The sequence below is a fragment of the Rheinheimera mangrovi genome (assembly GCF_003990335.1).
Lineage (GTDB): Bacteria > Pseudomonadota > Gammaproteobacteria > Enterobacterales > Alteromonadaceae > Pararheinheimera > Pararheinheimera mangrovi.
In genome coordinates this window covers 2164671-2221741 of record NZ_CP034683.1, presented here as the reverse complement: position 1 = coordinate 2221741, position 57071 = coordinate 2164671, and the positions used below count along the sequence as shown (strand labels likewise).

Annotated in this window: 58 protein-coding genes and 1 tRNA gene (2 of these 59 cut by a window edge); 24 read left to right on the top strand and 35 right to left on the bottom strand. The window is 45.6% G+C overall.

Going from position 1 to position 57071, the window contains the following annotated elements; all coding sequences use genetic code 11:
• The 4 genes from pgsA to EK374_RS09985 form a co-directional block, all read right to left on the bottom strand.
• A protein-coding gene (pgsA, locus tag EK374_RS10000) for a CDP-diacylglycerol--glycerol-3-phosphate 3-phosphatidyltransferase (RefSeq protein WP_127022738.1) crosses the window boundary here: on the bottom strand, positions 1-2 show a 2-nt sliver of it. 541 nt of this gene lie to the left of the window's left edge; just 2 of its 543 coding nucleotides fall inside the window; the start codon is cut by the window's left edge — 2 of its three bases fall inside, at positions 1-2; its stop codon lies beyond the left edge, outside the window.
• 30 nt (positions 3-32) lie between these two features.
• Positions 33-1847, bottom strand: coding sequence for an excinuclease ABC subunit UvrC (gene uvrC, locus EK374_RS09995; protein ID WP_127022735.1), 1815 nt, complete (start codon positions 1845-1847; stop codon positions 33-35).
• Between the two features lie 24 nt (positions 1848-1871).
• Positions 1872-2516, bottom strand: coding sequence for a UvrY/SirA/GacA family response regulator transcription factor (gene uvrY / locus EK374_RS09990; protein ID WP_127022732.1), 645 nt, complete (start codon positions 2514-2516; stop codon positions 1872-1874).
• 205 nt (positions 2517-2721) lie between these two features.
• Positions 2722-2812: transfer RNA gene (locus tag EK374_RS09985), tRNA-Ser, on the bottom strand.
• Between the two features lie 233 nt (positions 2813-3045).
• On the opposite strand from EK374_RS09985, the gene ansA reads away from it, so the two are divergent.
• The gene (gene ansA / locus EK374_RS09980) at positions 3046-4059 is read left to right on the top strand and encodes an asparaginase (RefSeq protein ID WP_127022729.1); all 1014 of its coding nucleotides are present in this window, start codon (positions 3046-3048) and stop codon (positions 4057-4059) included.
• Between the two features lie 357 nt (positions 4060-4416).
• On the opposite strand, the gene EK374_RS09975 is transcribed toward ansA, so the two are convergent.
• From EK374_RS09975 to EK374_RS09950, 6 genes are all read right to left on the bottom strand, one after another.
• Complete coding sequence (locus EK374_RS09975) at positions 4417-4884, bottom strand: hypothetical protein (protein ID WP_127022725.1); 468 nt, start codon at positions 4882-4884, stop codon at positions 4417-4419.
• 353 nt (positions 4885-5237) lie between these two features.
• Complete coding sequence (locus tag EK374_RS09970; protein ID WP_127022722.1) at positions 5238-7934, bottom strand: DUF349 domain-containing protein; 2697 nt, start codon at positions 7932-7934, stop codon at positions 5238-5240.
• A complete protein-coding gene (locus tag EK374_RS09965) occupies positions 7921-8202 on the bottom strand; it encodes a YeaC family protein (protein ID WP_127022719.1) in 282 nt (93 codons plus the stop codon). Before EK374_RS09965 ends, EK374_RS09970 begins: the two co-directional genes overlap by 14 nt.
• Before the next feature lies 1 nt (position 8203).
• Positions 8204-8530 (bottom strand): hypothetical protein, encoded by a 327-nt coding sequence (locus tag EK374_RS09960; RefSeq protein WP_127022716.1) that lies wholly within the window; start codon positions 8528-8530, stop codon positions 8204-8206.
• Between the two features lie 96 nt (positions 8531-8626).
• Entirely contained in the window at positions 8627-9754 is a 1128-nt protein-coding gene (locus EK374_RS09955) for a M14 family metallopeptidase (protein WP_127022713.1), read from the bottom strand.
• 285 nt (positions 9755-10039) lie between these two features.
• Entirely contained in the window at positions 10040-11491 is a 1452-nt protein-coding gene (locus EK374_RS09950) for a glyceraldehyde-3-phosphate dehydrogenase (protein WP_127022710.1), read from the bottom strand.
• A gap of 150 nt (positions 11492-11641) precedes the next feature.
• Here EK374_RS09950 and EK374_RS09945 point away from each other — a divergent pair, with 150 nt between their 5' ends.
• Complete coding sequence (locus EK374_RS09945) at positions 11642-12451, top strand: DUF2989 domain-containing protein (protein WP_206099329.1); 810 nt, start codon at positions 11642-11644, stop codon at positions 12449-12451.
• Here the strand turns inward: EK374_RS09945 and msrB are convergent.
• From msrB to malQ, 5 genes are all read right to left on the bottom strand, one after another.
• A complete protein-coding gene (gene msrB, locus EK374_RS09940; protein WP_127022704.1) occupies positions 12432-12830 on the bottom strand; it encodes a peptide-methionine (R)-S-oxide reductase MsrB in 399 nt (132 codons plus the stop codon). The two genes, EK374_RS09945 and msrB, sit on opposite strands and share 20 nt — an antisense overlap.
• Positions 12831-12945: 115 nt before the next feature.
• A complete protein-coding gene (gene gndA / locus EK374_RS09935; protein ID WP_127022701.1) occupies positions 12946-14475 on the bottom strand; it encodes an NADP-dependent phosphogluconate dehydrogenase in 1530 nt (509 codons plus the stop codon).
• 89 nt (positions 14476-14564) lie between these two features.
• Positions 14565-16616, bottom strand: coding sequence for a glycogen debranching protein GlgX (glgX, locus tag EK374_RS09930; protein WP_127022698.1), 2052 nt, complete (start codon positions 16614-16616; stop codon positions 14565-14567).
• Positions 16613-18790 (bottom strand): 1,4-alpha-glucan branching protein GlgB, encoded by a 2178-nt coding sequence (gene glgB, locus EK374_RS09925; protein WP_127022695.1) that lies wholly within the window; start codon positions 18788-18790, stop codon positions 16613-16615. Before glgB ends, glgX begins: the two co-directional genes overlap by 4 nt.
• Before the next feature lie 165 nt (positions 18791-18955).
• Positions 18956-21139, bottom strand: coding sequence for a 4-alpha-glucanotransferase (gene malQ / locus EK374_RS09920; protein WP_127022692.1), 2184 nt, complete (start codon positions 21137-21139; stop codon positions 18956-18958).
• A 185-nt stretch (positions 21140-21324) separates the two neighbouring features.
• Between malQ and gap the strand changes: the two genes are divergently transcribed.
• Positions 21325-22338 (top strand): type I glyceraldehyde-3-phosphate dehydrogenase, encoded by a 1014-nt coding sequence (gene gap, locus EK374_RS09915; protein WP_127022689.1) that lies wholly within the window; start codon positions 21325-21327, stop codon positions 22336-22338.
• 67 nt (positions 22339-22405) lie between these two features.
• The gene (locus EK374_RS09910; RefSeq protein ID WP_127022686.1) at positions 22406-23257 is read left to right on the top strand and encodes a D-hexose-6-phosphate mutarotase; all 852 of its coding nucleotides are present in this window, start codon (positions 22406-22408) and stop codon (positions 23255-23257) included.
• Here EK374_RS09910 and EK374_RS09905 read toward each other — a convergent pair.
• Entirely contained in the window at positions 23254-23658 is a 405-nt protein-coding gene (locus EK374_RS09905; protein ID WP_127022683.1) for a hypothetical protein, read from the bottom strand. The genes EK374_RS09910 and EK374_RS09905 overlap by 4 nt on opposite strands.
• A gap of 290 nt (positions 23659-23948) precedes the next feature.
• Here EK374_RS09905 and ccoN point away from each other — a divergent pair, with 290 nt between their 5' ends.
• The 11 genes from ccoN to ttcA all read left to right on the top strand — a co-directional run bounded on the left by ccoN (position 23949) and on the right by ttcA (position 33807).
• Positions 23949-25379: a cytochrome-c oxidase, cbb3-type subunit I gene (gene ccoN / locus EK374_RS09900; RefSeq protein WP_127022681.1), complete on the top strand. Its 1431-nt coding sequence runs from the start codon at positions 23949-23951 to the stop codon at positions 25377-25379.
• 10 nt (positions 25380-25389) lie between these two features.
• A complete protein-coding gene (gene ccoO, locus EK374_RS09895; RefSeq protein WP_127022678.1) occupies positions 25390-26031 on the top strand; it encodes a cytochrome-c oxidase, cbb3-type subunit II in 642 nt (213 codons plus the stop codon).
• Positions 26032-26033: 2 nt separating this feature from the next.
• Positions 26034-26216, top strand: a complete 183-nt coding sequence (locus EK374_RS09890; protein ID WP_407691855.1) for a cbb3-type cytochrome oxidase subunit 3 — start codon at positions 26034-26036, stop codon at positions 26214-26216.
• The gene (ccoP, locus tag EK374_RS09885; protein ID WP_127022675.1) at positions 26209-27186 is read left to right on the top strand and encodes a cytochrome-c oxidase, cbb3-type subunit III; all 978 of its coding nucleotides are present in this window, start codon (positions 26209-26211) and stop codon (positions 27184-27186) included. The genes EK374_RS09890 and ccoP overlap by 8 nt, the downstream gene beginning before the upstream one ends.
• Before the next feature lie 67 nt (positions 27187-27253).
• A complete protein-coding gene (locus tag EK374_RS09880; protein WP_127022672.1) occupies positions 27254-27739 on the top strand; it encodes a FixH family protein in 486 nt (161 codons plus the stop codon).
• A 2-nt stretch (positions 27740-27741) separates the two neighbouring features.
• The gene (locus tag EK374_RS09875) at positions 27742-30132 is read left to right on the top strand and encodes a heavy metal translocating P-type ATPase (protein ID WP_127022669.1); all 2391 of its coding nucleotides are present in this window, start codon (positions 27742-27744) and stop codon (positions 30130-30132) included.
• Positions 30129-30317 carry a cbb3-type cytochrome oxidase assembly protein CcoS gene (gene ccoS, locus EK374_RS09870; protein ID WP_127022667.1) on the top strand — a complete coding sequence of 63 codons (189 nt, stop codon included), beginning with the start codon at positions 30129-30131 and terminating at the stop codon, positions 30315-30317. Before EK374_RS09875 ends, ccoS begins: the two co-directional genes overlap by 4 nt.
• Positions 30314-31000 (top strand): sulfite exporter TauE/SafE family protein, encoded by a 687-nt coding sequence (locus tag EK374_RS09865; RefSeq protein WP_127022664.1) that lies wholly within the window; start codon positions 30314-30316, stop codon positions 30998-31000. The genes ccoS and EK374_RS09865 overlap by 4 nt, the downstream gene beginning before the upstream one ends.
• A 29-nt stretch (positions 31001-31029) precedes the next feature.
• Positions 31030-31746: a fumarate/nitrate reduction transcriptional regulator Fnr gene (gene fnr, locus EK374_RS09860; RefSeq protein WP_127022661.1), complete on the top strand. Its 717-nt coding sequence runs from the start codon at positions 31030-31032 to the stop codon at positions 31744-31746.
• A 133-nt stretch (positions 31747-31879) separates the two neighbouring features.
• Positions 31880-32812: a universal stress protein UspE gene (gene uspE / locus EK374_RS09855; protein WP_127022658.1), complete on the top strand. Its 933-nt coding sequence runs from the start codon at positions 31880-31882 to the stop codon at positions 32810-32812.
• A 71-nt stretch (positions 32813-32883) separates the two neighbouring features.
• Positions 32884-33807: a tRNA 2-thiocytidine(32) synthetase TtcA gene (gene ttcA, locus EK374_RS09850; protein ID WP_127022655.1), complete on the top strand. Its 924-nt coding sequence runs from the start codon at positions 32884-32886 to the stop codon at positions 33805-33807.
• 65 nt (positions 33808-33872) lie between these two features.
• On the opposite strand, the gene EK374_RS09845 is transcribed toward ttcA, so the two are convergent.
• The 3 genes from EK374_RS09845 to EK374_RS09835 are packed head-to-tail and all read right to left on the bottom strand — an operon-like array spanning position 33873 to position 35939.
• On the bottom strand, positions 33873-34424 hold the full coding sequence (locus EK374_RS09845) for a DTW domain-containing protein (protein ID WP_127022652.1): 552 nt from the start codon (positions 34422-34424) through the stop codon (positions 33873-33875).
• A 4-nt stretch (positions 34425-34428) separates the two neighbouring features.
• Positions 34429-35079, bottom strand: coding sequence for a DUF2987 domain-containing protein (locus tag EK374_RS09840; protein WP_127022649.1), 651 nt, complete (start codon positions 35077-35079; stop codon positions 34429-34431).
• Positions 35079-35939, bottom strand: a complete 861-nt coding sequence (locus EK374_RS09835; RefSeq protein WP_127022646.1) for a glucosaminidase domain-containing protein — start codon at positions 35937-35939, stop codon at positions 35079-35081. Before EK374_RS09835 ends, EK374_RS09840 begins: the two co-directional genes overlap by 1 nt.
• Positions 35940-36157: 218 nt before the next feature.
• Between EK374_RS09835 and EK374_RS09830 the strand changes: the two genes are divergently transcribed.
• Positions 36158-36790 (top strand): hypothetical protein, encoded by a 633-nt coding sequence (locus tag EK374_RS09830; protein WP_127022643.1) that lies wholly within the window; start codon positions 36158-36160, stop codon positions 36788-36790.
• Positions 36791-36930: 140 nt separating this feature from the next.
• Here EK374_RS09830 and EK374_RS09825 read toward each other — a convergent pair whose 3' ends face one another.
• The gene (locus tag EK374_RS09825; protein ID WP_127022640.1) at positions 36931-37344 is read right to left on the bottom strand and encodes a C40 family peptidase; all 414 of its coding nucleotides are present in this window, start codon (positions 37342-37344) and stop codon (positions 36931-36933) included.
• Positions 37345-37468: 124 nt separating this feature from the next.
• On the opposite strand from EK374_RS09825, the gene EK374_RS09820 reads away from it, so the two are divergent.
• Together EK374_RS09820 and yfbR are read left to right on the top strand one after the other, a co-directional pair.
• Positions 37469-38683 (top strand): pyridoxal phosphate-dependent aminotransferase, encoded by a 1215-nt coding sequence (locus EK374_RS09820; RefSeq protein WP_127022637.1) that lies wholly within the window; start codon positions 37469-37471, stop codon positions 38681-38683.
• Positions 38684-38718: 35 nt separating this feature from the next.
• On the top strand, positions 38719-39333 hold the full coding sequence (gene yfbR, locus EK374_RS09815; RefSeq protein ID WP_127022634.1) for a 5'-deoxynucleotidase: 615 nt from the start codon (positions 38719-38721) through the stop codon (positions 39331-39333).
• Positions 39334-39464: 131 nt separating this feature from the next.
• Here the strand turns inward: yfbR and EK374_RS09810 are convergent, their stop codons facing one another.
• Positions 39465-40475 carry a cation diffusion facilitator family transporter gene (locus EK374_RS09810; RefSeq protein WP_127022629.1) on the bottom strand — a complete coding sequence of 337 codons (1011 nt, stop codon included), beginning with the start codon at positions 40473-40475 and terminating at the stop codon, positions 39465-39467.
• Between the two features lie 215 nt (positions 40476-40690).
• On the opposite strand from EK374_RS09810, the gene EK374_RS09805 reads away from it, so the two are divergent.
• Positions 40691-41368, top strand: coding sequence for a transglycosylase SLT domain-containing protein (locus EK374_RS09805; protein ID WP_127022626.1), 678 nt, complete (start codon positions 40691-40693; stop codon positions 41366-41368).
• A 9-nt stretch (positions 41369-41377) separates the two neighbouring features.
• Here the strand turns inward: EK374_RS09805 and EK374_RS09800 are convergent, their stop codons facing one another.
• The 5 genes from EK374_RS09800 to thrS all read right to left on the bottom strand — a co-directional run bounded on the left by EK374_RS09800 (position 41378) and on the right by thrS (position 45523).
• The gene (locus EK374_RS09800) at positions 41378-42220 is read right to left on the bottom strand and encodes a DMT family transporter (RefSeq protein ID WP_127022623.1); all 843 of its coding nucleotides are present in this window, start codon (positions 42218-42220) and stop codon (positions 41378-41380) included.
• Positions 42221-42371: 151 nt separating this feature from the next.
• Positions 42372-42731 carry a 50S ribosomal protein L20 gene (gene rplT, locus EK374_RS09795; protein WP_008898705.1) on the bottom strand — a complete coding sequence of 120 codons (360 nt, stop codon included), beginning with the start codon at positions 42729-42731 and terminating at the stop codon, positions 42372-42374.
• Positions 42732-42747: 16 nt separating this feature from the next.
• The gene (gene rpmI / locus EK374_RS09790; protein ID WP_040554869.1) at positions 42748-42945 is read right to left on the bottom strand and encodes a 50S ribosomal protein L35; all 198 of its coding nucleotides are present in this window, start codon (positions 42943-42945) and stop codon (positions 42748-42750) included.
• Between the two features lie 97 nt (positions 42946-43042).
• Positions 43043-43600, bottom strand: a complete 558-nt coding sequence (gene infC, locus EK374_RS09785) for a translation initiation factor IF-3 (RefSeq protein ID WP_267898330.1) — start codon at positions 43598-43600, stop codon at positions 43043-43045.
• Between the two features lie 12 nt (positions 43601-43612).
• Positions 43613-45523, bottom strand: a complete 1911-nt coding sequence (gene thrS, locus EK374_RS09780; RefSeq protein ID WP_127022620.1) for a threonine--tRNA ligase — start codon at positions 45521-45523, stop codon at positions 43613-43615.
• A 333-nt stretch (positions 45524-45856) separates the two neighbouring features.
• Between thrS and EK374_RS09775 the strand changes: the two genes are divergently transcribed.
• A complete protein-coding gene (locus tag EK374_RS09775) occupies positions 45857-46057 on the top strand; it encodes a CPXCG motif-containing cysteine-rich protein (protein WP_127022617.1) in 201 nt (66 codons plus the stop codon).
• Between the two features lie 5 nt (positions 46058-46062).
• Here the strand turns inward: EK374_RS09775 and EK374_RS09770 are convergent, their stop codons facing one another.
• On the bottom strand, positions 46063-46686 hold the full coding sequence (locus EK374_RS09770) for a riboflavin synthase subunit alpha (protein WP_127022614.1): 624 nt from the start codon (positions 46684-46686) through the stop codon (positions 46063-46065).
• Positions 46687-46743: 57 nt separating this feature from the next.
• On the opposite strand from EK374_RS09770, the gene EK374_RS09765 reads away from it, so the two are divergent.
• Together EK374_RS09765 and EK374_RS09760 are read left to right on the top strand one after the other, a co-directional pair.
• Positions 46744-48132, top strand: a complete 1389-nt coding sequence (locus tag EK374_RS09765; RefSeq protein WP_127022611.1) for an MATE family efflux transporter — start codon at positions 46744-46746, stop codon at positions 48130-48132.
• Entirely contained in the window at positions 48089-49120 is a 1032-nt protein-coding gene (locus EK374_RS09760) for a DUF3080 family protein (protein WP_127022608.1), read from the top strand. The genes EK374_RS09765 and EK374_RS09760 overlap by 44 nt, the downstream gene beginning before the upstream one ends.
• Positions 49121-49410: 290 nt before the next feature.
• On the opposite strand, the gene atcC is transcribed toward EK374_RS09760, so the two are convergent.
• The 8 genes from atcC to EK374_RS09720 form a co-directional block, all read right to left on the bottom strand.
• Entirely contained in the window at positions 49411-50307 is an 897-nt protein-coding gene (atcC, locus tag EK374_RS09755; RefSeq protein ID WP_127022605.1) for a cold adaptation protein AtcC, read from the bottom strand.
• A 15-nt stretch (positions 50308-50322) separates the two neighbouring features.
• A complete protein-coding gene (atcB, locus tag EK374_RS09750; protein WP_127022602.1) occupies positions 50323-51084 on the bottom strand; it encodes a cold adaptation protein AtcB in 762 nt (253 codons plus the stop codon).
• Entirely contained in the window at positions 51084-51638 is a 555-nt protein-coding gene (gene atcA / locus EK374_RS09745) for a cold adaptation protein AtcA (protein ID WP_127022598.1), read from the bottom strand. Before atcA ends, atcB begins: the two co-directional genes overlap by 1 nt.
• Before the next feature lie 5 nt (positions 51639-51643).
• The gene (atcJ, locus tag EK374_RS09740) at positions 51644-51940 is read right to left on the bottom strand and encodes a cold adaptation protein ActJcold adaptation protein ActJ (RefSeq protein ID WP_127022595.1); all 297 of its coding nucleotides are present in this window, start codon (positions 51938-51940) and stop codon (positions 51644-51646) included.
• A 105-nt stretch (positions 51941-52045) separates the two neighbouring features.
• A complete protein-coding gene (locus EK374_RS09735) occupies positions 52046-53254 on the bottom strand; it encodes a type II toxin-antitoxin system HipA family toxin (protein WP_127022592.1) in 1209 nt (402 codons plus the stop codon).
• A complete protein-coding gene (locus EK374_RS09730; RefSeq protein WP_127022589.1) occupies positions 53244-53534 on the bottom strand; it encodes a helix-turn-helix domain-containing protein in 291 nt (96 codons plus the stop codon). The genes EK374_RS09735 and EK374_RS09730 overlap by 11 nt, the downstream gene beginning before the upstream one ends.
• A gap of 79 nt (positions 53535-53613) precedes the next feature.
• The gene (locus EK374_RS09725) at positions 53614-54537 is read right to left on the bottom strand and encodes a chemotaxis protein CheV (protein WP_127022586.1); all 924 of its coding nucleotides are present in this window, start codon (positions 54535-54537) and stop codon (positions 53614-53616) included.
• Positions 54538-54914: 377 nt separating this feature from the next.
• A complete protein-coding gene (locus tag EK374_RS09720) occupies positions 54915-55199 on the bottom strand; it encodes a sensor histidine kinase (protein ID WP_325049728.1) in 285 nt (94 codons plus the stop codon).
• Between the two features lie 209 nt (positions 55200-55408).
• Between EK374_RS09720 and EK374_RS09715 the strand changes: the two genes are divergently transcribed.
• A complete protein-coding gene (locus EK374_RS09715) occupies positions 55409-55780 on the top strand; it encodes a hypothetical protein (RefSeq protein ID WP_127022580.1) in 372 nt (123 codons plus the stop codon).
• 264 nt (positions 55781-56044) lie between these two features.
• Positions 56045-57071, top strand: partial view of an amidohydrolase family protein gene (locus tag EK374_RS09710; RefSeq protein ID WP_127022577.1) — the beginning only. It continues 1064 nt past the right edge of the window; 1027 of the gene's 2091 nt are visible here — the first part of the coding sequence; its start codon is at positions 56045-56047; the stop codon falls past the right edge of the window.

The window sequence follows — 57071 nt, the reverse complement described above, 5'->3', positions numbered from 1 at the left end:
ATAACACTACTTCTCAAAGTCGGCACAAATTTTTAGTTATTGTGACATGCCTGGTAAATCTTTTCGGCCTGTTGCCTGGAAATTCCCGGTACTGTCGCGAGTTCGTCCACAGAAGCTTGCATCACGCCATGCAAACCTCCGAGGTATTGTAACAAAGCTTGTCGGCGTTTCTCACCTACTCCTTCGATATTTTCTAACGGGCTTTTAATGATGGCTTTACCGCGTTTATTACGATGGCCGGTGATAGCAAAACGGTGTGCTTCGTCGCGGATTTGCTGAACTAAATGCAAAGCCGGTGATTCAGAAGCAAGAGAAAAACCTGCAGGATTGTCCGGTAAAATTAATGTTTCAAGGCCAGGTTTACGACTGGTGCCTTTGGCCACCCCAACCAATAAGGGTTTTTTAGCAAAAGGCCAATCACTGAAAAAGTTAATCGCCTGAGTCAACTGCCCCTGGCCACCGTCTATTAAAATCAAATCAGGAATACGGCTTTCATCGGTTAGCTTGCCATAGCGCTTATTCAAGGCGAATAACATAGCGGCATAATCATCACCGGGCGTAATGCCTTCGACATTAAAACGGCGGTATTCGCTTTTGTTAGGCCCTTGCCCATCAAATACCACACAAGAAGCAATAGTCGACTGTCCCATGGTGTGGCTGATATCAAAACATTCCATCCGTTCCAACAACTCAAGCTTCAGCGTCTGTTTAAGCTCTCGATAACGCACTGCCACCTGCTCTTTAACAGACAACTTGGTCGCAGCAGCCAGTTGGGCATTTTTTTGCGCTAAAGCTAAATACCGTGCTTTTTCGCCACGTTTAGCATAAACAAAACTCACTTTACGTTGCGCTAATTCGCCAATAGCCTGAGCCAGCTGTTCGTCATCAACCACCTGCTCGCTTAATACCAGCTCTTTTGGCACCATTTGGCCACCGGCACCACTTAAATAAAACTGGGCTAAAAAGGACGGTAAAATTTCTTCAGGCTCAGAACCTGCCGGCACTTTAGGGAAAAAATTCTTACTGCCCAGCACCTTATGATCGCGGATAAAAAGCACATGAATACAAGCCACACCATGCGACCACTCCAGAGCTATCACATCCATCTCTTCGTGATCACCGCTGACGTATTGCTGTTCCTGTACTTTGCGTAAGCTGACGATTTGATCGCGAAACTGCGCTGCTTTTTCAAAGGCCATCTCGCTACTGGCTTTTTCCATTTGCTGCACCAGTTGCTCGATCAACTGCTGGCTTTTGCCGGACAAAAATAACGAGGTATTTTTTACTTCAGCTGCATAATCTTCATCAGAAATTTTGCCAACACAAGGGGCTGAACAGAGTTTTAACTGGTATTGCAAACAAGGCCGGGTGCGGGCGCGGTAAAAGCCATCCTCACACTGGCGAATAGGAAATACTTTTTGCAGCAGCTTTAAACTTTCCCACACTGCACCTGCGCTTGGATAAGGACCAAAGTACTGCCCCTCCACTTTACGAGGTCCACGATGCGAGCTGATACGAGGATGTTTGTGATTAGTGATCAAAATAAATGGATAAGACTTATCGTCCCTAAGCAGAATATTGTATTTCGGCAGGTACTGCTTAATCAGGTTATTTTCTAAAATCAGCGCTTCAGTTTCACTTTGTGTGACCGTAATTTCTACGCTGCGAATATGGCTGACTAAAGCGCGGGTTTTGCTACCGGACAGATTCTGGCGGAAATAACTTGATAAGCGTTTTTTCAGATCTTTAGCTTTACCGACATAAATGACGGTTTCTTTCTGATCCAGCATACGATACACGCCCGGCATATGGGGCGCGGTTTTCAGGAAGCTTTTGGCGTCAAACATCGGCTTTAAATATCATGGAGGCTGTTACAACTTTGCAATGTCGATCATGCCATGGCGTAAAGCTAAGTGTGTCAACTCGACATCGCCGCTGATATCCAGTTTTTCAAACATACGATAGCGGTAGGAATTGACCGTTTTCGCGCTGACATTCAATTGTTCCGCAATGTCATTCACCTTCTGACCTCGGGTGATCATCAACATAATTTGCATTTCACGATCGGATAATTCTTCGAAAGGATTTTGACTACTACTGGTGACACGGCTCATTGCCATCTTTTGTGCCACCTCACCTGAGATATAACGCTCACCTGCATGCACTTTACGTATTGCACTGACCATCTCAGAAGGCGCAGCGTTTTTAGAAATAAAACCTGCTGCCCCTAACTGCATGACTTTGGTAGGAACCGGCTCCTCGCAAGAGACAGATAAGGCCAGAATTTTAATTTCAGGACAATAATGCAAAATACGTTTAGTGGCCGTCATACCGCCCATACCAGGCATATTCATATCCATCAACACCACATCCGGTGTTTGGGCACGACAAAACTGCAAGGCTGCTTCACCGGAAATAGCTTCGCCTATAACCTTGATGCCACGTTCGTCCATTAGTATACGACTGATGCCGGTCCGAACCAGCTCGTGATCATCCACTAATAAAACATTAATCAATTTGATCTCTCCGGTGCCAAGGTGAACTACTCCAGTCTAGCTCTATTATGTCCGAGCATAAAGCAGAGACAGGATAAAGCTCAAGCACTTCATTAACGAATACGACAAGTAACACAAATATGTTGGGGATAACACAGAAAAACTTATAAACCAATAAGATAGGAAAGTCGCAGGCATAAAAAAACCACCTTGATGGTGGCTTTAATGGCGGAGGGGGAGAGATTCGAACTCTCGGAAGGCTATTAACCTTCGCCGGTTTTCAAGACCGGTGCATTAAACCGCTCTGCCACCCCTCCGCGTTGGACGTCATATTAGGGGCGTCGCCTTTTTTTGTAAAGTGCTTTTCTATCGCTTTTAATCCGTTTGCTCAGCATTTGCGCAAAGTGGTTAATTTTTGCTAATTTTCTTCGCTCTTTTATGCTATTCAGTATGAAATAACTGTATCAGTAAAGATTAAACCGAACAAAACCTGACAGCCCTGTTGCTGTTGATTACAATAGCCATACAACAGATCAGGACCTTCTCTGTCATGAATAAAAAACGAATTTATGTCGCCTACACAGGCGGAACTATAGGTATGCAGCAATCCAGCAATGGTTTTGTTCCAGTGCCTGGCTTTTTATCCGATACCGTCAAAAGCATGCCTGAGTTCTATCGCTCAGAAATGCCGGAATTTGATATCCACGAATACCACCCTGTGATTGACTCCTCCGATATGACACCAGCACACTGGTTGGAGATAGCTACGGATATTCAAAGCCATTATGCCGACTACGATGGTTTTGTCGTGCTGCATGGCACTGATACTATGGCTTACACCGCCTCTGCTTTGTCCTTTATGCTGGAAGACCTGGCCAAACCTGTAATAGTCACAGGCTCACAAATTCCACTGGCGCAATTACGATCTGATGGCCAGGTGAATTTACTCAATGCCCTCTATTTAGCAGCTTATTATCCTATCGCTGAAGTAGCTCTGTTTTTTAACAATAAGTTATTCAGAGGAAACCGAGCCACCAAGGCGGATGCAGATGGTTTTGATGCTTTTGCATCTCCGAACTTTTCACCGCTGATTGAAGCTGGTATTCATATCAATTTAATCTCTGGTCATCTGGCCTCTACTGCCGTAACCAAAGCTTTAAAGATTGCACAAATCACACCTCAGCCTATAAGTGTGGTGACTTTGTATCCTGGCATAAGCGCTGAAGTGATTAAAAATATGGCGGCCGCACCTATTAAGGCGTTGATCATTAAATCCTACGGCGTAGGTAATGCGCCACAGCAACCAGAACTGTTGGAAGCTCTGACTGAAGCTTCCAAACGCGGCACTATTATTGTCAATTGCACCCAGTGTTTTAAAGGCAAGGTCAATATGGGCGGTTATGCCACAGGTAACGCCCTGCGGGCTTGTGGTGTGATTAGTGGATACGATATGACACTGGAAGCGACTTTAACCAAACTGCACTATTTGCTGAGCCAGCCATTAAGCACAGAGCAAGTAAGGCTCTTTATGCAACAAAGTTTGCGTGGTGAGTTAACTCTCTAGAAGTAATGGGCGATGTCAAGATCGCCCTTCTTAATTGAAAGCTCAATGAATTTCAGCGTTTGAGGAGACCTCATCATTGAGTAACCTTTTAATCGCTAAGTATCTCTCTACTATGTCTTTTCGGTAAGTCGTTCTAATGTTTAATTTCTCCAGACTTTCAAGCAAAAAACTTTTTTTTGAATGCCGGTACTACATAATTTCGAGATTTAACAAAGCATCGATACTATGCATGTCAATTGCGGCATCGAGCAAATCCACATTTCTATTTAATTCTTCTAGGTCCTTTAAATTCATTGAAAACTCAATCAGCCTCGAATAAAGAGAGTGCGCGGTATGCGTCAGTGAAAATACATAATCTTAATACTGTTTAGAGATGAACTTACCGCTGGTCTTTGCACTGTGTTGCTGTAACAAGAGGCTCCTAACGGAAGTTTGGTCTAGTAAGACCATTTCCGAATGCCCCTCATAAACTTGAATCTTCTTTATCGGAACAATCCCTTCAGGAAGAGGCCTCTTATGCAAAGCTGAATTACATAGCTCGATGATTTTAATCAGATAGTTAAGTCGATTATTTTGCTCTATAGCATCCATATTTTTTTGCTGGTCTGCTCTCGTAGCGAGGGTTGCATGAAAAACAAAAATAACGCTTAGTAAACTAAAAATCGGAGATAAAATACCGCCAACAAAAGAACCAAAATTACCCCAATCTTGGTTGTTATTGCTTATGCTTTTATGTCCAAAGCTATACATTTCATAAAAATAAAAAGATACGACGCCAAATAAAACCACCGAGCAAACAGCAAGTAACAATAGCAATTTACGCAAATTGGAACCCCCTCGAATGAATAATCCGGCTTAGAGTAACTTGCCATAAGACCTAAAACAATGCCCGCTACAAACTCCCTCCCCTTAGCCGCAAGCCGCTCAAAAATGGGTGGCCAAGGTTTTAAGACGAGGAGTGTTTGAGCGAGGAGCGGTAGCGACGAACGAGTTTCCGAGTCGCCTTGGACGCACTTTTTTGAGCGGGCTTTCGCAGCGGCCAGGGTCGCATTTTCTTTGCGCCACTTTCTTTTGGCGACGCAAAAGAAAGCGGCTCGCCAACGGCGAAAGCATTTTTAATGTTATGTAAAAAAGCCGACTTACGCCGGCTTCATAATGATGTGATTTGCAGCGTACGTTTATGCAAACACCGCTCGTAAACGCTTCACTAAGCCCTGCTCTTCTGCTTTCACAGCACCAAAACTTAACCAGCGTTTTAATAAAGCGTCCACGGTCAGGCTGGTACCTGAGTTGTGTTTATCCGACAACAACTGCAGTTGCACTTGTGCTTTATCTGCAGCAACACATTCCTTTCCACTGATAAGCTCAATAGCAGTAGTGAGCTGAGCCCGGGTTAGCTGTGACTCATTGCCTTTAGCGAAGTCTTCACGAAAACGCACGGGAATAGCCTCAGCTGTCACATGTGTTTGTTCCAACGCATCAAACAGCTGTTGATAGCTGGCATTAAAAGCAGAGTGCTCTAATGTCTCCAGCTTCTGCTGTACGTCGGCTAACAACAGCTGCTTTTGCTGCAACAAAACAGATTTGGCTGGCAGATCCAAGGCTTGCAGTGCGCCTTGGGCTGCATGCAATTCTGGCGCAGTGGCTGCTTGTGCACACTGTGTTGCAACTTCAGCAAACTGAATTTCAGCTTGTTGTTGCTGCTCGGCCCATTGCTGATCTTGCTGCTGTTTAGCTGCGGTTTTATTGGCAAAAATCTGATCGCAAACGACACGGAACTCCGACCAGAGTTGCTGGTCAGTTTTGCCGGCAAAACCAATCTGTTTCCAGTCTTGCTGCAGCTTTTTAGCGCCAGCCACTGCTTCATCAACTGATAGTGTCAGCAATTGTTGTGCTTTTTGAATCAGCTTTTGTTTTTCAGTTAAATTCTGTTCATGTTGACCACGAACCCGACCTTTAAGCTGATCGACCAGAGTTTTAAACTGAGCTGAAAGCTCTTTGTAGAGGCCAGATTCTGTTGGGCCGCTTTCGCGCCAGCTTTTTTGTAGTCTGTTCAACTGACTATCAAAGCTCTTGTCTAAAGGCTGCTCCAATAAGGCGGTTAAATCCGCCAGTATTTGCTGTTTAATCAGCGCATTTTGTTTACGTTGCTCGTCTTGTGCGGCGAAATAGTCACGGCAAGGTGCAAAAGCTTGCTCACAAGCCAGATTAAAGGCCTGGTTCAAATCAGCCTCTAAAGCTTCATCGGCACGACCCAAAGTCTGCCAGGTTGCGCGAGCTAACTTCACCTGTTCAGCACGCTCTGGCGCTGCTACATCAGTGGCTACAGCCAAAGCTTGCATTTGAGCGACCAGTTCTTGCTTACGAGGTGTGGCGATGTAGTTTTGTAACTCATTCAGGTGTTGCAGTTGTTGCTCAGCTGCTTGATAGTCTTTTGCAAGCTGTTGCTGCTGTGCCGGGGTCAATTCGGCATAACTTTGTTGGATACCTTTAAACAGGCCAAACAATACTTTATAACGCCCCCCTTCATACAAACGGCGGAATTCAGCAAGTTTTGAGCGCAGCGACTTTAGGTTTTTATCTGCCTGGCCAGCAAAACCAGCCATCACGGCTTGCCACTGAGCATTTAATTGTTGCTGAGCATCCGCCAGACTGTCTGGCAACATAGCGCCTAAGATCTTGCGGCCTCTGCTCCATTCCTGTTGCCATTGCTGATATTTAGCTTCGATCTGTTGGAACTGCACTGCATCAGTTGGAATAATTGCTGAGGACCAGTCAGCTAACAAACGGGTCATTTTAAACAGTTGTTCAGCCTGAGCGGGCAACTGCTGCAATTGACGCTCAAAGGCTGTCAGGGCTTTTTGCAAACTGGCTTTTACTGCAGACGCTAAATCACTTTGCAAGACCTGCTGTTGCAATGTGGTAGCTTCAGCAGCTAATGGATCAGTTTCATCCAGCCGTCCATCGGACACCAGCTGAGATAACTGTTGTTGTAAAGCTTGCAGTTTATTTTCAAACTCTTGCTGCAGCTGTTTCATTGCCGCAACTTTTTGCTGCTGAGCCAGCTGTTGTTGTTGTTCTTTTACCAGCGGCACCCATGCCGCTTCGGTTAATGATTTGATTTTATTATATTTTTGCATCAGTTCAGCAGCGTCATCCAGCAGAGTCAGATCAGACTGCAAAGTGTCCCATTCTTGCTGGTACTGCTGCCATTTTTGCTGCATCTGAATTAAATCACCGCGCTCACGCACAGCATTGAATTTTGCCAACAGCAGGTTAACTACTTTTCTTACCTGAATAGGTTTCTCTTTGGCTTCTTGCTGTTGTTGCAACTGCTGCTTTAATTCACTGGCTAAAGGTTCAGCCAGTTGTTTGCTTAGTTTTTCTAACTGCTTTGGTTCGGTGATTAAAGCAAGCAGCTGACGTTTTTGCTCCAGACTCAGCAGGTTTTGCTGCAAATTGGTCAGGATCAGATCTGTCTTTTTTAGCCTCATAATCAGTGAGAAACGAATATCAGCGTCTGTTTCGGTTTGGGCTAACTTTTCTAAAATGCTGCTTCTGTGACATTCTTCAATAAACTGACGCTTCAAAGGTGCTGAGATGCGATTTTCCAGTACCATCTGCACAAGCTGAGTCTCAGCATACTGCTTTAAACGCTCGGCATTATCTTGTTTGCTGGCTTGCCACCATAAAGAAAATTCATTGAGTTTTTCTAATGCGGCGCGGCGCACAGCTTCGTGGCCATCATTAAAGGCCAGCTCGTGCAAAATTTCTTTGTGCTGGGTATCCACATTTAACCCGGCGATTGCCTGTTGCCGCACTGCAGCATCTTTGTGTTGCCATTTCGGCGCAAACCAACGTTTAAAGATCATCATGCGCAAACCTTGCTATCGAAGAGTCCTGAGGGAATTGTTTTTTCATTTCAGCTTTGGATTTAACCACCATCTGACCATCCGCTCCTATGGTGTAAGGCTCGGTGGATTTAAGTACATAAGCCTGATAGGCCATCACCAGTTGCTGAGTATGTGATTTTTGTTGTTCTGAAAGCGCCACACCATCAGCCCAACGGCCGGTCGCTACAGTTTCGAGAAGTGACTGGTAGGTATCAGGCGACATCGCCAGTACAAGAGCTTTGAAATCCATACTAATTTTTTCGCTTCAGATAAATCAGACGAGCTCTGGCATAAATATACCAAAGGAAACCCAATGCAATCATACCTTTAGAGACCATAGCTTCATAACCGTCCGGTTCCAAAGCCCAGAAATACAGAAAACAAAAGCCCGCTAAAAACAGAATTAACGCCAACATGGATTGGTTTAGCGCACCTTGCATCTTTTTATCTCTAGCTTCTATGGCTAAATGATGCTTTCTTTCCGCAGACATACCTGTCATGTCAAGCTGACAATGCTGACAGCTCTGACTTTTATCCGAAATCTTTTTAGCACAACGTGGGCAGGAAATAATTGCCATAGTAAAACCCTCTAAAAGTTATGGCGCACTATAAAGCAAAAGAACAAGTTTGCAAGCCAGCCCAGACTGGCTTGCGTATGCGAGGATACGGACCTTTTACCTTAACTGATCAACTACGGCCAATACTGCCACCAGGCTATCCTGCCCCAGTTTCATAGAACGCACATCAGACCAGCCATAATCACTATCCGGCAAGTTTGCATTGTCTTTAAATGGCATCTCCAGCGTATAAGACAAGCACTTAAACTGCTCTGCAACCCAGGTAGAAGCTATAGTCAGATTGGCCTGTCCTGGCGCATCCAGCTCATAACCAAATTCTGTTTGGAACTCTGGAGTCACCAGCAACAGTGCATTTTTAAAGGCAGTTTCCAGTTGTTGCATTTTGGCATTGTATGAAGGTACACCTTCAGAGCCCGCGACAAAGTTATATGGCAGGTTTTCATCACCATGCACGTCCAGCAGCATATCAACGCCAGTTTCCAGCATCTGCTGGCGTACTAAATAGACTTCAGGACTTTTTTCCATGCTTGGTGTTTGCCATTCACGGTTTAAATTCACGCCAGCAGCGTTGGTACGTAAATGACCTCGCACGCTGCCATCCGGATTCATATTTGGCACTATGTAAAATACTGCTTTTTCTAACAAAGTACGGGCTACGCCGTCCTCTTCGTCCAGCAGTCTGTCTAACAGGCCTTCAACAAACCATTCAGCCATAGACTCGCCCGGATGTTGACGTGCTGTGATCCAGATTTTTTTCTTGCCTTCCTCAGGCTCACCGACCACCAACATACTCATATCACGCCCGTCCAGCGTTTCACCCAGCTCTACGATTTGCGCCAGTCCAGAGCTTTGTGCTGAATGCAATAAGTCCATATGACGTTCGTAACTGTACGGTGCAAAATAAGCAAAATATACAGATTCAGCTTCAGGGTAATGGGTGATCACCAGCTCGTCATTGATCAACTGAGTTTCTACTCTAAACCAGTTTTCACGGTCATAAGAAGCCACAGCCTGATAACCTTTCCAGCCATCCGGGTAGGCAGAATCTTTGACATTAACGATACGAATAGTATGAGGTTCGGCACTTTGAGAATGTAAACGGAAATGGAACCATTGGTAGAAATCAGAGTTGTGGTCTTTACGGATCGCCAGCTGAATATCGGCAGGATGTTCGGCTTTGACCACGTCAATATTACCGCTGTCAAAATTACAGGTAATTTTCATAACTTATCCACTTGGTTAGGTAACAGATGCTGCCTTGGGGCAGTCTTAACGGACCGGCATCATAACACTATCCCCTTCGTACTTGAAGCCGCAGCATTGTGGACTGCGCGCTCTCTATCAGTTGTTTCGGGACGGGCGCGGATAAACCGTGCCCCTACTGTTCGCCTCCTTGCAACTGCAATTACTTTGGGTATCACTGCTTGATCTTCAGCCGAAGCTGCAGATTTGGCCGCCTTACATAACAAAAAAAGGCCGCACTGAGGCGGCCTGATCTGAGATCGATTTCTACTTATTTACTGGCAAAGTTGGGTATTTAACGCCTGCCATTTCGTTCATCACCCGAATAACCTGAGTGCTGTAACCAAACTCGTTGTCGTACCATACGTACAATACGCAGCGGTCATCCTGCACAATAGTGGCTTGTGAATCGACCACTCCTGCGTAACGTGAACCTACTAAATCACTGGATACAATTTCAGTCGAACTGGTGAAATCAATCTGATCCTGCAGTTCGGAAAACAGTGCTACTTTTTGCAGGTAGCTGTTCAGCTCTTCGCGGTTGGTTTCTTTGTTCAGATTTAACGACAAAATTGCCATAGACACGTTTGGTGTGGGTACACGAATAGCATTTCCTGTCAGTTTGCCCTTGAGTTCAGGCAAAGCTTTGGCTACCGCACTGGCTGCACCAGTGGAGGTAATCACCATATTCAACGGAGCAGCACGACCACGACGCTCAGCTTTGTGGTAGTTGTCGATTAGGTTCTGATCGTTAGTGTACGAATGCACTGTCTCGACGTGGCCATTTTTTATACCGTATTCATCATTCAACGCTTTTAAAACAGGTGTAATTGCGTTGGTCGTGCAGCTCGCTGCCGATACAATGCGATCTTCCGGCTGGATCATACTGTGATTCACGCCATACACCACGTTGTGCACTTCACCTTTGGCTGGGGCAGTTAAAAGTACTTTAGCTGCGCCTTTGGATTTAAAGTGAATAGATAACTCTTTGTCATCTTTCCAAATCCCGGTGTTATCCACTACCAGCGCATCGTGAATGCCATATTGGGTGTAATCCACCAGTTCTGGTGAGTCGGCATAAATGACTTTGATAAAAGTGCCGTTGGCTTTAATACCGACGTTTTCCTCATCCACTGTAATGCTGCCGTTAAATGGGCCATGGATGGAGTCGCGACGCAGCAAGCTGGCACGTTTCTCTAAATCACCTTTACGACCACCACGCACAACGATGGCGCGTAAGCGTAATTTGCTGCTTGGGCCTGAACGCTCCAGCATCAGGCGGGCTAATAGACGCCCAATACGTCCAAACCCATACAGTACTACATCGACTGGTTTAATTTGATCGTCACGATGTAATATTTCAGACAGCTGATTATCTAAATACTGCTGTAAGCTTTGGCCTTCGCCTGCATTTTTGTACAGATAAGCAAAAGCCAATTTACCAATATCGACGCGGCCTGGCGCCAAATCCATTTTAGAAATCGCTTCCAAAAGCGGAAAACTCTCTCTTAAACGTAATTTCTGATGTTCAAAGCGTTCGACTGTTTTATGAGCCTTAATGATGTCAATGGTGGTTGCATTTACCAGAGGACGGCCATAAACCACAACTTCAATGCCTTTATTACGATACAAGCGACCTATGATTGGTTGCATGTTCTCAGCGTATTCCTGACGTTCCTGCCAGCTGCGTTGATACTGTTCTTCGTGTGATAGAGTCATGGTTTCGCCTTTTACGTCTTGTAGGTTCAGAGGTGTGCCTGTGGTCATCGCCACATTGAGGCAGGCGCATTGTAATTGAACATGTAATACTACGACAAGAATTACAAAAAGATTTTTTCTGAATTCTTCGTTATGCTGGAAGCAGAAAAGATGAATGAGAAACTTATGAAATATTTGGTGTTAAGCATGAGCCTGGTGATGTTGAGTGCCTGCTCTGAGGGTGAACTGACGTTACGCACTGTTTGTGAGCAAGAACCAGGTCTGTGTAGTGACTTAAATAGCGACTCCCATTGCAATTTGCAGCGTCGTGATTTGATTATGCAACGCTTTGAAGAAAAACGATTACCCTCAGACAAAAACAAATATCAGTTACTGGTCAATTTTGAAAAATATTCCAAATGTATTGAGCTTGCTGCTGGTATCGAACATATCAAGCTGAAAGAAAAAACCACCACCCGTATGATTGGCTACATGACCAGTCTGAAAGAAATCAGGCGCTTAAGTGACGAAACTGTCAGCTCAGACGATCCACATTTGCTGTTTTACCACTGGTCACGAAATAAAAGTGACAGTCATCTGCAACGTTTTTTACAGGCAGAACAAAATAAGCAACTGGAAACGCCTGAACTGCAAATGGCGCTTGTCAGTTACTACAGCAAAAGAGATACTGAAAAAAGCATTCAGCTACTGCATCATGCTTTAGAACTTTATCCACCAAATCCTAAGATCGATCCTGAAATTTATGCGTCACTAACCAGCATATTTTACAAGAAAAAAGACTACGCAAGTTCCTATCACTGGGCAGTACTTGCACAAAAAAGTGGGGCTTTTAATGTGGAATTACAAGAATTAAAAATATATTTGGAACAGGCAAAGCTTGACCATAAAAAAATAAAAGAAGCAGCTGAACATACCTTGGCTCAGCTGCAACTGGGTCAGTTTACTCCGCCGAAATTTTAACGTCAGGATTAAATAACAACGACACTGAATTGACACAATAACGTTGCCCGGTCGGTGCCGGGCCATCGTCAAACACATGACCTAAGTGCGCGTCGCAGTGTTGGCATAAAATTTCTATTCTGGTCATACCATGGGAAGTATCTTTTTCGTACTTCACCTGACCTTTAATAGCCTTGCTGAACGACGGCCAGCCACAACCCGAATCAAATTTATCTACTGAATCAAATAACGGCTGCTGACAACAAACGCAGTGGTAACTACCTGTGTCTTTATTATGTAGCAAGGTTCCACTAAAAGGATACTCAGTGCCCTTTTGCCGTGTCACTCTGTATTGTTCATCGTTGAGCTGCTGACGCCACTCTTGTTCAGATTTTTTCATTCACCGCTCCAAGTCAAAGTACATGCTGAACAGCACTCAGGTTCTCTACTGTAAAACAGCAACTTTTAACAACAGTACTTCTAATACGTAAAAAGCCCCTTGCGGAGCTTTTTATTTACTTAATTTTTTGCATCGGCCTGTCGTTATGACTCCAGTCGACGTGAAAAGTTTTACCTTTGGCTTTATCAGTGCGCTCAAAGGTATGAGCGCCAAAATAATCCCGTTGTCCTTGCAGTAAATTCGCAGGCAACACCGCAGTGCGGTATGAATCGTAATAACTTAACGCTGAGCTTAAAGCAGATACCGGAATACCTGTCATGGCAGCTTCTGCCACAGCGCGGCGCCAATTCATCTGATTGACAGAAATTTGTTTGGAGAAAAACGGGTCCAATAATAAGTTCTGTAAATCATCGTTACGCTCATAAGCTTCGGTAATAGACTGTAAAAACACTGCACGGATAATACAACCTGCACGCCAAATTTTTGCAATCTCAGCAAAGTTCAGCTGCCAGCCATGCTCTGCTGCTGCAGTTTTCATTAAATCAAAGCCTTGCGCATAAACGCAGATCTTGGCGCAGTAGAGTGCGTCGTGTAGCTGCTTAATCATTTGCTCAGGGGTTTGATTGGTGCAATGCTCACGCACTGGGCCCGACAATAAAGTCGAGGCTAACACCCGTTGATCTTTTAAGGTCGACATAGAGCGGGCGAATACAGCTTCACTGATAGTTGGCGCTGGACAACCCAATTCCAGACTACTGACAGCTGTCCACAGACCTGTGCCTTTTTGTCCTGCTTTATCCAGTATCACATCCACCAAAGGTAGACCTGTTTCTGAATCTTTAGTGGCCAGAACTTCAGCGCTGATTTCCATCAGGTAGCTATTTAATATGCCCTGATTCCACTCTTTAAACACCTTAGATATTTGCTCTGCGCTCATACCTAAAGCATCGCGCATCACCTGATAGACTTCGCAAATCAGTTGCATATCCGCATATTCAATGCCGTTGTGCACCATTTTTACATAATGGCCTGAACCACCAGGCCCAATGTAAGTGGCGCAGGACTCGCCTTCAGTCACTGGATTACCAGGCTCGTGTCTCTCCAGCGGACGGCCTGTTGCCGGATCCACTTTGGCAGCAATGGCACGCCAAATAGGCTCAATACGGGTCCAGGCATAAGGATCACCACTTGGCATTAAAGAAGGACCAAAACGGGCCCCCACTTCACCACCGGATACGGCAGTACTGAAGAAAATAAATTTCCCTTCGTAATGTTTTTCACGGCGTACTGTGTCAGTCCACAGGCTATTGCCTGTGTCGACAATAATGTCGTCGGCCTGAATACCTGCATCAATCAGCTTTAAGCAGACATCATCGACAGGTTTGCCGGCTGGCACAGATAAAATAACTAAATGAGGGGAAGATAAACGCGACAGAAGTTCTGTGTAAGAGCTGCAGCTGATCACTCGGGCCGGTTTGTCGCCCCGCTCGGCTTTGTCCTGCGCTATAACAGCTTCCAGTTTTTTATGGTCTAAATCAAAAGCGGCAACCCGATAACCGTGATCAGCCAGATTTAAAATGAGGTTCTTCCCCATTACACCTGCGCCGACAAAACCTATATCACATAATACGGATGTCTCAGACATTTGATTTTCCTTTTAAAATCCGGCACTGCAAAAGTGGCCGCGATTATACTGGAAAACTCCGGATAAAGAAAAAGCTCAACTGAAAAAACTCATCTCCAAATGGATAAAGATCGTTCACTCTGCAAATATCGAGTCCTTATTGCTGATTTTTCCAGCGGCTCACCAGTCTCAAACTGAGTATCAACAAGCAACTGCCAGCTTTTTTTCGGTAACTCGACCTGAAGCGGATGATCACTAGCGTTGATAATCACCAGCATGGCCTGATGATCTTTTAAGTGCTCAATGACAAAAACACAGTTTGTTTTGTAGGGATCTGTCCAGTGTTCGTCTTGTTTTACACTGCCATCTGCTAAATACCAACTGACCTGATGTTTATCACCATGCAGTTGATACTGATCGTCCAGCAAAGAGAGCTGCTGTAAACAGGTAAACTGCTGACGCAAATGAATCATCTTTTTGACGAACCCCAGAAACTGTGTGGCCTGGTAATCCAACTGCCAGTGTAGCCAGCTGATTTCATTGTCCTGGCAATAGGCATTGTTATTGCCTTGTTGGGTGTGACTCAGCTCATCTCCCCCCAACCAATGCACTATGCCCTGACTAAGCATTAGCGTTGCCACTAGGTTACGTTTATGCCTGAATCTTTTTTGCAAAATGTCAGCATCGCTGCTGGGCCCTTCCACACCATAATTCAGGCTTAAATTGTGGCCATGGCCATCGCGGTTTTGCTCTGCATTCAACCAGTTGTGTTTATCCTGATAACAGACCATGTCCTGCAAGGTAAAACCGTCGTGATAACTGATGTAGTTCACGCTGCAGCAGGCAGGTTTATGATGTTTCTGGAAAATATCGCGTGATCCCAACAAGCGGGTGGCGAACTCAGGCAACTGACTTGCATCCTGCCGCCAGAAAGAGCGAAAGGTATCGCGGCATTTATCATTCAGTTCAGACCATTGCGCCGGAAACTGCCCCAACTGGTAACCAAAAGGCCCTAAGTCCCAGGGTTCAGCTATCAATTTAACCTGACTTAACACCGGATCCTGTGCTATTACCTGTAAAAAAGTTGCATAGGCATCAAAACGCTTATGTTCACGCGCTAAAGTCACAGCTAAATCAAAGCGGAAACCATCGACCTGCATCTCTGTTGCCCAATACCGCAATGCATCTAGCACTAAACGTTGAGTCACTGGATGCGCCACATTGAGCGTATTACCGCAGCCGCTGTAATTACAGTTTTGCTGATAATCGGTAATGTCGGCGTGATTTTCAAACAGATAATAATGCCTGTTAGCTAAACCTCTGAAACTTAAACGATAGTCCTCAGCCTCCGCCGTGTGGTTAAACACCACATCCAGAATCACTTCCAGACCATGCTGGTGATAAGTACGGATCAGCTCTTTAAACTCTGTCACTGCATCCTCGACCTGATAACGGGCATCAGGAGCGAAAAAATTGATCGGGTTATAGCCCCAATAATTACTCAGTTTCAGCTTTTCTAAGCGTGGCTCACTCATAAAACTGGCGACAGGCAATAACTGCACTGTGGTAATGCCTAAGTCTTTTAAATGCTGAATAACAGCCGGATGACACATGCCCTGATATTTACCGCGAAGAGCGTCCGGTACATCCGGATGCAACTTGGTCAGCCCCTTAACATGGGCTTCATAAATAATGGTTTTCTCGCGAGGTATCGCAGGTTTTTTGGCGCCTTGCCAATCAAAAGCCTGCGATGCCAACACTGCTTTGGGCACCATATAATGGCTGTGCACCTGATAAAGCCGTTCGTTCCAGACTAAAGCGCGATTCAGTTGTTTGGCATAAGGGTCTATCAATAATCTGTTGCGATCAAACACCAACCCTGAACTCGCCTGACAAACACCTTCGGCCCGCAGGCCGTATAAAGTGCCAGGTTCAATACCTTCCAGCTGTATATGCCAAACTTCTCCGGTACGGGCAAAAAACTCAACCTCAGCCAGCGGCTCTTCGGTATCAGGACAAAATAAACATAACCAGAGTGAAGACGCATCAGGCGCATACACAGAAAAGTTCCAGCTATGTGGGCCTGTCTGAGTGGGACCTGGTGGATAAGCAGTGCCTGTACTACTTATCCATTCAGGAGTTGGCTCTGGTTTAGTATTCACGATAATTTACGTCTCACATAAAGGGTCGACAAAGGAGGTAAATCCAATTGCACCATATAGTCTAAGCCAAATGCTGCGGCTGGAAAGGCTGGCAAATAATCACCCACCGGATAATTGCTGCCCCAGTAATATTCGCTGTCTGTGTTGAGGATCACTTCGTATTCGCCTTGCTCTGCCACAGATAAACGGAAAGCGCTGCGTGGTATTGGCGTAAAGTTACTGACCACATACACAGCCTGGCCTTGTTGATCTAAACGGTAGAAACTTAAAGTGCTGTGTTCAGCATCCTGATAATTAATCCAGCGGAATCCCGCTGGTTCGTGATCCAGTTGATGCAGAGGCGCACAGGCTTTGTACGTCAGGTTTAAATCACGGAATAATTGCTGTATGCCTTTATGCTTTTCGAAAGATAATAAAAACCACGGCAATTGCTGGTTGTGATCCCATTCGGTGCCCTGCCCGAACTCATTGCCCATAAAGTTTAACTTCTTCCCTGGGTGCGCAAACATAAAGGCGTAATAAGCCCTTAAATTAGCGGCTTGTTGCCATTCATCCCCAGGCATCTTATTGATGATACTGCCTTTGCCATGCACCACTTCGTCGTGTGACAAAGGCAAAATGAAGTTCTCATTAAAGGCGTACACCATAGAGAAAGTTAAATCGTTATGGTGGAACTTACGATAGGCTGGGTCTTTTTTGATGTAACGTAGCGTGTCGTTCATCCAGCCCATGTTCCATTTAAAGCCAAAGCCTAACCCGCCTAAATCCACAGGTCGGGTCACGCCGTTAAATGATGTTGACTCTTCCGCTATCATCATGGCTTTTGGATACTGGCGATACACTTCAGTATTCAGCCAACGTAATAAACTAATGGCTTCATAGTTATGATTACCACCGTCGATATTAGGCACCCATTCTCCATCACGACGCGAATAATCCAGATACAACATCGACGCCACCGCATCAACCCTTAGCGCGTCAATATGAAAGTAATCCAGCCAGAACAAAGCACTGGCGACTAAAAACTGCCTTACCGGATCTTTGCCGTAATCATAAATGCAGGAATTCCAGTCCGGGTGCCAACCACGGCGTGGATCTTCGTATTCATATAAATGACTACCATCAAAACGGGCCAGACCATGCGCATCTTCCGGGAAGTGAGCTGGAACCCAATCTAAAATCACGCCGATTCCGGCCTGGTGGCACGCATCGACAAAAGCTTTGAACTGATCCGGAGTACCAAAACGTGAAGTTGCGGCAAACAACCCCAACGGCTGATAACCCCATGAACCAGAATATGGATGTTCCATCACAGGCAGTAATTCGATATGGGTGTAGCCCATATCCAACACATAAGGAATAAGCTCAAGCGCAAGCTCAGTATAGGTGAGTGGCTCACCATGCTGATTGTGCTTCCAGGAGCCAGGATGCAGTTCATAAATGCTCATGGCTTCATGATAAGGATCAAAATGCCGCTCTTGCCATGTTTTATCCTGCCACTGGTACTGAGAGTGATCGAAAACCAACGAAGCATGAGAAGGATATTGTTCAGCGGCAAAGGCCAAAGGATCTGCTTTATGAGGTAATAAATTACCAAAAGCGTCTTTGATTTCAAATTTATAACGCACACCTGCGCCAACCTCTGGCATCACCAACACCCAATGACCGCATTCAGTGCGTTGCATCGGATGACGGCGGCCATCCCACTGATTCATATCGCCTATCAGACTGACACTGGATGCATTAGGAGCAAAAACAGCGAAGCGGGTTGCGTTAAGTTTCTTTTTACCAAGGTTCAGCTCTATAAGCTGCGCACCTAGCTGTTTATAAAGATTCTCTGGTTTGCTGTTGACAAAGTGCACAGCGTAATAGGCTTCGTCTTGAAACTGAAAAGGGTCAACCAGCTCATAACCATGATGATGAGGGGTTTCTATCTGAAAATAATAAGGACTGGCTTTACGTTTTTTAGGTAATTCAAGTTCAAATAAACCATGTAAAACAGGCTTTGCCGCCATCTGACCCAAAGATTTGCGGGTCGCAAAATCAAATACTTCAACTTTGGCCGCATCTGGCAAATAAGCGCGGATCATTAAACCTTTGGTTGTTCCTTGTTGCCAGGACAATATAGAGAATGGAGACGAACAACTGGCAGAGGCTAACTGAGTTACGGACATGAACTATCCTTTTGATTTTTTTACCGTCTTGGTCTCTAAGATAACAAATTACAATAAAACTGCCATGGGGTTATGGCAGTTTTATAACCGAATTATTTGAAGCCATCGCTTTAGTTTTTTGCTATGGCCTCAAAAATTCGAATTACATCGTGACTTTAGCGCCTGTTAACTACGACGTAAACGAGTCAGCTCTTGCAGTAATTGATTAACATTTTGCTGCTGCGCCAGTTGTTCTAAGGTCATAGTCAACTTGCGTCGCCAGTTCGGGTATTCATCGCTGGTGCCCGGTATATTCACTGGTTGTGTCATTTCCATCCAGTCTTCCAACTGCAAACACAATAACTGACTAGAGCCTTTAGCAACATGGCGCTGAATGGCATGACTCAGCTCAGTACTCATACCGACATGGTCTACATTGTGGTCAAAATTCGAGTCCAACATTTGATGGCCATGCAATGAATCAAGGATTTTTTGTTTGTCTTTATGACGGGATTCAAATAATGCAGGTAACTGATCATCACGATACAGCCCCACTTTTTTACCTAAATGCAAGTCATCACAGTGCCAGTAACCTATTAAAGTTGGCATATCATGGGTTGTTAACGTCGCCATAGCCTGCACCGGATAGTGAGCCGGGGACACGTAACCACCATCTTCGGCTTTTTCAAAGAAAAACACCCGGTAAGAATACATACCGTACTCAGCCAGTATTTCACGAATGCCGTCTGGTACTGTGCCTAAGTCTTCACCTATCACCACCACCTGATGGCGCTGCGACTCAAGAGCTAAAATACCTAATAAATCCTGGATCGGGTAATACACATAAGCTCCGTCCCCTGCACTTTCAGCTCCTTTCGGCACCCACCATAAGCGTAATAAGGCCATAACATGGTCAATACGCAGCGCACCTGAATTTTGCATATTAGCGCGGAATAAATCGATCATAGGCCGGTAAGCTTGCTGGAACATTTGATAAGGCAGCATAGGAGGTAAACCCCAGTTCTGGCCTTTAGGTCCTAAAATATCAGGCGGCGCACCTACGCTGGCACCACGGCAATACAGTTCAGGGTTCCCCCAGATTTCAGTCGAAGCTTCACTGACGCCAACAGCTAAATCACGGTACAAACCTAATAACATGCCCTGCTCTTTGGCAAAGGCTTGCGCTTTTGCCAGCTGTTCACGGGCAATGAATTGCAGATAGCAGTAAAAATCCAGTTCATGGGCATGTTCTTCGGCAAATGCCAGCACTTCAGCGCTATCAGGTCTTTGCCAGGCTTCAGGCCATACAGGCCAGCCCCACGCATGCGCATCTTTTTGAATTAAATGGGCGTGAATTGCATCGTACAACGCCAATTGTAATAAACTTTCACCAGATTGTTGTTTAAATACAGAAAATGCCTGAGCAAGTTCAGTATGTTCAGCCTGATGCTCAGTAAACCATTGATACAGTGCCTTTAACACCGGCAGCTTCAAACGGGTCACAGCGCTGTAGTCAACCCATTCAGCAGCACGCGCAGCCTCTAGCTGCTGCTTAAAGCCTGGCGCATTAACCAACTGTTTAACCTGCTGGCATTGATCAAAACCCAACATTTCAGGCACGGCTAAATAAATAATATTTAACCAGCGACGTGAAGATGGGCTATAAGGGCTGGCAGATTCCGGCATGGCTGGATAAAGTGCATGGATGGGGTTTAAACCGACAAAATCAGCGCCTTGTTTGGCTAAATGCCCCAGCAGGAAACGTAAGTCCGCAAAGTCTCCAATACCCCAATTCTGTTCTGAACGCACACAGTACAATTGCACCGATACGCCCCATTGTTTTTGCTTCTTAAATTCGGCAGGCTGGAAACAGGCAGGTGGTGTAATGATCAATGACTGAACAAAATCCAGCTCACCTAAAGTCAAGCTTAAACTGTGATAACCCTGCTCAAGCAGTAATGGCAAAGTCCATTGATATTGTTGATATTCTTCACCGTCAAATACTATCACCTGGTTTAAATCAGCATCCTCTGTCGCAGTCACTGTAAAGGTATATGTTTTACCTTGTTCAGTGTTCAATACAAGCTCTAAAGGTGTATTGGCTAAGGCGATAGGTAACTTCAACTGAATTTGTGTATCTTGCCCGGCTTTTTGCACCGACACAGGATCGAGCAATAGCTCCCAGTGATCTTGTTGGCGCTCAATTAACTGCTCGCGGGTTAACGCATCGTTATCCACAGCAAAACCCTGGGCTGCTAATAAAGTGAGTAAATTTTTCTCTTCGACTTCTGATTGGTTGCCCCATGCGTCGGTAAATTTTGTTTCTATGCCTGTGAAGGCAATCAGATCGGAAAGTAATTGTTTGTCCATAAAGGCTCCAGGGACCCGCATTTTGCTCGGAAAAGTAAATGGTTAGCGAAAATTAATTATCACAGTCTACTCCAGATTCAAGACCTGGATTAAGAAAATACGAATGCATAACTTTTTTGTACTTGAAAAGAATGACAAAAAATGTAATTTTATTACAGAATTAAATTACAGTCTGGGGATAGGTTATGACAATTCGTGTAGCAATTAATGGTTTTGGTCGTATTGGCCGCAACGTTTTACGCGCTTTATATGAGTCAAAGAAGAATTATGACATCAAAGTTGTAGCCATCAACGATTTAGGCGATGCCGCTATTAATGCTCATCTACTGAAGTACGACACAGCTCACGGCATTTTCTTCGCTGACGTAGAGCACTCAGACAAAGCCATTTTCGTTAATAAAGATGAAATTCTGACCTTAAGTGAACGTAGTCCGGCGAACCTGCCATGGGCCGAATTAAATGTCGACGTAGTACTGGAATGTACAGGTCTGTTCACCAACCGTCAGACTGCAGGTGCTCACTTAACAGCAGGTGCAAAGAAAGTCATTATCTCTGCTCCGGCGAAAGATGTGGATGCGACTGTAGTGTATGGCGTAAACCATGATGTCATTACTAAAGACATGACCATCATTTCTAACGCTTCATGCACCACCAACTGTTTATCTCCTATCGCCAAGCCGTTAAACGACGCCTTAGGCATCGAATCAGGTTTAATGACCACTATTCACGCTTACACCAACGACCAGCGTTTAAGTGATGTGTACCACACAGACGTGCGTCGTGCCCGTGCCGCTGCGATGTCGATGATCCCAACTCAAACCGGTGCAGCTGCAGCTGTAGGCTTAGTAGTGCCTGAACTGAAAGGTAAATTTGACGGTTTAGCCGTACGTGTTCCTACCCTAAACGTTTCTTTAGTGGATTTATCTTTTATTGCCGGTCGTAACACCACGGTAGAAGAAGTCAACGATATTATCCGTAAAGCTGCAGCACAAAGCCCGATGAATCAGGTATTAGCGGTCAACGATTTACCATTGGTATCAGTCGATTTCAACCACAACCCAATGTCATCTATTTTTGATGCCAGTGAAACCCGCGTAAACGGTCGTCTGGTGAAAGTAATGGCATGGTATGACAACGAGTGGGGTTTCAGTAACCGTATGCTCGACAACACTGTTGAACTGATGAAACATAGTCAGTAAGCTTCAGAACCTTTGCAGAGGCGGCTTTTTAGCCGCCTTTTCTTTCTCCTGAATTTGAGGTCATCAGATGTCCAGCAACGCCATTACTCAACTCTCCGGGTTTGCCCACTTAGAGGATTTACCTTGTTTTGTACTCACTTGTGGTCAGGCAACAGCTGTCATTAGCAGCTATGGCGCTCACCTGCTCTCTTATAAGCCAACAGCAGAGGTTGAGGTCATTTATTTATCACCTAAAGCGGCATGGCAAAATAATACCCCTATCCGCGGAGGCGTACCTGTATGCTGGCCCTGGTTTGGACCTGTAGCAGCAGAGTTTAACCCTGCAGCACAAAAGTTACCGAATCATGGCGTAGTGCGTACTGAACTTTGGCAGCTTGTGACCCAGTCAGTCACCGGATCCGCTGTCAGCATTGAGTTTAGTATAGAAACCAAAGCTTTGCCTTATTCCGACGCGCCTTCTTATTTAAGTTTGACCCTGCAGTTAACCGAAACCGCTTTAACCCTGACGCTAAACTCGGACCAGGGCATACAGCAAGCTGCATTGCATAGCTATTTTAACGTGGATTCAGTGCATCAGGTTTCAGTCAGTCCCTTGTCCGGAGATTATCTGGATAAAGTACAAGGCGGCGGGCGTTTTGTGCAGACACAGGCTGAACTGAAATTCACAGCAGAAGTGGACAGGGTTTATCTTAATACCGCAGATGAGTTAACTTTAGATCAGCAAAGCACTGCTGTGCAGATCGCTCAGCTAGGCCACGATGCCAGCGTGTTATGGAATCCATGGACAGAAAAAGCGGCAGCATTAAAAGACTTACCAGATACAGGTTATCTGGATTATGTTTGCGTAGAAACAGCCCGCTTGGATCTGAGCAATAAAGCCCCGCTGCAATTGGTACAACAAATCCGTTATTTGGCTTAGTCTGGCCAGCTGGAATAAAAAGGCAACAGCAACAGCTTTTCCCCTTCTGTGGCATGAAGCAGTGTCAACTGCAATTGCCACTGCATTCTCGGCTGACTGCAGGCACCCAACACCATTTCAGTACTATAAAGCTGTGACTGCCCAGCCACAGCTTTAAACACTAGCGGTATAGTGCCCATACTCATCGACAGACCTGTCACTTCTGCTTGTTTGATTTTCCAACCGTCCGACAATTCGATAGTCCAGTTTAGAATTTCTTCGACCGGCGCATCAGCCGGGCTTAAACTTACGCTGACGTTCTGGTCCTGATGCAGTTGCAATACTTCGCTCTGCAACTGAGGCTTTTGCTCTGAACAGGCAGCAAGACAGAACAAATAAAAAGCGAGGACGAAGAATCTCATCTGATCATTTTCCTTAGATAAAGGATGCTAAGTGTACCTTCTTGCTGCGATGAAACGCAAAACACTGCTGTAATTGGTTATTTTGCGACCAGCAGTATTGTTCTACATCATAAAAGCGGCTGTTTTGCCTATCTTTTTAAAGGCAAAACTCGTATTATTTCGCCCCAAAATGGTTAGGGGTTTAGTTGCTTTGCTTGTTACGGAGGCTGCTACACTGTTAATCAACAATAAGAAGGGTCACCTTAGGGTGAATTTTTAATCACTAGCAATAAACTGCAGCGGAACTCAACATGAGCCAGACCAAATCGTTAAATGTTGACTACAACTATACCGTTGTCCGCCTTTTTGCCGTCACCACAGTGATGTGGGGTATTGTCGGTATGGGGTTGGGTGTATTACTTGCGGCGCAACTGTATTGGCCCGCACTTAATTTTGACACGGCATGGTTTACATACAGTCGTCTTCGTCCTCTTCACACTAACGCAGTAATCTTCGCCTTTGGTACAAGTGCTCTGTTTGCCACGTCTTATTATGTGGTTCAGCGTACCTGCCAGGTCAGGCTTTTTGCCGAGAAGCTTGCGATGTTTACTTTTATTGGCTGGCAAGCAGTCATTATTGCCGCAATTATTACTTTGCCTCAGGGTATAGGTAACAGCAGTAAAGAATATGCTGAGCTGGAATGGCCAATCGACATTTTGATTGCAGTGGTCTGGATTTCGTATGCCATAGTGTTCTTCGGCACACTGGTTAAACGTAAAACCAGCCATATTTACGTGGCAAACTGGTTTTACGGTGGTTTTATTATTACCGTTGCAGCTCTGCACATAGTAAACAGCATGGCAGTGCCAGTGTCTTTCACCAAGTCGTATTCTGTTTACGCTGGTGCAGTAGATGCCATGGTGCAATGGTGGTATGGTCACAACGCTGTAGGTTTCTTATTAACAGCAGGCTTCCTGGGTATGATGTATTACTTCGTACCAAAACAGGCTGGCCGTCCTGTGTACTCCTACCGTTTATCAGTGGTGCACTTCTGGGCTCTGATCGCGCTGTACATCTGGGCCGGTTCACACCACTTGCACTACACTGCCCTGCCAGACTGGACTCAGTCTGTAGGTATGGTGATGTCAGTCATCCTGTTCGTACCAAGCTGGGGTGGCATGATCAATGGTATCATGACACTGTCTGGTGCCTGGCATAAACTGAAAACTGACCCTATCTTACGTTTCCTGATCGTGTCACTGTCTTTCTACGGTATGTCGACTTTCGAAGGTCCTATGATGGCGATCAAGTCTGTAAACGCGCTGTCGCATTACACAGACTGGACAGTAGGTCACGTACACTCAGGTGCTTTAGGTTGGGTTGCCATGGTGTCTATCGGCGCTATTTACCACCTGATCCCGAATATTTATAACCAGGGCCGGATGTACAGCATCAAGCTGATCAACACCCACTTCTGGTTACACACTATCGGCGTGGTTCTGTACATTGTTGCTATGTGGATCAGCGGCATTATGCAAGGCATGATGTGGCGTGCAGTCAACACTGACGGCACCCTGACCTACAGCTTTGTACAAAGCTTAGAAGCCTCTTACCCGTTCTACCTGATGCGCTTTATCGGTGGCTGTTTTGTCGTCACAGGTATGCTGGTCATGGCGTATAACGTTGTGAAAACTATCAGAGCGAAAGATGGTGCTCTGGAACCAGTAGCTGAAGCAGCGTAAGGAGCTTATTGTGTCTAAGAACTATCATGAATTTTTTGAGAAAAGTGCTGGCTGGTTAGCCATAGGCACAGTGCTTGCAATCAGCTTTGGTACTCTGGTTGAAATCACTCCGCTGCTGTTTTTAAAAGAAACCACCGAACCTGTGGACGGCTTAAAGCCGTACACAGCGCTACAACTGGAAGGCCGTGACATTTATATCCGTGAAGGATGTGTCAACTGCCACAGTCAGATGATCCGCCCGTTCCGCCATGAAGTGGAACGTTACGGTCACTACTCTGTTGCCGGTGAAAGTGTATGGGAACATCCATTTTTATGGGGTTCAAAACGTACTGGTCCTGATTTAGCCCGTGTTGGCGGTCGTTACAGTGATGACTGGCACTATGCGCACTTAATGAACCCACGTGACGTTGTGCCTCAGTCGAATATGCCTGGTTTTCCATGGCTGGCGACAAACACGCTGGATGGCGAGTTAACTCCGAAAAAGATGGAAATCTTCAACAAGTTAACTAAAGGCAAAATGCCTGCAAACGATGAAGACGGCGTGATGTACTCTGCCGAAGAAATCGCGGCTGCTACAGAATCTGTCAAAGGAAAAACAGAGATGCAGGCATTAATTGCCTATCTGCAATCCCTTGGCACGGCGCTGAAGTAATAATGATGGATATTGCAACCCTACACAGTATTTTCACCGTGCTAGTGTTTGTAGGTTTTATTGGTCTCGTGGTCTGGCTATTTGTACTAAAACGCAAGCCAGACTTCGATGAACAGGCAAATTTGCCTTTTGCAGACGACCAAAAACCAAAACAACAACAGAAACAGGAGTCGGATCATGAGTAGCTTTTGGAGCACTTGGATCAGTGTCTTAACAATAGCGTGTATCGTATTTTGCGCCGTCATTTTAACCTGGAACTTAAAAAACCATGTTGGAGTCAAAGAGGGCGAATCGACTGGTCACGAGTTTGATGGCATTGAAGAAATTAACAATCCTCTGCCAAAATGGTGGACTTATATGTTTTACGCCACCATCGTCTGGTCGGTGTATTACTTTGCCGCCTACCCTGGCTTAGGTAACTATAAAGGCTTTTTAAACTGGACCAGTTCAAACCAGGGTATTAAAAACCTGGCTGAGTCTAAAGCTGCTGTAGAACAAAACAAACTGGATGGCAAAAACGTACAGTTGGACCGCGAGTATGATGCAGCCAGCGAAACCTATGCCAAAGAATTTGCCAAGTACACCAGCCGCGACATACTGGATTTGGCCTATGACGCTGATGCATTAAAAGTAGGTCAACGTTTGTTCCTGCAAAACTGTGCACAGTGTCACGGCTCAGATGCCCGTGGTCAGCGTGGTTTCCCTAACCTGACAGATGATGACTGGTTATATGGTGGTACGCCGGACAAGATCAAAGAAACCCTGCTGTATGGTCGTAAAGCGGCTATGCCAGCCTGGGGCGATGCTTTGGGTGAACAAGGTGTAAAAGAGATGACAGCTTATGTATTAAGCCTGTCAGGCCGTAAGGTAAATGATAAAGATGCAGCAGCCGGCAAAATGAAGTTTGGCATGTGTGCAGCTTGTCACGGCGTAGATGGTAAAGGCAGCTTAGCCCATAACCTGCCATTCGGCGCACCTAACCTGACGGACAACACTTGGTTATACGGTGGTTCACACGGTGCTGTAGAAGAAACGCTGAATAAAGGCCGTAACGGTCAGATGCCCGCGTTTAAAGAGATTTTAGGTGAAGACAAAATCCATATTATCTCTGCTTACGTTTACCGTTTATCACGTCCAGAAGAAAGCAGTAAGTAATCTGTCTTGCTGTTAAATCTAATAAGCCCCGCTTTGTGGGGCTTATTGCTATCTGTAAGAGGTCTTTATGTTGCATGATACAAAACCCTGGTACAAACAGCTGTGGCCCTGGTTATTGATCGCCTTCCCCATCGTCTCCTTTATCAAAGGTGGCCACACCATTTACATCATGCAGCAAAATAATCCGGATCTGGTGATCGATGATTACTACAAAGAAGGCCGTGCTATTAATATGAATTTAGCCAAATACCGAGAGGCTGAATTACGTAATTTACATGCCAACACTTTGATTGCCGCCAATCAGGTCATAGTACGTTTCGAACAAAATAAAACCTTAGGCCAACATCTGTCGCTTGAGTTTCTCCACAACACCATTGCTGCCAATGATTTTATCGTTACTGCAGAGCGTAGCGGCGAAAATCTGTATGTCGCCACTTTACCTAAGACTTTAGAAGGTAAATGGAATCTGGTGGTGTCTGATGAACACAAAGACTGGAAACTGAGGGCTACCGTTATGCTGCCACAACAAGGTGAATTTAAGCTGGGATATTAACAGTGTCGTATACAGGTTGTTTTCACTGCAATGAAGCCATACCGGCAGGCTCAGACTTTACTCTTAGCATAGAGCAGCAGCCGCGGCATTTTTGTTGCCCAGGTTGCTTAGCCGTCGCTGAAACTATTATCGACCAGGGACTGGGCGATTATTATAAATTTCGTACCGCCCCGGCCAGCAAGGCTGAACTGGTACCCGGTCAATTACAACTGCTCAATTATGACAGCGCAGAAATATTGGCTGACCTGACCCAAAGCAAAGACAATCAGACTCAAATTGAATTATCGATTAGCGGTATTAGCTGCGCAGCCTGTGCCTGGCTGATTGAAAAACAACTGAAAAAAAATCCCGCCATTCACACCGTCAGCGTTAATTCCAGCACAGCCCGCTGTATCGTCAGTTGGGATGTAAAACAACTTAAACTCAGCGACATACTCAGTAGCATCAATCAATTGGGCTATCAGGCATCGCCTTTTATGGCTGATCAGGAAGAAGCCGTTCAACAAACCGAATTACGTCAATTTTTAAAGCGTCTCGCTGTATCAGGCATTATGAGTATGCAGGTGATGATGCTGGCTTTTGGCCTCTATTTTGGAGAATACACCGGCATAGAACCAGAATTTGAAGGCTATTTGCGTTGGATCAGTTTGTTATTAACAACTCCTGTGGTGTTTTACAGTGCTAAACCTTTTACCTTAAGTGCCTGGCGCGCGGTCAAAGGGCGTGAGTTAAATATGGACGTGCCTGTTACGCTAGCCGTATTTTATACCTTTATCGCCTCTGCCTATGCCACTTTGTTTGGTATAGGTGAAGTGTATTTTGAATCCGTTTGTATGTTTGTATTTCTACTGCAACTGGGTAAGTTTTTTGAATTCCGTGCCAGAGCTCAGGCCAGAGCTGCCACAGGTAACCTGTTAAAAATCATGCCCGTTTCTGCCAGGTTGCTGCAAGGAGATGAGGTGATTTCAACCTCTGCCCGTCGTTTAGAAGCCGGACAAGTCATACTTGTTCAGGCCGGTGAAACCATAGCAGCAGATGGCATGGTATTGTCGGGGGAAAGTTCGGTGGACGAGTCGATGTTAACCGGTGAATACAAGGCGGTGAGCAAAAAGGTTGGTGACACTGTGATGGCCGGCAGCATTAACCATGATGGTGTGCTGAAAGTGACAGTGCATCAGGCATTGGCTCATTCACGTTTAGGTCAGATCATCAGTCTGCAACAACAGACGCTGAATCAAAAACCACAGATTGTGGAAAAAACAACTAAGCTGGCGCGCTTCTTTATTCAGCGATTATTGGTTATTGCTTTAGGTACTTTTTTAGTCTGGTATTTCTGGCTGGATCAAGACAGAGCTTTTTGGGTTACCTTATCAGTTCTGGTCGCCACCTGCCCTTGCGCTTTAACACTAGCCACGCCAACGGCTATTACCTGTGCCTTAGCTCGCTTAAACCGCAAAGGCATTCTGATCAAAAATCAGCAGGTGCTGGAAATTCTGCCACAGCTTAATTCGATATTTCTGGATAAAACCGGCAGCCTGACGCAAGGCCGTTTTAGTGTCCAAAACACCCGACTGCATAGCAACCTCTATGACGAAGATACCTTGCTCGCACTGATAGCACGAATCGAAACCTATTCAGAGCACCCTATCGCCAAAGCTTTCGCGCCTTACCTGACGACTACTGCAAAGATAGAACGGGTACAAGTGCATGTGGGTTCTGGTTTATCAGCACTTTGGATACAGGAAGATGGCTCCACTGCAGAAATAAAAGTGGGCAGTGCCGCTTTTTGCAACGTTCAGGACCAGATCACTGACTCGGTCTGTTGCACTGTCAATCATCAACTGGTGCTCTCTGTTGAACTGTCAGACGCATTGCGCCCAGAAGTGCCTGCACTTGTTCAAGCGTTAAAACAACGTGGTTTAGCCTTGTCCATGCTGACGGGTGACTCTTCTGCTCAAGTGGAAGAAGTGCAACAGCAATTGCAGCTTGATCAGGTCTTTAAAGGCTGTAGCCCTGAGCAAAAAGTTGAACAAATCAGCTTAGCTGTTGCCCGGGGTGATAAAGTGCTGATGTTAGGCGACGGCATTAACGACAGTCCTTGTTTTCATGCCGCCCATGTATCTGTGGCTCTGGATTCAGGCACGGATTTATCGAAAAATCAGGCCGATGTGGTATTACTGCATAATGATTTGAATTTAGTACAGGAACTGATTGAAGGCGCTGTATTGGCGCAACGCATCGTAAAACAAAACCTGTGGTGGGCTGTGGGGTATAATCTGGTGATTATTCCTTTGGCTGTTGCTGGTTTTGTCTCACCTTATGTGGCGGTGATTGGTATGTCATTCAGCTCTATTTTAGTGGTGTCAAATTCACTGAGGTTACTTAAAGCATGAGTATTATTTATGTGCTGATCCCTATTGCGATACTTTTTGTCTGTATTGGTCTGGGCATTTTTTTCTGGGCGGTACGCAGCCGCCAGTTTGATGATTTAAACAAAGAAGGCATGAGTATTTTGTTTGAAGAAGAAAAGCAAGCCGTAAAACCAGAAGTTGATCCGGATAAACAGCCTCCGCAATGAGTCCAGAACTTACGCTTAACCTGCTGGCAGCCCTGAGCATAGGTTTTTTAGGCAGTAGCCACTGCCTGGTGATGTGTGGCGGCATTGCCAGCGCATTGCAACTCGCTATGCCTCAGCTTAATTTGCTACAACAACTCAAGCTGCAGTTCATGCTCAGCCTCGGTCGTATCACGACATACAGCTTATTAGGGGCTCTGACAGGAGCATTTGGTGCAACGGTACTGGTCAAACTCGGCATCAGTTTCTTTTGGTTAAAATTACTGGCCGGTATGCTGTTATTGCTGATGGCTTTTTACGTCGCTCGCTTATGGTTTGCCCTGACGCTGTTTGAAAAGCTGGGGGCAGTTTTATGGCGCAAGATCCAGCCACTCGCTAAGGCCTTGTTACCTCTGGATCGCAGTTCAAAAGCCTTAGCTTATGGTCTGTGTTGGGGCTTTTTACCTTGTGGTCTGGTCTACAGCAGTTTAGGCTGGAGTCTGGCCAGTGGCAGCGCCTGGCAAGGTGCAATGCTGATGCTGGCTTTTGGCTTAGGAACCTTACCTGCTATGCTGGCCGTTGGCAGTTTTGCCCGCCAGTTAAGTCAGTTTAAAAATAACAAATGGGTCAGAACCAGCGCAGCTTTTCTATTAGCTTTATACGCGCTTTACACTATAGCTATTGCATTAGCGCCGCGACTTTTCTAAGCTGGGAAAGTTGCCATAAAGGAATACTTATGTCCGGTTCAAATTTGAGTTGCCAACACTGCGGATTTAGTCAGCTGTGCCTGCCCTTCAGCCTTAATAATGCTGAACTGGACACACTGGATGATATTATTGAACGCAAAAAACCACTGCACAAAGGTGACTTCCTGATTGAAGCAGGAACTACGCTGCATTCTCTATACGCTGTGCGCAGCGGTTCTTTTAAAACCTTTACCCTGACTGAGTCAGGTGAAGAACAAATTACCGGCTTTCATTTACCTGGTGACGTGATAGGTTTTGATGCCATTGGCGAGCAGCAACATCCAAGCTTTGCTCAGGCACTGGAAACTGCGATGGTCTGTGAAATCCCCTACAGTCAGATGGATCATCTGATGGGTGAACTGCCAAAGTTACGTCAACAAATGATGCGACTGATGAGTCAGGATATCAGTGGCGACCAACAAATGTTGTTGTTACTGAACCGCAAAAATGCCGAAGAAAAGCTGGCAGCCTTCTTAACTAACCTTTCCCAGCGTTTTGCCAATCGTGGATTTTCAAAAAAAGAATTCCGTTTAAGCATGACCCGAGGTGAGATAGGCAACTATTTAGGCCTGACGGTTGAAACTATTAGTCGTTTATTAGGTCGATTCCATAAGGACGATTTAATACAGGTGGACGGAAAACTGATTTCAATCAGCAATCCTGACGCTTTAAGCAAACTGGCTGGTGGTTCCGCTATCGCTCGCTGACAGATTGGTAAACCCAAAGTAACCATATAACTGGTACCAAGGGTTTTATTGATCCAGCACAAGGACTTATCAGCCTACCTTCGCTACCTTGGCTACACTTACAGGGTGAGCCCTAGCTTAGCAGGAGCATGATATGACCTTATATCCTAAAGTACTGGTAGTACTAGACCCTTCAGTGGCTGAACAAAAAGCTCTGAATCGGGCGGTTCAACTGGCCAAACTGCAAGACTGTCAACTGACGGCTTTCTTATCTATTTACGATTTTTCCTATGAAATGACCACTATGTTATCCGGCGAAGAGCGCGAATCGATGCGCCAGGCCGTGATCAATGACCGTGAACTCTGGATCAGTGAACTGGTTGCAGAACACAGAGAACAGGGTCTGAAGGTGGATATTCAGGTGGTCTGGCACAACAGGCCTTTTGAAGCCATAGTCCAGGCTGTACTGGAGAAAGATTACAGTTTGGTGATCAAAGGCACACATGATCATGATGTGCTGAAATCCATGATATTCACCCCAACCGACTGGCATATTTTGCGTAAATGCCCATGCCCTGTATTACTGGTGAAAGATCATGACTGGCCTGAGCATGGCAATATAGTGGCGGCAGTCAATGCCGGTAGCGAGCAGACGCACCACAGCTCGCTAAACCAACGCATTATTCAGCAGTCCAAACAACTTGCAACGCTGCTGAATGGCAAAGTGCAACTGGTTAACGCCTTCCCTGGTACACCTGTGAATATTGCCATTGAAATTCCTGAATTTAATCCGCAGGAATACAACCAGACCATGAAAACTCATCATCTGGACGCGGTGCAAAAGCTGGCATTGGAATTTGAACTGCCATCGGCTCAGACTCATGTACTCGAAGGGATGCCTGAAGATGTGATCCCTAAACTGGCGCAACAACTGGATGCCGAGATGGTGGTGATAGGTACCATAGGCCGCACTGGTTTATCAGCAGCCATTATTGGCAATACTGCTGAGCATGTGATAGACAGGCTCGATTGTGACGTCTTAGCAGTCAAACCTGCAGGTTTTGTCTGTCCACTGACAAAACATTAAGTTCCACACGCTACAAAGCTGGCGCGTAGTTGGTTATACTACGCGCCATTTTTCCGTAGGGTCGTTGTTTTATGTCACATGCAGCAGAAGCCAAAGCACAATATAACCTGAATAAATTACACAAACGCCTGCGTCGTGGCGTTGGTCAAGCCATTGCCGACTTTAATATGATTGAAGAAGGTGACAAGGTGATGGTGTGTTTGTCCGGTGGTAAGGACAGCTACACCTTGCTGGATATTCTGCTGAATTTACAACAATCTGCCCCTATTCAGTTTTCCATAGTGGCGGTGAATCTTGATCAGAAACAACCTGGGTTTCCAGCGGATGTTCTGCCTGGTTATTTAACCCGTATCGGCGTGGATTTTCAGATAGTCACCGAAGACACCTACTCTATTGTCAAAGACAAAATTCCTGAAGGCAAAACCACCTGCTCTTTATGCTCACGCTTGCGCAGGGGCATTTTATACCGCACGGCCAAAGAGTTGGGCGCCACTAAAATTGCCTTAGGCCATCACCGTGACGACATGATTGAAACCATGTTTTTAAATATGTTCTACGGCGGCAAAATGAAGTCGATGCCAGCTAAGCTGATTAGTGACAACGGCGAGCATATTGTCATTCGTCCTTTGGCCTATTGCCGCGAAAAAGACATCGAAAAGTACTCGACTGCCCGTGAGTTCCCAATCATCCCTTGTAACTTATGCGGCTCGCAGGACGGTTTGCAGCGTCAGGTGGTGAAAGAAATGCTGCAGGACTGGGATAAACGTTTCCCTGGCCGTATCGAAACCATGTTCCAGGCCATGCAGAATATTGTACCCTCGCACATGATTGACAAAAATCTGTTTGATTTTGCTGGTATCAGTAAAGACAGCCCTTTGGCTGTTGAAGGTGATATGGCCTTTGATAAACCTGATGTACCCAAAGTACCAGTGGGTTTACTGCAGGATGAAGACGAGCCAGCTGCTGCAGCTGTCCAATTTGTTGAATTACTGTAGGGGATGGGTTGATCCCGTCTAAAATCCAAACCCAATGCCAGACAGGGACCATATTTCGCTAATGGTCAGCGCTTATTAAATTCATCAAAGAGCAGCATCAGCTGCTCTTTTTCATTAATAAATCCCTTTTGCTGCAGCAGTTCCATCACCACTTCTGCGGTACACAAGGCGCCGTCCCTTTGATTACGCCGTAGTGTATACACAGATGGTGTATCGGGCTTAATGCCAAGGCGATAACAAGACTGCAAATAAGGGCTTTGCCTAAGCATTTTAGCCGCTTCCTGCCAGGTGGCATCCAACAAAACCCAGTGTGTGATAGATTCATTCAGGCGGACTGCCAGCTCTTTAAGGGCTGCAGGATTTTGAGCCTGATATTGGCCTTGCTGCAACAGATAACAGGCTTGGGGTATATCAGATAACAAAGGATAAATTAACCCTAGCTGCTGCTTGTCAGATAAATCCAGCAGCCTTTGATCAGCTGCTTTGCGTTGCCATTCAATCACCTCAACCTTGATCTTTAGTGAAGCTCTGAGCGCCTTTAACACTAAAGCGCCGGTGTTGGTACTTTTTTGCAACTCCCTGCTGTGGGTCAGCAGGTAAAGCACCAACTCCGGCATCGAATTAAGGCTGCAACAATAAAGGAGTAGCGTGATCCGGCACTTTAGAAAACTGTACTGTTGCAGTATCAGCTAAAGATTCAGGTAAAAATAATCGGCAACGGTTTTGTTCACATAAAAGTTGCTGACTTAAAGCCGCATCTGAGCTTTGCGCCACCACTTCTGAGGCAAAATGCACGGTTAAACCAGAAACATCAGGTAACCAGTATTTGCCCCAACCTGCCAATGAATCCAAAAGTTCATCAAACTGGCCTTGTAATTTACGCAGCTGAGCCACAGTAGCTTGTTGTGGCACTGGCATCTTACTGCGCAGCTTAAAGTTTAAGTCACAAGCTGCTGCACCTTCAGGCTGCTTTAAAACGATCAGCGCTTTTTGTACATTCAGCATCTCGTCAAAAGGCAACATCAGCTCGCCATTGCCAGCAATAGTTAAAGGAGCTTCAGAAATATCAGTGGTGATTAACGCCTTATCCACAGTACAGACTTCACTGGTGCCGGCTTTTTGCAGTATAAAGGCCAGCGTAATATCGCTGAACTCGACCTTTTCACTCTTTTTCATCCGGGCATAAAAGCCATCGTAATTAAATACGGTATCAGCTAAAGCTGATCCGCTAAAAGCAACCAGCGCACTGGCCAGAACATAAGATTTCATCATTAGCTGTCTATATGTTTAGTATTGGCTTTAAGCATGGTATGGATTTCTTTGACATAGTCCTGACCACGCTCTGAATACCGAAGCAAACCTGTCACCAGATGATGCCCGGCGACTTCGCCTTCAGCGCGGCGTTTTGCTCTGAGTTGACGTAAATCTTCATACACATAAAAGGTGTTGAGGTTATAAAAGTAACTATTAATAGCGGCAGCCACATGAGGAAATACTGCAACTTCATGGTATTTGCCTACACTGCGTTTTTGTGGCACCAGGCCACAACCTGCTTTAAAGCACCACTGGCCAAAGAAATTATAAGCTTCTAAGGCAAAACGACTGCTACCCCAGCCTGATTCTTTTGCTGCCTGAATAAGTACTAAGTCCGCTGGTATAGCGTCGACACGGCTGAGCAGCAAACGAAAGCCTTCAGCATCGACGTCCGGGTAATCCAGTTTAAATTCATCATACAGACTGAAGATAAAAGCATATTCTTCCACTGTTAATTCTTGTTGTTGCAGTTTCTGCTGGACTTCAATGATCTGCTGACGGATATGCAACAACCTGGCGTTTTCACGTTCAATAAAAGGCAATAAATATTCAAAAAAAGCCTTTTTCTTCTCTACCACATCTTTATATTGTTCAAAGTCAGGGACTGGTAACAACTCTGGCATGGCCACAGGGTATGCCAGTCTTTTTAATAACTTACGTTGATCAGCTGCATCAAGAGCTTCCAGCTTTGACGGTATTTGCCAATCAGCTAAAGAAGCGATGTCTTCAACAGGAGCAGGTTTTAGAAATGGGTAAGCCGCAGCATAAAGCGCCAACGCCCATAAAAGTAACCAAAAACTCAGTTCTGTTTTTTTCATGCGATGCCCTGATTTCGCCTTTTATCCGATCCATTCACTGAGTGAATAGAACCACAATGGCGCGTATTCTAACCAGATCTGTTGGTAGTTTCGACCACAAATTGGCCGAAATAATTAGACACCTCAATGATGAATAAGATAAGCATTTGTTTTTTAATAAAATTTAAAATGGCAAGAAAACTGCATACTCTGCTATAACAATGAAAAAGGAGAATAACATGCGTCAACTTAGTTTAATTTCTGCTCTGGTTATAGCTTTATCTGCAACAAGCGTGATGGCGGACGACGCCAAAGTGCTGGAAAAAACCATCGATGCCAAAAGCTTCAGCAAACTGGTGTTGGACGTTCCGGTTGGTGAAATTAATGTCAAAGTATCAAAAGGCACTGACATCAATTTAGTGGTTGCATTAGAGCCAGATGACGACTGGTTAGGTCGCAGTAGTGATTTATCAGATGCAGAAATCAGCATACGTGATGATGGGTCCACCTTAAAGCTGAAGGTTGATTTAGAAGACGACGATGATGTAGAGCAAACCTGGACAGTCACTATGCCAGCCGATATAGCGGTGTCGCTCAATTTAGGTGTGGGCTCCATTGAAATTGACGATCTGACGTCGGATATCAATGTAGATTTAGGTGTTGGTGAGATAGATATTGACGTTGATACCAGTTTGTTCGACTCCATTAAACTGGACGCTGGTGTAGGCGATACCTCAATCAAAGGTGGCAAAGGCCGCTATGAACGGGATCAGGTGCTGGTCACCAGTTCAAGTCAGTTACATGGGCAAGGTAAAAAAGAACTGGAAGCCAATGTAGGTGTGGGTGATATTGAAGTGCGCGATAACCAGTAACTATCAATCAAACAAGTTTTAAGGCGCTTTATCTACCCTAAGTAATTGGAGTTGCAGCAAGGCGGCAAGTGACAGAGACCCCAGGAGCATAGTTGTTCCTATGTGACTGGGGCGAGGAATGCGCCAACACAGCTGCGGCTTCAAGTAAGACGGGTATGGATCCAGTTGGGTGTAAAGCGCCAGTATGATTTTAAAGCCTCTTTTAAATCAAAAAAACTGGTTAACGGCAAGGAATCACCACTGATACAACTGTACGTAAAGCGGTGGCAGTTGTTCCTTAGTAAGTCGTAATCCTGATAGCTGTAAATCTTTTCTATAGCCCGGTTTGCCGCAATCTCAGAACCTATAATCTCACCTGCCGGTGTAGTGGCAAAAATTAAGTCAGCACCGGATCGGTCTGCCAAAAAGCGGTTAAAGGATAAAGAACGCACCAGGCCAGATCCTGCCAGCTCCACTATTTGCCCGTCCCCTATATAAATACCAGTATGCTCAAAAAACTGAAAAATTTCGCAGCCGACCACAGCGCCGACGGGGATAGTTCGCAGACTTAACATAAAGCTCCTGATTTTCCCGCTTTTTTTTGCAATCATACTTGCAAAAGACGTCTAGGCGTGTAAAAAGGTGTAAGCAAAGATATTTATAACTAATAACGAAAAACGGAGACATAAGGGTAGCGGTATGAAACCAATAGAGCGCTCGACAAAATTAGATGGGGTTTGTTATGACATTCGGGGTCCGGTGGCTCGTGAAGCCAAACGGATGGAAGAAGAAGGTCAGCGTATTTTAAAGCTCAATATTGGTAATCCCGCGCCTTTTGGTTTTGAAGCGCCGGATGAAATTTTAAAACACGTGATCCACAACCTGCCCACAGCTCAGGGCTACAGCGATTCTCAGGGTATCTATTCTGCGCGGGTTGCAGTGGCACAGTATTATCAGCAGCGCGGCATTTTAGGCGCAGATGCGGATGACGTGTATATTGGTAATGGCGTATCAGAACTGATTCTGATGTCGTTGCAGGCACTTCTGAATAACGGCGATGAGGTGTTGATCCCCTCCCCTGATTACCCGCTCTGGACAGCTGCAGTCAATCTGGCCGGTGGCAATGCGGTGCATTATCGCTGCGATGAGCAATCAGACTGGTTTCCTGATTTAGCTGATATTCGCGCCAAAATCACCAAAAAAACCAAAGCTCTGGTGTTGATCAACCCGAATAACCCAACAGGGGCTGTTTACTCTAAAGCGGTTTTATTGGATCTGCTGGCCATTGCCCGTGAGCATAAGCTGGTGGTCTTGAGTGATGAAATTTACGACAAAATATTGTATGACGGTGCAGAGCATGTCACCACAGCTTCGTTAACTGACGATTTATTTATGCTGACCTTTGGTGGTTTATCGAAAAACTACCGAATCGCAGGTTTTCGTGTCGGTTGGATTTTGTTATCCGGTGCTAAACATCTGGCAAAACACTATGTCGAAGGTTTGAATATTCTGGCTTCTATGCGCCTTTGTGCCAACGTTCCCTGCCAACATGCGGTACAAACAGCTTTAGGTGGCTACCAAAGTATTAACGAGCTGATCATACCTGGTGGCCGTTTGTACGACCAAATGGATTTAGCCCATAAATTGGTAACCAGTATTGACGGAATCAGCTGTGTGCGGCCCAAAGGTGCTATGTATTTATTCCCTAAACTGGACCGTAAAAAGTTTAAAATTAAAGATGATGAGCTGATGGTGCTGGACTTTTTGCGTCAACATAAAGTGTTGCTGGTGCATGGCCGTGCTTTTAACTGGCCTGAGCCGGATCATTTCCGTATTGTGTTTTTACCGCATAAAGAACAGCTGGAAATGGCGATTGGCCGCTTAGCGCAGTTTTTACCGGGCTATCAACAGTAGCATCAACAGTAGTGGATCAGCAGTAAAAGGCCATAATGATTACGGATAAAGAACCAAGCCACTTTTTCGCTCATCTGTTCCGGATGAAGCTGATCAACAGATGGCCGCTAATGAGAAACGTCAATACAGAAAATGTGGCCGAACACAGCCATCAGGTGGCTGTTGTGGCCCATATGCTGGCGCTTATTCGTCGTGAAGTATTTGCGGGTGAAGTGCAACCGGAACGGGTGGCAACACTGGCGTTGTTTCATGACGCCAGTGAAGTACTGACCGGTGATTTACCCACGCCGGTAAAGTACTTTAATGCGCAGATTGCTCAGGAATACAAAAAAATAGAACGTATTGCTGAGCAAAAGTTGCTGTCGATGTTGCCGGAGAAATTACAGCCTTTTTATCAATCTTTGCTGCTGTCAGATCAGTATTCGGCTGATGAAAAACTGCTCGTTAAGGCTGCGGACACGCTCTGTGCTTATGTAAAAACTCTGGAAGAGCTGTCGGCCGGCAATCATGAGTTTGTGCTGGCGAAAAAGCGTCTGGAGAGCGTGTTAGAAGACTATGCTTTACCTGAAGTGAACTACTTTCTTGAAATTTTCATCCCAAGCTTTTCGCTGTCTTTGGATGAAATCAGTTTGCAGGATGGCCAACTGTAGGGGTGGGCTTGTCCCCACCCGTCTCAAATTACAATCCAATCCCGAACGGGTTTATCCCGCCCCCGCCGTAACGGTGCGCGGTGCAAATGGACGGGCCGGCACAAGCCACGGCACCTGCTACGAGCCTGCCTTTAATGCTGGTCCCGACACACTTCCTGATTAAATTCAAACTCTATGGTGGTATGTTCAAGCTGATAGGGCTGCAGTAACTGCCGTATTTGTTCTTTATGGGCTTTTAATTGCTCTGCCGCAGTCTCAGCTTTCAACACCAAATGAGCCGTTAACACATGTTTTTCGCCGTCCAGTGACCACAAATGCAGGTGATGTACATCCTGCACAAAACCTAAGTCCTGCAATTGATGTTCAATTTTAGCGGCCAGTTTTGGGTCCGGGCTGACCTGTAAAAACAGTGCCAGAGTGCGACGTAAATTACGCCAGACGTTGATCAGAATAAAGCAGGTAAAACCAATACTTAACAGCGGGTCTAACCAAGCCCAGTCGGTAAAATAAATCAGAATAGAACCAACCAGCACAGCAACCCAACCTAAGACATCTTCCAACAAATGCCAGGTCAGAATTTTTTCATTTTGGGTTTTGCCACCCCGCAGCTTAAAGACAGCGGCACCATTGACCAGTACACCTAAAACGGCAAGCCCCATCATTCCCATAGCATGGGGTAATTGCGGCTCCCATAAACGAGGTATAGCTTCATATAAAATCCAGCAGGAGCCCAGCACTAAAATCACGCTATTAATCAGAGCACTTAATAAGGACCAGCGCCGGTAACCATAACTGTATCTGGGATTCGCTTCTTTCCCTGCAACTTTGGCGGCGAACCAGGCAAAAGCTATGGCCAGTGTATCGCCTAAATCGTGCATAGCGTCAGCCATAATGGCCACGCTATTGGTTAGCCAACCGCCGATAAATTCGATAATGGTGAAACTAAAGTTCAGCCAGAAGGCGGTTGCTATATTACCGGACTCAGAACCATGATGATGGTGGTGGTGACCAAATAGACCATGGGAATGCGAATGCTCGTCGTCATCGTTGTGAGCATGCTCATGCTCTGGTCCATGGTCATGATTGCAGCTTGTACTATGCTGATGGGATTTGTGGTCTGGCTTTGAATGGTCGTGTGGCATGCTACACCCGAAAAAAATGCCGTAATATGAATACCATATCTGGTTTTGCCCTGCTCTGCCAGAGCGCACATCAGCTAGCTGAGAAGAATTTAAACTTTTACGTCATTCAGAGCAAAAAAGCTTGAGCCAGCGCCAACAAAACAATAGTCTGAGACTGAAGTTTAACTGAATGATGCCGATACAAAACCAGTCGTCAGCAACAACAAGAACAACAAATGCCATTGAATTTTACTGTCCTTCTACTTACAGCTCTGTGTGCTTTATCAACGACGTCAGTCGTAGCGGGTAGCCTTAACCACAACAAAAGCACCGATTACGCCGCCTGGTCGGAAAAAAATCGCGATGGCAGCTGGACCCGCATGACAGAGCAGGCTGTGGCACAATCTCCACTGGTTAAACTGGTACCAGCCGATGTGCAAAGCTTCTGCCCCCGTTATGCAAGTCTTGCCCAACAGCAACGTAGCAAGTTCTGGGTAGCTTTGTTTTCTGCTATGGCCAAACCTGAAAGTAATTTTAAGCCTCAGTCTTTTTATCAAGAAAAGTTTAAAGACGCTCAAGGTCGCCGGGTCATAAGCCGTGGTTTGCTGCAAATTTCCCACGAAAGCGCCAATCAGCCTCGTTACGCCTGCGATATTAAACAACCGCATTCTTTGCACGACCCCAAAGTGAACTTAAGTTGTGGTGTGAAAATAATGAGCAAGTGGGTTCAAACTGATGGAGTGATCAGCCAGCCCCGTTGGAGTAAAGATCCCAAAGGCGGCGCCCGTTATTGGTCTACGTTACGGCCACAACGCGGTAAAGTGCAATCTATTGCCGATTTTACCCGCCAACTGCCCTTTTGTGCCCCTTATGCCGGCAGATCAACCAAAGCCAAATTAACAGTAGCGATTTAAGTTCTGCCATTACCGCTGACGACTAGTCAAAGTGACCAAAGCAATACCTCCTAAAATCGCTATTGAAGCCAAAATCAGACGCACACTGAAAGGCTCTGCCAAAAACAGCACAGCCCCCACAGCGGCGACCAGAGGCACACTGAGTTGTACCGTTGCTGCTGTACTGGCTTTTAAATAAGGCAAAGCAGTATACCAAAGCGCGTAACCAAGGCCTGATGTCAGAGCTCCGGATAGGACAGCGTACCAAACACCATCTAAATCAAGCAAAATCCCGTCAAAAAACACCAGAACCAGGATCAGAGCAATAGGCACAGTGCGTATAAAATTACCTGCTGTCACTTTGATAGGGTCGCCACCGCCTTTCCCTCGCAATGAATACACTCCCCAGGCCACACCGGAAAGCATCATTAACAAACCAGCCCCGAAAGGAGGAGCAGATAATCCCGGTAATAACAAGCCAACCAAACCTGCACAGGCAAAGATAAAACCCAGACTCTGTAACCAAGTAAAACGCTCCCCCCGCCAGAAACCATAAGCAATCATACTGGCTTGTACTGCGCCAAATAGCAGTAAGGCCCCAGCTGCTGTACTTAAACTGACGTAAGAGACGGAAAATGCGATGGCATACACAAACAAAGCCAAAGCTGACCACCAATTGCCCTCACCGGCACGATTGTCCGCTTTGATGGATATCAGCAACCAAAGTACTAAAGCGCCTGAAATCAGCCGCACCGCAGTAAAACTAACAGGATCAATATCGGTGTGGATCAATGCAGCCCGGCACAGCAGCGAGTTACCGGCAAACGCTAATAAGGCAAACAGGGTAAAAACGGCAACTCTAGCAGCAGACATAGCTAATGTTCATCTCTGAATACAATGGAATCCAGCATAACATTGTAAAAACAGAGAGTTAAATCATAGAAGGTGGAAAAGATAAAACAGAGGTATAAATTGCAGGTATAAAAAAGCCACCCGGAGGTGGCCTTTTACTCTGCTCAAAGAATTAAGCAGTTAAAGCTTCTTTTGCCTTAGCGACTAAAGCAGCAAATGCGCCTTTGTCGTATACAGCGATATCAGCCAGGATCTTACGGTCGATTTCAACAGATGCTCTTTTCAGACCATCGATGAAGCGGCTGTAAGATAAACCGTTCTGACGAGATGCAGCGTTGATACGCGCGATCCACAGTTGACGGAATTGACGTTTACGTTGACGACGGTCGCGGTAAGCGTATTGGCCAGCTTTAATAACTGCCTGGAAAGCGACACGATAAACACGACTGCGGGCACCGTAGTAACCTTTAGCCTGGTTTAACACCTTCTTGTGACGAGCGCGAGCTGTCACACCACGTTTTACTCTTGGCATTTAAAATCTCCTAATATTATGCGTATGGCAGACAACGAGCGATACCAGCCACGTCAACTTTTGCAACTAACGTTTTTGGACCTAACTGACGCTTACGCTTAGAAGACTTCTTCGTCAAAATGTGGCGAAGATGTGATTGCTTACGTTTAAAACCGCCTGAGCCGGTTTTTTTAAAGCGCTTTGCAGCACCTTTGTTGGTTTTCATCTTTGGCATAGTTAAATAACTCGCATTGTTTAGATTACAACGAATAATAAGGCGATAAAAAACGCCGCTTTATTCAAGCGGCGTATCTTATGCTTGAAAGCTCTTATTACTTCTTATTTGGGGCCAGCATCATGATCATCTGACGACCCTCAACACGGCTTGGGAAAGATTCACAGATAGCGATATCTGCCATATCTTCTTTAATCCGGTTAAGCATCTCAATACCGATGTCCAGATGCGCCATTTCACGACCACGGTAGCGGAGCGTTACTTTAGCTTTGTCACCCTCTTCAATGAAGCGACGCAGGTTGCGTAGTTTTACCTGGTAATCGCCTTCATCAGTTCCAGGACGGAATTTTATTTCCTTAATCTGGATCTGTTTTTGCTTTTTCTTCTGCTCTTTAGCAGCTTTGCCTTTCTCAAACAGGAACTTACCATAGTCCATCAACTTACAAACAGGTGGTTCAGCGGTTGGGCTAATCTCTACCAAGTCAGCGCCTGCTTCTTCTGCTAAACGAATAGCTTCTGAAGTGTTTACTACACCTAATTGCTCACCTTCCAGACCTAACAAGCGTACTTCTTTAACGTTGATTTCTTCGTTAATACGGTTTGGTCTGTTCGCCGGTAAAGTTTTCTTTCCTACTTTAATAGTATGTTCCTCCAAGAGTGAAAATAATTAGACCCGGTTTTTAATTTCAGTGGTCAACTTGGTTACAAAGTCGCTTACACTCATTTTTCCGAGGTCTTCGCCCTTCCGTGTTCTTAACGCGATATCACCGGCTTCAACTTCTTTGTCACCGACTACCACTAAATAAGGAACACGCTGTAGCGTGTGCTCGCGGATTTTAAAGCCTATCTTCTCATTTCTCAAGTCAGAAATAGCTCTAATACCATGAGATTTGAAAGTTTTTACTAAATCCTGCACATATTCGGCCTGATTATCGGTAATATTCATCACCACAACCTGAGTTGGGGCCAACCAGGCTGGGAAAAAGCCTGCATATTCTTCAATCAGAATGCCGATAAAACGCTCCAGCGAGCCCAAAATCGCACGGTGGATCATCACTGGCACTTGTCTGTCGTTGCCTTCAGCAACAAAACTTGCACCTAAACGACCAGGTAAAGCGAAATCGAGCTGCACTGTACCACATTGCCAGGCACGGCCTAAGCAATCGTGTAAAGTAAATTCAATTTTAGGGCCATAAAACGCACCTTCACCAGGTTGCAGGTCGTAGGCTATGCCGTTGGCATCCAAAGCTTCTGCTAAACCCTGCTCAGCACGGTGCCACATTTCGTCAGTACCAATGCGTTTTTCCGGGCGAGTGGATAATTTCACCTGCACGTCTTTAAAACCAAAAGTACTGTAGACGTCGAAGACCATTTTTATACAAGCCGATACTTCAGCCTGCACCTGATCTTCAGTACAGAAGATATGAGCGTCATCCTGAGTAAAACCGCGCACCCGCATCAGGCCGTGTAAACCACCTGATGGCTCGTTCCTGTGACAGCAACCAAACTCAGCCATCCGCAGCGGTAAATCGCGGTACGACTTTAAGCCCTGATTAAAAATCTGGACATGGCCAGGACAGTTCATTGGCTTGATGGCGTAATCACGGTTTTCAGAACTGGTGACAAACATATTGTCTGAATATTTTTCCCAGTGACCGGATTTCTCCCACAGCACTTTGTCCATCATAAATGGACCTTTGACTTCCTCATAATCGTATTGGCTCAGCTTTTCACGGACAAAAGTTTCCAGCTCGCGGAAGATGGTCCAGCCGTCGTTGTGCCAGAACACCATGCCAGGTGCTTCTTCCTGCCAGTGGAATAAACCTAAGGCTTTACCAATTTTACGGTGATCGCGTTTTTCCGCTTCTTCCAGTTGCAGTAAATAAGCTGCTAATTGCTTTTTATCTGCCCAGGCTGTGCCGTAAATACGTTGCAGCATTTTATTTTTTGCATCACCACGCCAGTAAGCACCGGCCACTTTCATCACTTTAAAGTGCTGGCAGAACCGCATATTTGGCACGTGTGGGCCACGACACATGTCGATGTATTCTTCGTGGTGGTATAAACCTGGCTGGTCATCTTTGGCGATGTTCTGATCCAGGATTTCCATTTTGTAGCTTTCGCCACGCGCAGCGAAGGTGTCATAAGCTTGTTGCCAGCTTACTTTTTTCTTCACTACGTCATATTCGGTTTTGGCCAGTTGCAGCATACGCTCTTCAAGTTGCGCTAAATCATCGCTGCTGATTGGACGGTCTAAATCTACGTCATAATAAAAGCCGTTGTCGATGACAGGGCCAATCGCCATTTTGGTATTTGGCCACAACTGCTTAATAGCATGACCTAACAAGTGAGCACAGGAGTGGCGGATAATTTCCAGGCCTTCCTGATCTTTGGCGGTGACAATGCTTAATGAAGCGTCTTCAGTGATCAGCTCACAAGCGTCTACCAATTGACCATTGATTTTGCCTGCAATGGTGGCTTTCGCCAGACCCGGGCCTATGTCTTTGGCAACGTCTAATACAGATAAAGGGGCGTCAAATGAACGCTGACTACCGTCAGGTAAAGTAATAACTGGCATGATAAGTCCTCACAGTGGTGGCCCGTACCAAGGGTCACATGTTGATTCAATTTAAATTAAGGGTATGTTTTTTGCGGTTCAACCTTACGAGCGGTAGAACAAAACAGCTCAACACGTAGTTGGGACTGTTTTTAACAAAAAGCGGCTGCATCATAACCGATACGGCGCTTTATCGGCAACAACCAAGCCAATAGCTGTATAAAGCAGGCAATTTTTTCGCCTGATACAGTATTAAGGCCTACACTACAACTTATCAGGAGCTTTAAAGGGAAGGACCCGCAGATATTCAGTCGCCAGTGCTTGCTGCAACAGGTGTTGGTAAACGGAGGATCTATGGACATACTGCATAAAACTATTCTTTGCCCTTTCTGTGGTCACCCCACTCATATCACCCTGGATATCAGCGGTGAAGATCAGGACGACATTGAAGATTGCAGCAATTGCTGCAACCCAATTCATGTGCAGACTCATAAAGATGAGCTGCATAATAAAGTGCAAGTGTTTATCGACGCTGAAGACGAGCAGTATTATTAGCCATATCAGGCATTTCTGGCAGCAAGCACCCGTTCTACCGTATCCACTATGGTGACTGTTTGCTGATCCAGTTCGATATTCACTCTGTCACCCACTTTGCGTTGGCCTAAAGTAGTCACGGTGAGCGTTTCTGGTATTAAATGCAGGCTAAAACTCTCTGCTGTCACTTCGCCTACGGTCAGGCTGATACCGTCAATGCTGATAAAACCTTTGCTGAGCACATAGTTTTTAAACTCTGGCTTTAGCTCTATATCCACCCGCCAATTCGCACCTGTTTGGCTGACAGCTAAAATAGTGGCTGTACCGTGCACATGGCCTGACACCAAATGCCCACCAATTTCACGGCCAAAAGTTAAAGAGCGTTCGAAGTTGACTAATGAGCCAGTGCTTAAAGCGCCTAGGTTGGTTTTAGCTAAAGTTTCGTCAATCACATCAAAACTAACACAGCCTAAAGGCTCCATCAGACTGAAATCGGTGGCAGTTAAACAAGTGCCGTTAATAGAGATGCTGGCGCCCCGTTCCAGGTTTTGTAATAACTGCACAGGTACTGCAAGAGTTAGGCGACGAAACTGCTCCTGGTCGCCGATTTCACTGACTTTAACTTTTGCCTGCACTATTCCTGTAAACATAAAACCTCTGCTGTGCTATCTTTACGGCGTTTTTTCGCCTGTCTGACAAGAGTTGTTATGTTACCTTTTTCCCGCTTTGAAGCAAAAACCATTCTGAAGTTATCTGGCCCTATTATGCTGGCTCAGCTGACCCAAACCATGATGTTTGTCATCGATACTATTATGGCAGGTCGCGTTAGTGCACTGGATATGGCCGCTATTGCTGTGGCTTCCGCCATTTGGCTGCCTATTATTCTGACCTTACAGGGGCTATTACTGGCACTGACTCCTATTATTTCTCAGCTCTATGGCGCGAAAAACCATAAGGCTATTCCGCATAATGCGCTACAGGGTTTTTATCTGGCGATGGTACTGGCGACTGTCATAGTGATAGCTATGCAGTATATTCACCTGCCACTGCAGTATTTGTCGATGGAAGACAACCTGCGTGCCAAAGCAGTCGATTATCTGGTGTATGTCAGTTACGGCGTTTATCCGGCCGCTGGTTACATGATCTTCCGTAACCTGTTTGAAGGTATAGGCAATACCAAAGCCACCATGTGGATAGCTTTTGTCGGTATTCTGGTAAATATTCCTGCCAACTATGTGTTTATTTACGGCAAGCTGGGTATGCCGGCTTTAGGTGGCGCAGGTTGCGGTGTAGCGACTTCTTTGGTGTTTCTGGCGATGTTTATAGCCATCACTATTTATGCCTTCAGAAGCCGTAGCACAGCGCTTTATATGAAGAAGCCAGACAACCTGAAACCCAACAGCAAAGATTTATGGCATATCATCGCTATAGGCACGCCCATCGCCTTTTCGCTGTTTTTTGAAGTGACTTTGTTCTCTTCTATCCCGCTGATGATTGTGCACTTAGGCCCTATAGTGGTGGCCGGTCATCAAATTGCGAATAACTACAGCGCTCTGGTCTTTATGTTGCCTATGAGTATGGGTATGGCAACGACCATACGGGTCGGTCATCTGGTTGGCAGTAACGATGTACAGGAGCTGAAAAAAGCCGTATCAACCGCAGTACAATTGGCGATGATGATGGCGGTTGGCATAGCACTGGTGACTTATTTTGGTCGTTTTTTAGTGGCATCACTCTACTCTGCCGATCCTGCGGTATTAGCTGTTGCGACCTCTATTTTAGTCTTGGCCTGCTTTTACCAGATCTCTGATGCGATACAGGTGGTGTCAGCTTGTGCCTTACGTGGCTTAAAACATACCAAACCTATCTTTTTTATCACCTTTATTGCCTATTGGCCGATCGGTTTTGGTTTAGGCACTGTATTAGGTTTAACCGACTGGATTTTGCCTAAGATGGGCGCTCATGGCTTTTGGATTGGTATTATTGTCGGTTTATCCTGCGCTGCTGTGATGTTGGCGCTTATTCTGAAAAACCAAATCAGGCGATTAGAAGATGGCAAAATTATACAGCAGCAACAGGCTGCATCATCTCACTAAACTACTGAGCTTGATTGCTGTTGTTTTTGTGGTTACTGGCTGCAGTGATCCGGCTCAATCCCTGATGGACGACTATGCCAAACGGCTTGGTCGTACTTTGGCTCTAGAGCTACAAGACCCAGCCCCGCTTGATTTAAAGCCACTTCCTTCCATCACAGCAACCAGAGCCGATATAGCAGAAACCAGCATTAGTCTGGTTGAGTTAGTAGCAACCCGCTCTTGTGGTCTGGATTTATTGCTGGGCGAGCGTAATAGCAGTCTGGGTAAGGTCATGCCGCCAAGTCAGCGTTTAAAGTACGAACTGGCGTTTCTAAAGCAAGTGCACCCTTGTTTAACTAACCCTGATATAGCACCCGACTTGCAGCAAAAACTTGCTGTTATTGCCTCTGACAAAGCCAGACAAATTGATAAACATTGGCAAAATTTTTTGCAGCAAGATGAGACTTTACGTCAACAACTACACCCCTACCGCAGTTTGTCAGAACCAGACTCAGCCGCTGGCGTGGCTGAAACAATGCAAGCCTTACATTCCTTGCTTGCGCTGCAACAAAGTATTGCTCAGCAAAACTGGCAGCAGGCAAGTAGCATCAATCCCGAACAAGCGTTAGAAGTTTTATACAAAGCCAATACGCTAAGCCAGTTGCAACAAAGCCTACGCTTTAGCCAAAACTGGCTGCACAGTTTAAATCAACAGTTAGAACAGCTTGATTTAAAAGTCCTATGCCCTGTCGGTAAACCCACAGATAAAGCAGAGATTTTGAATACCATTTTGCTGCAGTATTTTATCGGCAAAGTACAGCTGTATCTGGCGCAGCTGGATGGTGCTTATCAGCAGTTGTATCCGCTGTTAGAGCAGCTATATCAGGATACAGCTCTGGCTCAGCCTATTCAGCAACGCTTCGAAGTGCCCAATACAAAATTAAAAGCAGAGCTAAAACGCCATGTGATTTGGTGGAAAGCAGTACAGCAGCATTGCCCTAAATCGTAGGCACGGGACGTAGGGGTGGGGCTTGTCCCCACCCGTCTTGACGATACCGCGGTGTTGTATCGCAAAACACCACGGTACAGATGGACGGGCCGGGACGAGCCGCGGCCCCTACGGCACCCGCCCGTTACTGAAGCCTCAAGTACAACGGGCTTGCCCCTAAGTAATTGATGTTGCAGCGAGGCGGCAAGGGATTGAGACCCCAGGAGCATAGTTGCCTATGCGACTGGGGCGAAGCTTTTAAAGTAAAATCAGGCAGCCAACAAAGCTGCAGCTTCAAAGTACAACGGGGATTACATTTCGATATATTGAGGCCAGCCTAACAGAGGGTTTAGCATGCCCTGCTTATGCTCATACGCATCACGACGCTCTGGTGATGCATTTTCTGCCAACAGCTTTTTATAGCCTTTGGCAAACTGCAAAGTGCGCACTAGAGCGGCATGGAAATTTTCTCCCAGCTCCACAGTCACAGCTTCTGAAAAACCAGCAGGTAATAAGCTAAGCACCTGATCGGTATGAGCTTTGATAAAGGTTACGTCAAACCATTCATCGGCTAATTCGATATCGCGTAACCGTTGCTTTAAATCCTGTTTCACCTTGCCACCTTTGGTACAAAGGCGATACAGCACCACTTCAGCCAACATATCTTCCAGGTTGAAGTGCTCGAACGGGTCCAACTGGGTATGGTAGAAATAGGTTTGTTTCACCACACTGATGGCCTGACGACGACGTGATTCGCGCAGCGCATGCTGATATACAGCCACGCCGTGCCACTCTTCAATGTCCGGTGGACTAGCGATGTCCTGCAGCAACTGCTCTTCTACTTCGCCATAGAGCGATTTTCGATTGGGCACTTGCTGGCTGACCTGCGACAACATGCTCCAGCCTTTTTGAAAAGGTTTAACTATTCCCTCAGGGCTGATCAACAAAGCTAAGGCTTTATCTAAATCATGATCTGACAGTTCTGCCAGACCCAAACTTGCCACACCAATAATGTCGTGGGCCGCTTGCTCCAACAAATGCATTTTGTATTTGTTGTAAAACTTATCGGCAAACTTCAGGCTCATCAGCACAGCTTTGCTTTTCAGTTGTTCCAGCTGTGTTTCTGAAAGTTTTTGCTCAGCTTTAGCGTAATTCAGCACCTTAGTTAAAAAAGGTCCCTGATTGGCATCCCGCACCACTAACTGCATAACTTATCCTTTGCCTTAATCGAGGAAACTAAACATATCATCCACTTCAGCATATTCGTCTGTGGCCTGATTTTTCTCTTTAGCTTGCATCACCAGCTCAGCAGCAAACTTATTGATAATGTGCTCCCAGCCTGAATTTTCGTTACGCACCAGGTTTTTAATCGCCTGCTCTACAGCAGGAGTCAGCTGGCGAATAAGGGCCAATAAGCTGCGCGGATCGTCATAACCTAAACCATGCACTTCTTCGTTCAGATGACGTTCGGTGTAGCTGATGGCTTCTTCTAAATCTTCTTCTTCCTCGTGCAACAAATCGTGCACTTCGTCTTCATCTTCAACCACTTCGCCGCGGTACAGCTCGATAAAAGGAATAGACAAATAAAACAGGCCTGCCGGGTCTTCAGCAATAGCTTCAAGAATTTCAGCCTGCTTGGTTTCGCTGTCCTGAGTACGAATAAGGTAAGTTAAAAAATCAAAGGTATGCTGCTTTAAATCTTCCGCATTGTTTTTGATTTTCTCTTCCCAGTACAACGGCTGCTGGCAGACGATGTCGCGGATTTTTTCCGGTGTCATCAGCTCGGAAATAATGGATGGGAAGGAAATATCGTGCTGGCTGTTAATTTGAGTCAGGGTCACAATATCGATATTTTCAATCACTTCAACCAGTTGCGCATCCGACATGGTGTTGGCCATCAGCTCAAACTTTTTGCTGGCTTGTTTTGGCTCAACAATGGCGAGTTCTTTAATTTCCGCAACGGCAATTTCAATCAGGTTATTCATTAGCGGCCTTCCCTGTTAAAGGTGATTTCATCGTATTGGTCATCGTAGCCTTCTTCTTCATCGTCCTGACCTTCGTAATCATCATCCGCATTGTGACCAAAAGAAGAGTCATCCGTATCTTCGTCGTCTTCATCACGCGGATCGCGTGGACCAGGCGCTGCAGCGACGTGCTTGTTCAGCATAAACAACACAGCACAACTTTCGATCAGTAACTCTTCGTTAAATTCCCGTATGGTTTTTACCAGCGGTAAATCGGCATTATTAAAAGCCACGGAGGTTTTAAATTCGTCCCACACAGGCATGGTGTTTTTGGAAAGCCAGGCTGCCCATTTCAGATTGGCTTCAGGGGTGAACTTTACCCGGCCATACAAAGCTACAGGCAGATATTCAGGCACCGAATGCAACATCTTTGGGTCTGCCTGCAAAATGCTTTTTATTTGGGCGGTAAATTTTTCCAGCGCTTTTGGCGTATCCGGATCGTTATAAGATTCAATGTTCTCGTAAGCGTCAGTTTTTAACGCTTCTAAACGGTTTTTGTCGAATGTTTTGCTCATAAGTTTTAACCTTTTACGGACGGGTAATAACTATCCCACAGCTCTTTCATCGCTGCGGTCGGGTCCGGCACTATCACATTATTAAAATCTTTAATAAAAGCCGCGCGTTTTTTAGCGTCTGACAATACATCATAGGCTTCTTTTACCCGTTGTAATTGGACGCCTGCCTGCTCTTTTTCATCATCAGTTAAATTAAGCAGCTTATCCGGATGATATTTATTGGATAACCTCTTGTAGGCTTTTTTAATCTCGTCTTCATTGGCGCTGGCTTTTACGCCCAAAATGCGAAAATAATTAATCATTCAAAGTCCATTGAGTTAAAAACATAAGCGCAGCTTTTAGCAGATCAAGCCAGACGCTAAAGTACGGCGATTCTAACAGAAAATTGTGCTACTGCAGCAGCTCAATCAGTGTGGGATCAGAGCTTTTAACACTTCAATGTCAGCAGCTGAAACACCAGCCTTGCTAAAATGCTGCGGCCAGCTTCGAATAAGCAGTTCAGCTTCTGCCACTATCTGCCTGGCTTTGTTTAGCTTTAAACCAAAACGGCTGCATTGGCTTAAGGCGTTTTCCACTGTACCGGCACGGCCAAAGTCTCCTAAGCCCATTGCATGCTGGCGCGAATTATTCACAGGCACCATGTCGTAAGCTGGCGACAAGCGCCAGTGTTTGCTGGTCAAATCCAATAGTAATGCATGGTTGCGGCCATGATCGTCTGTATTGCCTACCAGCAGATTAAACAGCATGCGCCGAAACAGTTCTTCACTGTCTGAAGGCTCAATACTGTACTGACGTAAAATTTCAGCCAAAGCCGGATAACCATAGCTGATTTTTAAACTCAGCTCCGACACTTTTTGTTCAGAAAACAACGATTCAGCGCTGATAAAATGAGAGTGGATCTGACTGGCACTGCGATCAAAACGCTCGATCAGCAGAACATCCTCAAAGCCAGTTTGCACCACTTTGCTGTGCGCCACCCGAATCCCAAACTGCTGTGCCAGTGTTAAAGTGGCGTGTTCAACTCTGGCCATATTCACCAAATCATCGGCTTTGTTAAATTTAACCAGATACAACCTATCGCCGTCCTGCACAGAAGATTTAGGCCGGGCGCCGCCCATGCTGATGCCATACTCCAGCGCTTTTTTCGCTTCGGCACTTAAACTGTTGTGGGCCAACAGATCATTTTTACTTTGGGTCAGGCTCTGTAGATCAGCAAACTGGTTTTTAGCAATTTTCTTTTTCGCCTGATGCCGCGACAAGCTAAAAGCTAAGGCACCTACGCCTTCACCACTGCCTGCCAGTAAAAAATCGACTTCATGTTGAGGTTTAGTGCTATGCAGCGACAACATCAGTTTACGACCCCAGCTATCAGGAGCTGCATCAGACAAGACGCCAAACACGGCTTTTGGCAAACGACAGATAAACTCTTGCTCAGATAAAGGTAAATGCAAAGGGTCCAGCGGAAAGGCGTCAGGGCGTTCTAGCCAGGATTTACCGTAACGAAAGTAGCCTGTACCTGAAGCCAGATCGAGCTCAAATACAGCACAGATCACAGCATCAGCCTGCAGGCCTTCAACAAACACATAACAACGGGGGTTAAGTGGATCAGAAATCATTATCCAGCCTCTGGACCGGATGCCGAAAACGCTGTCGTTGCTGATCCTGCTCTTGCTGGCTCAGCCAGTCGCCAAAAGAGCCTGCTAATCCCAGCACCAGCATAGCCTGTAGATAAGTACCCACAGCCACCTGGGCACTGCCATTTTCCAGTGCAGATACAGTAGAACGTCCCACGCCTAAACGTTTGGCAAACTGACTTTGGCTTTCGCGTTCAGCACGGCAACTCTGAATTAAAGTGCCCCATTGTTTTAGAAGTAAATCAATGGAATTATGCATCATATAGCAGTCATTAAGTGATTAATGACTGCTATAATAGACAAATATCTGAAATTGGTAAAGCAGAAAGGTTCTGTAGTGACTAGCTGTTCATCCACTGCTGAACAGCAGAAACCAACTCATCAGGGTGGAACTTGGCAATAAACTGATCGGCACCAACTTTTTTCACCATGGCTTCGTTAAAGACACCACTTAACGAAGAGTGAAGAATGATATGCACATGGCGCAGATGTTCATTGGCTTTCACTTCGGCCGTTAGGGTATATCCATCCATTTCAGGCATTTCGATATCAGAAATAATCAGTGGTACTTTGCCGGAGATATCACCACCCAACTCCTGCGCTTTAGCTTCCAGCCAGTTCAGTGCCAGACGACCATCATTCACAGTTTCAACATTGATACCTATGGTAGACAAGGCTCGTTTCACCTGATTACGGGCTACTGCTGAATCATCTGCCACTAATACGGTTAAATCTTTGAAGTCTGCATTTTTGGCTTTTTCTTTCACCGACTCACTGACCGTTTCATCAACTGGAGAAATTTCAGAGAATACTTTCTCTACATCAATAATTTGCACCAGTTTTTTATCAACTTCAGTTACAGCAGTTAAATAATGCGTACGACCTGCCCCGTGAGGCGGAGGTAAAATTTGCTCCCAATTGACGTTGACAATGCGGTCAACGCCTCCAACTAAAAAGCCCTGAGTATTACGATTGTATTCAGTCACCAGAATAAAAGCATTGGATAAATCGGAGATAGGTTTGCCGCCAGTCGCCTGACTTAAGTCGATGACGGTGACCGGAACGCCCCGTAAATGCGCTATACCGCGCACATGAGGATTAGCTCCAGGTAGTTCACTGAGTTCAGGGCAACGTATCACTTCACGCACTTTGAACACGTTGATGCCATAAGGCTGAGGCCCATGCAGACGAAACATTAAAAGTTCGAGGCGATTTTGACCGACAATATTGGTGCGTTGGTCAACTGAATTCATCAAACTGGTCATAGGGTACACCTCTTCAACTTAAATTATGTCGCCCGTGCAGGCTTTTAATAACACCACTGGATGTCTGGCTTGGTTAACCGACTAAATATAGGATTTACTTAAGTATTTTTTACTAATTCCTGATTATTATACACACAAAGCTTCAGAACAGTTTTGACTACAATCATGAATCACTGCTTAAAAAATGAAAAATACGATAAAAACTAAAAATTAGCAACAGTATGCAAACAGATTAAAAGCACCTTGAACAGAATAATGCCAACTCGTTATTAGCATAGCTGGCATACAAAAGATAAACAGCGGAAAACAAAGAAACTTTAACGCAGTAAATCAACACAATGCTCAGGATTTAACACCTCTTTGTCCCGAGTTTTAATTTATCCTGCAAAAGCCTTTTGTTTAATCGGTAACTTGAGCATCACTGAAGTCTGAGTGGGATCTGATAACCAACTGACTTCCGCGCCAATAGCCTGAGCTCTGTGCAGCTGACTAGCCAGGCCACGGCCTCCATTGTGCAGCGCTTCATTCAATTCAAAGCCGCTGCCATTGTCCGTAATTTTTACCAACACAAAATCTTCAACCTGGCTGGTCATCAGAGTCACTTCTGTTGCCTTGGTATGCTTAATAATATTAGTGAAGGCTTCTTGTAAAATGCGCAGCACGTGCAATGAGCTTCAGGGATCAAACAAGCTCAGCTTGCCGCAGCCTATGCGCTGAAGCTGGATGCAAATAACCTGGAATCTTTACAGAAACTGAGTCAACGCCTTACTCAGTGGCAAACCTCCTACCAGTCAGGTGATACTGTGGTGACGCCACAGCTGACAGGCTCAGCCCCCCCCTTTATCTCTCCCCGTTACAGCAGCTTTTGCTGATGCCACGTCAGGGCCTTTGGTCTATGTCTGGTTTGATGGAAAGTGAAGTGATTTCAGGCAGCTCTGGCGTACCACTGATTAAAGATATCCCTGGTATTAAAAACCTGTTTTCGAAAAGCACCAGGCAGTCATACAAAAAGTCAATCCTGATCCTGATCACTCCCAGACGAGTGCCGAGTTATGACAGAACTCTGCAAGGTGCTGAAGCAGAGCAAATCAGGGCCCAAGAACCGCCGGAAACCATCCGCCAGCTGCGCCAGTTTGCTCACCAAGAGCTTCATCAAAAATGGCCGCAACTGGCCGCGCATATTCAGCCTATGTCCCGCAAAGTTCGCGCTTTTAACGCCAGAGCAAAAGATATCCAACCTTAAACCAGCACGACTTGACGTAATCATTTTTGAGTTTTTTCAATGGATAAAGCCACATCTTCACTGAAGCGAGTGCTCATCCTGCCAACAACAACCGGAGTTACATAATGACTAACCTGAAAAAGAATCTGACCTTAACTTTAGCTGCAGTGCTTTTATAAAGATCTGAAAGCCACCTGCAATACACTTCCCTTCCCGCAATTTTTACACTCCGAGTTCAATTTGTTTTAAGCTGTGGCTGTCAGAACAAAAACCATGGAACTTACAATGAAAATCAAAGCATTAAGTCTGCTGACTTTGTTAGCTTGCTCCGGCCCGGTGTGGGCGGATGAGCAGTATTCTTACACTATTCTGGTCGACAATGGTGTCAAAGCCGGCGAGCAGATTGTTCATGTGGATGACGAGGGTGAAATCAGCGTCCGCTACATCTTTAAAGACAACGGCCGTGGCCCTGAACTGGATGAAAAAATCAGTTTAAACAAAGAGGGATTTATTAAGGATTATCAGGCCAAAGGCAATACCACCTTTGGCTCTGTCATTAACGAAACCTTTAAAGTGACAGGCATTGACGCCAGCTGGAGCACAGGCAAAGAACAAAGCAAAGCCAGGTATCAGCAAAACGCCTTGTATCTGCCGGTAGACGGCTCACCTTACCTGTCGTCTATTGCGATAGCTGCTATGGCCAAAAGTGGTAAAAACTCTTTACCTTTATTACCAAGCGGCACTTTAACTCAGGAGGTTGTCAGCGAACTTATAGTTGATAACGGTGGTGAAAAGCAGCAAGTGCAGTTATTGGTGCAAACCGGCGTAGGTTTTGAGCCAAATTTTGTCTGGGCTACCCAAGGTGAAAATCCGCGGATGTTTGCTTATTTGATCCCAGGTTACCTTACTCTGATTGAAGAAGGCTGGCAGCAGAATGCCAAAGCTATGCTTGATATCCAGCAAAAAGCTGAAACGCTTTTACTGGAAAAGCTGGCGCTATTGCCGAAAAAACTCAGAGGCCTGACGATAGTGCGCAATGCCCGTATCTTTGACAGCCAAACGCTGAAACTAAGTGCCTCAAGTGACATCTATCTGCTACGCGGCAAAATCACCAGCATAGTGCCAGCAGGTTCGCTACAAAGCCCGGTTGAACATGAAATTGATGCAGCCAACCGTATTGTATTGCCAGGTCTGTTTGATATGCATGGTCACCTTTCACGTTGGGAAGGCCCGCTGCATTTAGCGGCTGGTGTCACCACCTTGCGTGATATGGGCAATGACAACGCTACTTTGCAACAAATGATCGATGAAA

What these genes read in the sequence shown, in the direction of transcription:
- EK374_RS09955 (WP_127022713.1), bottom strand. Translation starts at nt 9,754, where the DNA reads ATGAAAATTACCTGTAATTTTGACAGCGGTAATATTGACGTGGTCAAA.
- atcJ (WP_127022595.1), bottom strand. Translation starts at nt 51,940, where the DNA reads ATGATTAATTATTTTCGCATTTTGGGCGTAAAAGCCAGCGCCAATGAA.
- EK374_RS09735 (WP_127022592.1), bottom strand. Translation starts at nt 53,254, where the DNA reads ATGATTTCTGATCCACTTAACCCCCGTTGTTATGTGTTTGTTGAAGGC.
- EK374_RS09845 (WP_127022652.1), bottom strand. Translation starts at nt 34,424, where the DNA reads ATGCCGGAGTTGGTGCTTTACCTGCTGACCCACAGCAGGGAGTTGCAA.
- gndA (WP_127022701.1), bottom strand. Translation starts at nt 14,475, where the DNA reads ATGTCTGAGACATCCGTATTATGTGATATAGGTTTTGTCGGCGCAGGT.
- EK374_RS09820 (WP_127022637.1), top strand. Translation starts at nt 37,469, where the DNA reads ATGAAACCAATAGAGCGCTCGACAAAATTAGATGGGGTTTGTTATGAC.
- thrS (WP_127022620.1), bottom strand. Translation starts at nt 45,523, where the DNA reads ATGCCAGTTATTACTTTACCTGACGGTAGTCAGCGTTCATTTGACGCC.
- EK374_RS09825 (WP_127022640.1), bottom strand. Translation starts at nt 37,344, where the DNA reads ATGTTAAGTCTGCGAACTATCCCCGTCGGCGCTGTGGTCGGCTGCGAA.
- EK374_RS09880 (WP_127022672.1), top strand. Translation starts at nt 27,254, where the DNA reads ATGTTGCATGATACAAAACCCTGGTACAAACAGCTGTGGCCCTGGTTA.
- uvrC (WP_127022735.1), bottom strand. Translation starts at nt 1,847, where the DNA reads ATGTTTGACGCCAAAAGCTTCCTGAAAACCGCGCCCCATATGCCGGGC.
- ttcA (WP_127022655.1), top strand. Translation starts at nt 32,884, where the DNA reads ATGTCACATGCAGCAGAAGCCAAAGCACAATATAACCTGAATAAATTA.
- atcC (WP_127022605.1), bottom strand. Translation starts at nt 50,307, where the DNA reads ATGCAGTTAGTGGTGCGGGATGCCAATCAGGGACCTTTTTTAACTAAG.
- EK374_RS09945 (WP_206099329.1), top strand. Translation starts at nt 11,642, where the DNA reads ATGAATGAGAAACTTATGAAATATTTGGTGTTAAGCATGAGCCTGGTG.
- EK374_RS09810 (WP_127022629.1), bottom strand. Translation starts at nt 40,475, where the DNA reads ATGCCACACGACCATTCAAAGCCAGACCACAAATCCCATCAGCATAGT.
- EK374_RS09805 (WP_127022626.1), top strand. Translation starts at nt 40,691, where the DNA reads ATGCCATTGAATTTTACTGTCCTTCTACTTACAGCTCTGTGTGCTTTA.
- EK374_RS09760 (WP_127022608.1), top strand. Translation starts at nt 48,089, where the DNA reads ATGGCAAAATTATACAGCAGCAACAGGCTGCATCATCTCACTAAACTA.
- malQ (WP_127022692.1), bottom strand. Translation starts at nt 21,139, where the DNA reads ATGGACAAACAATTACTTTCCGATCTGATTGCCTTCACAGGCATAGAA.
- fnr (WP_127022661.1), top strand. Translation starts at nt 31,030, where the DNA reads ATGTCCGGTTCAAATTTGAGTTGCCAACACTGCGGATTTAGTCAGCTG.
- EK374_RS09800 (WP_127022623.1), bottom strand. Translation starts at nt 42,220, where the DNA reads ATGTCTGCTGCTAGAGTTGCCGTTTTTACCCTGTTTGCCTTATTAGCG.
- EK374_RS09770 (WP_127022614.1), bottom strand. Translation starts at nt 46,686, where the DNA reads ATGTTTACAGGAATAGTGCAGGCAAAAGTTAAAGTCAGTGAAATCGGC.
- EK374_RS09730 (WP_127022589.1), bottom strand. Translation starts at nt 53,534, where the DNA reads ATGATGCATAATTCCATTGATTTACTTCTAAAACAATGGGGCACTTTA.
- EK374_RS09715 (WP_127022580.1), top strand. Translation starts at nt 55,409, where the DNA reads ATGCCACGTCAGGGCCTTTGGTCTATGTCTGGTTTGATGGAAAGTGAA.
- atcA (WP_127022598.1), bottom strand. Translation starts at nt 51,638, where the DNA reads ATGAGCAAAACATTCGACAAAAACCGTTTAGAAGCGTTAAAAACTGAC.
- EK374_RS09890 (WP_407691855.1), top strand. Translation starts at nt 26,034, where the DNA reads ATGATGGATATTGCAACCCTACACAGTATTTTCACCGTGCTAGTGTTT.
- EK374_RS09725 (WP_127022586.1), bottom strand. Translation starts at nt 54,537, where the DNA reads ATGACCAGTTTGATGAATTCAGTTGACCAACGCACCAATATTGTCGGT.
- EK374_RS09775 (WP_127022617.1), top strand. Translation starts at nt 45,857, where the DNA reads ATGGACATACTGCATAAAACTATTCTTTGCCCTTTCTGTGGTCACCCC.
- EK374_RS09950 (WP_127022710.1), bottom strand. Translation starts at nt 11,491, where the DNA reads ATGACTCTATCACACGAAGAACAGTATCAACGCAGCTGGCAGGAACGT.
- EK374_RS09835 (WP_127022646.1), bottom strand. Translation starts at nt 35,939, where the DNA reads ATGAAAAAAACAGAACTGAGTTTTTGGTTACTTTTATGGGCGTTGGCG.
- ccoN (WP_127022681.1), top strand. Translation starts at nt 23,949, where the DNA reads ATGAGCCAGACCAAATCGTTAAATGTTGACTACAACTATACCGTTGTC.
- uspE (WP_127022658.1), top strand. Translation starts at nt 31,880, where the DNA reads ATGACCTTATATCCTAAAGTACTGGTAGTACTAGACCCTTCAGTGGCT.
- atcB (WP_127022602.1), bottom strand. Translation starts at nt 51,084, where the DNA reads ATGAATAACCTGATTGAAATTGCCGTTGCGGAAATTAAAGAACTCGCC.
- glgB (WP_127022695.1), bottom strand. Translation starts at nt 18,790, where the DNA reads ATGTCCGTAACTCAGTTAGCCTCTGCCAGTTGTTCGTCTCCATTCTCT.
- EK374_RS09830 (WP_127022643.1), top strand. Translation starts at nt 36,158, where the DNA reads ATGCGTCAACTTAGTTTAATTTCTGCTCTGGTTATAGCTTTATCTGCA.
- EK374_RS09905 (WP_127022683.1), bottom strand. Translation starts at nt 23,658, where the DNA reads ATGAGATTCTTCGTCCTCGCTTTTTATTTGTTCTGTCTTGCTGCCTGT.
- rpmI (WP_040554869.1), bottom strand. Translation starts at nt 42,945, where the DNA reads ATGCCAAAGATGAAAACCAACAAAGGTGCTGCAAAGCGCTTTAAAAAA.
- yfbR (WP_127022634.1), top strand. Translation starts at nt 38,719, where the DNA reads ATGATTACGGATAAAGAACCAAGCCACTTTTTCGCTCATCTGTTCCGG.
- EK374_RS09970 (WP_127022722.1), bottom strand. Translation starts at nt 7,934, where the DNA reads ATGATGATCTTTAAACGTTGGTTTGCGCCGAAATGGCAACACAAAGAT.
- EK374_RS09910 (WP_127022686.1), top strand. Translation starts at nt 22,406, where the DNA reads ATGTCCAGCAACGCCATTACTCAACTCTCCGGGTTTGCCCACTTAGAG.
- EK374_RS09765 (WP_127022611.1), top strand. Translation starts at nt 46,744, where the DNA reads ATGTTACCTTTTTCCCGCTTTGAAGCAAAAACCATTCTGAAGTTATCT.
- ccoS (WP_127022667.1), top strand. Translation starts at nt 30,129, where the DNA reads ATGAGTATTATTTATGTGCTGATCCCTATTGCGATACTTTTTGTCTGT.
- EK374_RS09960 (WP_127022716.1), bottom strand. Translation starts at nt 8,530, where the DNA reads ATGGCAATTATTTCCTGCCCACGTTGTGCTAAAAAGATTTCGGATAAA.
- rplT (WP_008898705.1), bottom strand. Translation starts at nt 42,731, where the DNA reads ATGCCAAGAGTAAAACGTGGTGTGACAGCTCGCGCTCGTCACAAGAAG.
- EK374_RS09865 (WP_127022664.1), top strand. Translation starts at nt 30,314, where the DNA reads ATGAGTCCAGAACTTACGCTTAACCTGCTGGCAGCCCTGAGCATAGGT.
- ccoP (WP_127022675.1), top strand. Translation starts at nt 26,209, where the DNA reads ATGAGTAGCTTTTGGAGCACTTGGATCAGTGTCTTAACAATAGCGTGT.
- ansA (WP_127022729.1), top strand. Translation starts at nt 3,046, where the DNA reads ATGAATAAAAAACGAATTTATGTCGCCTACACAGGCGGAACTATAGGT.
- msrB (WP_127022704.1), bottom strand. Translation starts at nt 12,830, where the DNA reads ATGAAAAAATCTGAACAAGAGTGGCGTCAGCAGCTCAACGATGAACAA.
- EK374_RS09965 (WP_127022719.1), bottom strand. Translation starts at nt 8,202, where the DNA reads ATGGATTTCAAAGCTCTTGTACTGGCGATGTCGCCTGATACCTACCAG.
- gap (WP_127022689.1), top strand. Translation starts at nt 21,325, where the DNA reads ATGACAATTCGTGTAGCAATTAATGGTTTTGGTCGTATTGGCCGCAAC.
- EK374_RS09840 (WP_127022649.1), bottom strand. Translation starts at nt 35,079, where the DNA reads ATGATGAAATCTTATGTTCTGGCCAGTGCGCTGGTTGCTTTTAGCGGA.